Raw genomic sequence first — 57,671 nt, forward strand, 5'->3', positions numbered from 1 at the left:
TGATCATGATCTGCCAGGTCCAGAAGTGGATCCAGGACAGCGTATCGCTGTACATTCTTGTCTTTAAAAGCCTTTGCATGCTGTAATAAGCGCCACAAAAGAAAGAATTGCAGACAAAAGCAAAAATTACGGCACTGGTATGCAGCATTCTGATCCTTCCGAATCCCATTGCGCCCTGGGTATTAATAAGCCCCTGAATATTTCCGCTTCTCAGACTCTGGATAGTGGTATCATCTGTACCGAATAAAAATTCAGGTAATTCCGGATAGAAAAGCATTAAAGCGGCTGTAAGGCCCAGCAGGAATCCTATAAGCCCGAATACGATAGTAGCATACAAGAATGCTTTGACAATAGAATTGTCATAATTAAATTTCTGCGTCTCCATAATTCCAATTATTGACTGAAGTGATATTTTTTCTTCACCGGGAATCTTTCAATTACGGTGATACAAAATATCATATAAGTGTATAATGTTTTGCCAAAGGTATTTATTAACTTTGTGAGAGTCTATTAGATATACTTCTAAATTATACGGAAAACCACTAAAAGCAAAAGGGATGAAAATATGCAGCCAAAACATCAGAAAAGTCCGCAGGAGTAAGGATCTTACTCAGGAATATATGGCATTTGAAATGGGAATTTCCCAGAAAGCTTATTCGGATATAGAAAACGGGAAAGTGAAAATCAATCTGGATATACTGAAAAAGATCTCCGGGATCTTAGATATAAAGCCTTCCGATATCTGCAGTATTTCGGACCAATGCGGTTTAAATGATTACGAAAATAAATATCACGAGCTTTTACATTACATGAAGCAGAATAATATTTCTGTTCCTAAGGAATATTTAGAATAGGCAATACTGATGACCATTTTATATGCCTTTATCAGTGAAGAGAAACATCAGGAGCTCCTCAGCAGGTATCTGAATGCTTTTCCCGGGGACTTTAAAGAGAAGATTCTGAGTTATAGGAGGTGGCAGGATGCCCAGTTGTCCTTATTGGGGAGGGTTCTTCTGAAACATGGATTAAATACCTATTACAATATAAATGAATCTGATGTTGAGCTGCTGCCTGACAACAAGCCGGTTTTAAAAGGACAAAAGATTCATTTCAATATATCCCATTCCAAAGATCTGGTGGTGTGTATCATAGCAGATTTTCCGATAGGTATTGACGTGGAGTTTTTAGATGCTGATACAAATTATCTGGATTTCCAATTTCAAATGACTGCCGGTGAGTTTGATAAAATTCAAAATTCTGAAGATAAAACTAAAAGCTTATTTACATACTGGACACAAAAAGAGGCCGTCATAAAAGCCCACGGCAGCGGAATGATGATCCCTTTGGATTCTTTTGAGGTTTCAGAAGGTGAATGCATGATCGACGGGGAAAAATTCTTTGTAAAAGATATTTTTATCAGCGAAAAGTATCGCGGTTGTATAGCGTCCAATAATGCCAAGATGAAGGATGAAGTGATCGTTTCGGAGCATTTTGCGATATAAAATAGCTATAAATAATGTTATATGTGACCGTTAGAAAGCGGCAATAAATCATAGTGTGGTGATATTTTTCATGTATTTTTTTGCCATTCCAAAATTAACATATATCTTTACGGCGAGAAAAAATTATCAAACACATGATTAACACAATGAAAAAGAATGTATTACTGATAGCCCTCAGTTTTAATGCGTTTTGCTATGCTCAGATTGGGATTAAAAAAGATAATCCCCATTCCAGTGCCGATCTGGAATTAGGATCGGAAAACAAAACCCTTCTTTTAAACAGAGTTGCCAATACGAATGCTGTCCCAAATCCTGTTGATGGAATGATGATCTATGATCAATCCGAAGAATGCGTAAAAGCATATCAGGCCGGGAAATGGTCTAAATGTCTTGGAACATCAACCCTTAAAACATCAAGCCCGCTACACTCTCTATCCCTGTCATGTTCCTCCGCTACACTTTCACCTGCTCCAAAGGTAGGCCAGCCTTATAAAGGAATGTTGGTCATTCCTTATACAGGAGGAGACGGGAGCTCTTACCAGCCACAAAGCATCCAGGCAAACGGATTAACCGCAGAGCTGGCTGTGGGGAACTTCGTAAGAGGAAACGGAAGTCTGCAGTACTCCGTTACAGGAATCCCGGATAAAGCAGGCAATATAACTTTCAATGTTAATATTGCTGGAAAAACATGCTCGGTTACTTCAAAGTAAGCTGGAAATTTCTGATAAATCATCCTTCATACAGAGCTATTGTATAGCATTATAGGAGACAACTTCCTGAATCTGTTTACGGGTATTAAGCCTAAATGGCACCTCAGACTGATCTACGGGTTAAGCTATGCCGATCTATGGAGATGTCTTAGATAATCCCTCCCGTGTTTACATAATGAACAGTAAGAAATTATGAATAGAACAATATCAGCAAAACCACAGATATTTTTATTACATTATGCAGGTGGTGACAGGAATTCTTTCCGTCCGATGATCGAAAGCTTACAGCCTTTTTACCAGGTGGAAACACCTGAACTTCCAGGCAGAGGAGAGCGGATGACCGAATCTTTCCTAACGAATAAAAAGGAAGCCGTATCTGATCTGCTGAACCAGATCAAAAATGCAAGGCAAAAGGAGGTTCCGTATTTAATTTACGGGCATAGCATGGGAGCCATATTGGGACTTGAAATTTGCCATGCCATGGAAAGTACGGACCCCGTCAGCTATTTTGTTCCTACGGGATATCCCGGGCCAGAAATAAAAAATAACCCGCCCATTGCCGGATTGCCAAGAGCGGAATTTTTCGCTGAAATAAGAAAGCTGGGCGGCCTGTCAGATGAATTGATGGAATATGAAGAGTTATTGGACTTTTTCGAGCCTGTACTCAGGGCAGACTTCGGATTGCTGGAAAGCAAGGATAATGTACCGTTCAGTGAAAAGATACAGACCCCTGTTTTTGCAGTCATGGGAAAGAATGAGCAATATTCATCTCATATAAGAAACTGGGAGAACTATACCGATGCTGTCTGCGAATGTCAGATAGTGAATGGTAACCATTTTTTTATTAATCAAAACTTCAATTACCTTGCGCGGATGATTAAAAATCTTATGAGCCCTGTCACGGCGGATTATAAGCATTATTCGTTTTAAGAAAGTACTGTTGCCGGATTAGGGTTCATTATTAAGCCCTGGAATAGGTAGGGTATGTCTAAACGACTTTTGCTTTGCGGATGATCTTTGCCAATAATGCAGGAAAGAATCTCTTAAGATAAACTCCCAATACTTCCCGGCCGCCTATTGTCTTCTGATTTTTCCGTTTTTCAACGGCTAAAAGCATTTTTTTTGCGAAAATATCAGCGGGCATGCCTTTCATGGTGGCATCATCCATTGTTCCCTGTGGTGAGCCGTTTCCCGTAACAGCATGTATGGAAATATTGGTTTGTATAAAGCCGGGGCAGATAATGGTTATCAGAATATTGTCTTTGTATAATTCTGCACGTAAGGCATCAAAGAATCCATGTAATGCATGTTTGGCAGCTGCATAGCCACTTCGCATAGGGGCTCCGAATATTCCCATAAGACTTGATACAACAGCGATCTGGCCACCGCCATTTCTGATCATATAGGGAATCACTGCTTTGGTCAATGCCACAGTTCCGATGAAATCGGTATCCATCAGGCGCTTGTCTACCTCTATATCCGTTTCCATGGCTAAGGAACGCTGTGATAGTCCTGCATTGTTAATAAGAAGATCAACCTTTCCAAACCTTTCTATTGCTTTGTCTGCCATATCAGGCATATCTTTATAATTCATCAGATCCAGAGAGATCACTGCATACCGGTCAGCGTTAAGGCCTGATTTCTCGGCAACGGAATACAGCTCTTCCCTTTTCCGGGACGAAAGGATAATTTTTGCGTTGCTATTCATGGCCAGTTCTTTAACCAGAGCTTTCCCAATCCCTGATGATGCCCCGGTCATCCAGATCACTTTATCATTAAAATAATTTTCCATCTTGTAATTTTATAGATCTGAATGTTTTTCCTTAAGCATTGCAATATATTTTCCCGCTTTCATTCCCGAGAAAATGCACCCGCCGAGGAATGTCCCTTCCAAAGCACGGTAGCCATGCATTCCGCCGCCGCCAAATCCTGATGCTTCCCCGGCAGCATATAGTCCTTCAATGATACTATCATCATTCCTTAGGACCTGTCCGTTCAGATTGGTTTTTATCCCGCCCAGAGTTTTTCGGGTCAGGATGTTAAGGCGTACAGCTATTAAAGGACCGTTTTCCGGAGCCAATATTTTATGTGGGGCCGCAACGCGTCCAAGCTTATCACCAAGATAATTCCGGGTATTCCGGATATAGTTCACCTGAGTATCTTTTGAGAATGGATTATCCAGTTCCCTGTCCCTGGCTTCAATCTGTGACTTTATTTTCTCATAATCCAGAAGATAATCCCCGGAAAGTATATTCATTTTATCAACCAGGTCTTTCAGATTATCCGATACTATAAAGTCCTTACCATGCTCCTTAAATGCTTCTACGGGACCAGGTGCTTTTTTGCCAAAGATCCTTTTCAAAAAAAGAAGGTAATCTCTATTGGTGATATCCGGATTTTGTTCAGAACCTGAAAGAGCAAATTCTTTTTTAATGATTTTCTGGGTCAGAATAAACCATGAATAAGAATGCCCGGTATCCTGTATATATTTCAAAGTTCCCAATGTATCAAAGCCGGGATATAGAGGAGCGGGAAGACGGTTCCCCCGGGCATCGAACCAAAGGGAAGAAGGTCCCGGTAAAATTCTGATGCCATGATTGGGCCATATCGGATCCCAATTCTGCAAACCTTCCGTATAATGCCACATCCTGTCCTTGTTGATGATATGGCTTCCGGCCTTTTCTGCAATTTCGATCATTTTTCCATCTACATAAGCTGGAACTCCGCAAACCATATGTTGTGGTGCATTACCCAGCCTTTCAGGCCAGTTTTTACGTACCAGCTCATGATTGGCACCAATGCCTCCGGATGCTATAATGATATGAGAAGCGGAATATTCAAACTGTGATATTACATTTCTATTGGTAGCAGCACCTCTTTCCTGGTTGTCATTTTCCAGGATATCACCTTTCAGGCCTTTTATTTTTCCATGCTCTGTTATCAGCTCTGTGACCCTGTGCCTGAATTTCATTTGCAGTAAACCCTTTTCTTTTGCCTCATATGCTTTCTCTACAAAAGGTTTTACCACTCCTGTGCCTGTACCCCAGCTTACATGAAAACGGGGCACTGAATTTCCGTGGCCGTCAGCTGATCCGTCACCTCGTTCTGCCCATCCTACCATAAACATCAGCTTGATTCCAAGTCTGGAAATGTAATTGTATTTTTCACCTGCGGCAAACTTTAAATACGCTTTAGCCCATTGACGGGGCCAATAATCCTCCTCGCGGTCAAAACCGGCAGTGCCTTTCCAATCCTGCAAAGCCAGTTCATAAGAATCTTTGATTCCCATTTTCCGCTGTTGGGGAGAGTTGATCAGAAACAAGCCTCCAAACGACCAGAATGCCTGTCCGCCTATATTTTGTTCTGTTTCCTGGTCCAGCAGCAGTACCTTTTTCCCTGCATTGGTTATTTCCATAGCAGCAGTGAGTCCCGCTAATCCGGTTCCTATAATAATGGCATCGGGTTGGAATTTTTCTGACATTTTACTGGAATATTTTATATAAAAGTATAAAATATTTACATTTAATAGATTCCTCTGAAAAAGAATTGTGAAGTTTCTGTATCTTTCTGAAGATATCCATGCTAAATCATTTAGATGCGAGAGCTTGTTAAATCAAATTAATTTTATTAAATGGGTAATGAGTACGGACTCATTTCAACTATAAAATGCTTGAGATTTACAAACGGATAACGAGGATGACCCCTGTATGGAATCTCTGTAAGAAATATCTTTCGGATATTCACATTGTGGATGAAGATATATCAAAATGGAAAGATAGGAAATACTCATGATCTGGTTTATAGAGCAGTTTGGTATAAAAAAAGTTTTGTTTTAAGCTTCAGTTTTTCAGTTTTTTCGGATGATCTGAAAAACTGAATTTCATTTTAAACATTTTTTTGGATCGGATTTAATGCATTATTGTTGAAACAATTTCTATAAAAGATAAAGATGCACTTTCTAATGTTCTACAAGATGTAAAATAAATCCTCCCATCAATGACGAGAGGATTTTGTATTTATTTAATCTAACTAGATTATTTTAAATTCTTGCCCTTCTTTAAGCTTAATAATATCTTGTAATAAATCTTCACCTATCGTGTTTAAATCAAAGGTAAAAGCTTGATAGGTTTTATCTTCTATAAGCGATTCATTAAGTTCTTGTATAGGAAGGTTTACATTATTATTTATCACTAAACTATTTGAGTTATTAATACTCTTTTCATCAACATTTTTTATTATTCCTGCTATAACTAATTTTTTCTTATAGTTTAAAGTAAAAACTCTTTTAATTATAAAAACTCCCATATTATTTTAGTTTTTGTGCATTTTTTTCAGCAAAGTCAAAAGCTGCTTTAGTTTCACCACTTACCGCTCCTTGTGTAACATTTTGTCCTTTCAGATTACTCGTATTTAATCTATACAATTCATGTAATATAGTTTTTCTTAATTCTAAAGGAGAGCTAAAGGCATCTTTACCAAGAACAAAGGCATTTTCTTCGAAAAGTGTAAGACCTGACATTGGAGCTTCGGGTTCAACAACAATCGTTCTTCCACCTATTTTAACTTCCTGACCAGTTCCTAACTCAGAAATTTTCTTAACAGTCCTGTTTTGGAATTGCTGATTTTGATATAACTATTATCAGCCCATGTATTAGGTTGTATCAAGTATTTCCGTGTACTTGGATTCTTTTTCTTTTTTGCTTAGATCAGGATTATTGTATATTCTGTTAAAATCCAATATAGGATTCCATTTGATGATGTTTTTCATAATTGCAAGATAAAAAAAAACCTTGACCGTTTACAGTCAAGGCTACTATATAAATTTATATTATAATATTTATTTATTGTTTTGTAAAAATCAAATCTTTTGTTTCAGGTAAGTAAATTGTTGTATCTAAAGTGGAAGGACATTGACTTTCTGTTGTGGTAATATCATTTGGACGATATTCCCAAGAAAGTTGTGTGGTATTAACTTTTTTTAATATTATTTTACCCCATCCTACACTACAATTTGTACCAGCATAGTTAAATGATACCTTAGTGCCATTTTCTGTTACCCATAAACTGTAAATAGTATGCAGTAAATCTGGTTGAAAAACTTTATTTTGTGTATCTTGTAGAACAGCTCCAGAAGAATTCTTTATGATGTATCTTATAGATAAAATATCTTTATAAATCTGTTTTCCCCTAGTGTTGAAAAGTTTATCATTTTCTTTAGAAATAAAAAGAGTAATTTGATTACCATTATATGTAGCTGAGTATGTACCCGTAAAAGATTGAAGTTCATTATTTGTGTCCTTTAAGTGTGATAAATTAGGAATATTATCTATTGATGTTAATAATGGGAATGTCTGCTGAGCTTTACAAGATATGATATTCAGCATTATTAATATAAGAGCTATTTTATATACTATTTTCATTTTTTTATTTTTTATAGATTAATTTTATGGACATGGTGTTGCTGTAATTGAGCCTGAACTATCTTTTGTCACATTATATACTGTTCCATTAGGCTCTACACGTTGAAGGACTACTCTGTTATCAAGTCCCATATTTGTCAAAGTATCAAAAAACAATTTTTCTAATCCTTTTTCATTCAAATCGCCTGCTGAATTAATATAAGTACTCCCGTTTAAACTGGTATTAGCTAATTCGCTTTCTTTAGTTTGATAGTCATTCTTAAACTGTGCCATTTGTTCAGGTGAATATACAAAATTTCCTAATTCTGTTCCTGTACCTACATAACGTATTACATAATGTATTTCTTTTTTTCCGCCAGGGCAAGTATTGCACCATTCTGCTGCAATCATTCCTAAATAAGCATTTCCTACTCCATCATTTATACTTTGTGCCGCTGCAAAGCCAAACAATGAATATGCTATATCTGGTGGTGAGAACATGTGTATTCCTGTTGCAGTATGATTATGGTAGCCACCATAACTATCTGTCACATCATTAAAAACAACTTGGTGTGCTGAGTTTACATCTGCGGGAACTACTGTTCCGTCTTTTTTCTCTTTAAAGCCTGTTTCGCCCGCATTTATATTACTCAGTGTTTGTAATGCCTGTGATTTTATATTAGCAATGCCCTGTTGAACATTAGGCCTGTTTAACATGCTCTTGCTATTTTCACAAGGATTTTCAGGCTCTTCAGAGTCAGGAAGTCCTCCACTTCCAGGATAATCATATCCTCCTCCATCACCAAAGCTTCCTCCTTCACATGTGCCATCAGGAAGTACCACTCCCAGACATTGGTCCATCTGTTGATTGGTGCAGGTTGTTACATTGTGGCTTTCCCAATGCCCAGCACCAGAGCTAGGATCAGGATTACTTTCATCATCAGGATACCATGTCGAAACGGTTTTAGTTACACAAACCAGCTTATTCAATGCATTACTTATCTGGGTGTTTGAAGCCTTCTTGACGTTCGGGGAAATTAGGCTTTGAAAAAAATCAATATCATTCTGGGATGATGTATAAATGAAGTATATTTTTTTACCATGTCTGGGAACCTTCAAAACGGAAATAACTTTTCCCATATTGGTCACAGGCACCATTAAATAACTTTCATCAAAATGGTCCATAGTCATGGCATAATCCCAAAGGGGAACTCCATTTCCTTTTTTGATCTGGGTTTCATTTTCAAAATAAACCTGCATGACATTTTTAATATACTTTTCATCCTCTTTCCAGAGGCTTTTTGAGCTATATTCTTTTGATTGCGGATCAGTTGCTGAATAAAGTTCGTCATGAACACAGGAATATAAGGATGTTGCAAATGCTATTAGCAAAAACAGCCTTAAAATATTCTTTTTTCTCATAGTTTTTTTTGATTTTGTAAATTAAATAATATTTTTTGAAAATGTGCTTTCATTTTATTAGTTTTTTTAACACTACAAATCTAAATATTTGTAGTGACAAGACTTGACGTGTTTTCCTGATTTTTTTTCCCATAATAAATGTAAGTGAATTTATAGTAATATAATAAAATATATAAGATTGTATATATATTGGTACTATGTAGCAGATTTTCTGTTAGCCCCTCTGTTCATCAGTTTTTACGAAGATAAAAACAACCTTGACCGTTTGGGGTCAAGGCTGATGTTGTTGTTAAAGCTTTATCAAATCTATCCAAGTCCCGTTGCTGTACCATTGAATTTGGGTAGCTGAAACTTTCCTGAACTCATAATGTTGTGTTACTCCTGAATTATTAAATTTTATATCAAAAATATACAGTGACGAAGTATTAGAAGTTTCATCAACACTTCCGCCATAAGGATGTGCTTTGATTAATCCTGTATGACTAATTTCACTACCTGATGCCAATGAGATAAAATCTGAATCAGTAAATCTAAACAGTTTATTTGTGATCGTACCGTTACTTACCGCCCAACTATCCTGAATCCATGCCGGAGGATGAAAATATTGAGTTGTTGCAGGTGTTTGCTGATTGTTTGGTGTGTCATCATCACTGCTGTTAGAACAGTTTACGGTTACTAATGATAATGTAGCTGTAAGCAGTAATACTAAAAATAGTTGTTTGTTCATAATGTTTTACCGTTTGTCGGTAAACTTATTTTTGTTCCGAAAGGTATTGGTACATGTGCCTACGGGTGTTGTTCGGGTGTTATACGTTCCGCTTACAATAAGTTTTCCATCATTGTCAATATTTGGTGTGCTTAAAGTGGGAATGTATGAGAATGTGCTAAAATGCTCTATTGCAAAAACGGCCAAAATTGCCAATACAAAAACTAAGATAATCGAATCTAAAATGTTGTGGTCTATCTGAATAGTTTTCTTTCCATTCTGTTATTGGTTTTTGAGTTGTGTAATCATTTCCATGAATATTTGGAAGTAATCCGAGTTTCTCATAAATGTTCCCGGATATATTGTTGATATTTTTTCGGTACATTTCGTAATAGGCTTCTGTACCATATTTGTGGTCTGCATAAGCCGCATTGATACAGGCTTGCCGCAGGCTGTTTTCGCCATAAATTGAGATATAACCAATGGAAATACCTCTCTACCGTCTTTGAGTGTGATTTTGTCTAGTCCATAGCTTCGGAGTTCACGGTACTTGTTGAGATAATTCGTTTTAGAAAGATTGTTGCAATCAAATTTTTCCTGTGAGAATACTGTTATATCTAAGAACAGTATGAGAGAAATAAGACTTTTTTTTTAAATGGAAATACAATGGTTCAATTTTAGACAGTGGAACTAATTTAATTAAAAAATGTAAAATTGGAAATATTGGCAGCCAAAAAAGTAGAGTAGGACAACTTAGACTTTAACCCCGCATTTTGCCAAGCCGATGTTAGCAGAAAGTCTTATTTGCTCCAAGGAGGTAATTCCAATTTATATGATGATACAAGTTCAACTGAGCAGCGATTTGTATATTTATCATCAAATTTAAGAATATTGAGTATAGTAAGTTCTATATACCATAAACTTAGTTGAACAGCTTCATAAATTGCCATATTGTCAATTTCACTTAATTTTTTTCTTTTTTCCTCTTGTGAATGTACAATAGCATTTCTTATTTGCACAATAGCCTCAATTCCATCGGGTAATTTACTGTCTTTTCTATATTTTTCAAGTTTTGTGAATTTAGCAGGTATGTCATAAGGTATTGATGATTGAGAAATTAATAATCTAATTTTATTTGCTGCACTAATATTTTCTGAATCTTTTCCAATTATTAATTTCTTATTTTCAATGACTAGCCAATTATAAAGTAATTCTAATGCAGTTTGCGCTAAAATTAATGATCCTTCAGAATATCCACTATTGCAATTAATTTCTGTATACCAATGAATTATTGAAGATAAGAAAAATTTATTTTCAGGTGTTGATTTCCAAACATCATAAAAATTTTGAAATAAATCGTTTAAATAACCTGTTGTGTATAAATTACTCCAAGAAGGTCTATATTCATATGGATAGTTATGATAGCCAGTAAAATCTTGATAAAGAATTACATCTTCGTGAATTGCAGAAAGAAATAATGGAGTATTTTTCTTTCCAGAAACAAAGCTTAAGAAAGTACCAAGAATCTCTATTATTTCATTTATTTGATTAAAATTTAGAGAGTCTTTATAAAAATTAATTTCACCGTTATATAAAATATGAAATCCACCTTCTTCTTTTAATAAATTTGATTTTGTTTTATAATCAAAATCCTTATCAATAAAGATTTCGAATTTTTTATTTTTTAAAAATATTCTTCCACTAGAATATCTTGTTGATTTTTCGGTATTTGATTCGATGTTGTCACCAAGAAAATCTTCAAGATTGAGTAGTGAAAACTTGAATTTTTGTGATGTTAGAGATTTGTCACCTAATACGATATTACCATAAAATCCACCAGAAATAATGTAATTTGAACCAATTTCTTGATTACTTATATAGCAATTTGCGACTACATTATTATTAACTATGAATTGCAATTTATCTTCCTCAAAAAAAGAAACTGAATTTTTTCCATTAATTATTTCACCCGTAAATTTTGAGCCAATGTGAGGAAACCATTTAAAATAAATTTTTCCATTTACATTTATAGTTTCAGATTTTGAGTTCTTCAATTCAAAATTACCTTCATAAATAATGAATTTATCATTTGGGTTTTCAATTTTGATAATTGGTGTAACTGCTGTATTTTTTTCTTGTTTCAAAATTTAAGCGTAATTTTTAAAGACTTTCTAATTTACGCATTGTGTCAATAATAACAATAGATATTGCGCCAATTTTTTTAACCTTTATGAATAATGTATAATGATTTGATTTTCAATGACAAAATATGAGTTGTTTTTATTCTTCTTTTTGCATTGACGCATATTTATGTTATTTTAGGATTAAAACACTAATGGAAATTATATCATATTTGTACTGTGAGAAACTGAGAATATGACCCTATTTGCAATAGTGAAAAAAGTCTCTCAATGAAACGAAAGACTTAAAAAACACAAATGATGACCTACTTAGCATTCGTGTTATTTGGTACTTCAAATATACAATCAGGTTCAAATAAATTCAATGAAGTTCACTCCGAGTGTTTTTTATCAAAAGTATGACTAAAAGGTGACCAAACGTAAAAAGTGGCTAAAACAAAATGCAACTTACTGTAATTTGGCAAGTTGCATTGTTTAGGTGGTAGACTCACAGGGATTCGAACCCCAACTAAATGAACCAAAATCACTTGTGCTACCGTTACACCATGAGTCTGTATTGTTCGTTTGTTTCAGTGGTGCAAATTTACAGCTTTTTTCTTTACATGCAAGGGGTTTGTGAACTTTTTTTTAAATTTACTTCACTTTTTTATAGGCAGCAATATGGTAATTGATTTCAATAATCTCAAAATTAATAATTTAGACTTTGAGACAGAATTTCAAAAAAAAATCAAAAAATTTTTAGACTGTTGGTTTTCGGATATGGAAACGGTAGAAGTTCAGACATCCGGGTCAACAGGAGTCCCGAAAATTTTTGAGATTGAGAAAAAAAGAATGATTAATTCTGCGGTTATGACCTGCAATTTCCTGGGATTACAGGAAGGGGATACCGCATTGCTGTGCCTTCCTGTAGAATATATTTCCGGGAAAATGATGATGGTACGATCCATTGAAAGAAAGCTGAAATTGATTATTGCAGATCCGTCATTAAAGCCACTTGAAGATTTGGAACATGAAATAGATTTCTGTGCTATGACCCCTTTGCAGGTTGAAAATTCGATTGGTAAGTTGCATCTGGTCAGAAATCTTATTATTGGTGGAGCTGCCGTATCGGAAAATCTTAAAAAAAGGATATCGGGTTTAAAGGCCAATATATTCGAAACCTATGGTATGTCGGAAACCCTTTCCCATATTGCTTTGAAACAGCTGGCCCCTCATCAGGAAGATGATTTTACCGTTTTTGAAAATGTTTCTATCTCTAAAGATCAGAGAGGCTGCCTGAGGATTTTTGCCCCGGATGTTAATCCCGATATTCTGCAAACTAATGATTTAGTCGATATTCGGAATGACAGGCAGTTCAGGTTTGTGGGAAGGATTGATAACGTTATCAATTCCGGCGGGGTGAAAATTTTTCCTGAAGAGTTGGAAAGCCTGGTAAAAAAAGAAATTCCCAATGAAGTGGTGTTTTTAGGACTTAAGGATGAAAGTTTGGGCCAGAAATTGATCTTGGTGATCGAGGGAGAGGAATCGGAAGATCTGGTAAGGAAAATATCAGAAATACCATTTGAGAAAAAGTTCCACAGACCTAAAGAAATCCTTTTTATAAAGGAAATCCCCAGAACTCCGAATGGTAAGGTAAGCCGTATGGAATTGAATAAACATATAAATGATTCTTTGTAACCGGATAAAGCTTTTAACCTTATCCCTTTGAATACTAATGCCATGAAAGATTTTACAAAAGAGCTAAATTTTAAAACTTCCCGAAGCAGTGGGGCAGGAGGACAGAACGTCAATAAGGTTGAAACTTCGGTTACGGTGCTTTGGAAGATTTCAGATTCGGATCTTTTTAATGAAGATGAAAAACAATTGATTCGGGATAAGCTGAGAAACAGAATTAATGCGGATGGCTTTTTATTCTTAACGGTTTCCGAAAGCAGGACCCAATTGATGAATAAGAATAAGGCCATTGAAAAGATTATTGAGATTGTGAACAAAGCTTTGATTGTTCCTAAAAAAAGATTGGCTACAAAGCCTTCAAAAGTTCAGAAGCAAAAAAGACTGGATACCAAAAAGAAACTTTCAGAGAAAAAAGACCGCAGACGTTTTAAATTTTAAATTTGAGTTAAGAGGGAGTTACTACATTCCGTTTTTAAGTTTTATCTTTGCAAAAATCAAAATAATGAACAAACCGATTTCTGAATTTATAGAAAAATACTATCTGCACTTCAATGCAGCTGCATTGGTGGATGCTTCTAAGGGGTATGTTGCGCATCTTAAAGATGGCGGAAAGATGATGATCACTTTGGCCGGAGCAATGTCTACCGCAGAGCTGGGGAAAATTCTTGCCGAGATGATCCGTCAGGGAAAAGTAGATTTTATTTCTTGCACCGGTGCCAATCTTGAGGAAGATCTGATGAACCTTGTTGCCCATTCTCATTATGAAAGGGTGCCTCATTACAGAGATCTGACACCACAGGAAGAATGGGATCTGCTGGAAAGAGGTTTGAACAGGGTTACTGATACCTGTATCCCCGAGGAAGAAGCGTTCAGAAGACTGCAAAAACATATTTATGAGATCTGGAAAGATGCAGATAACAAGGGGGAACGCTATTTTCCGCACGAATATATGTATAAAATGATCCTTTCAGGAGTTTTGGAACAATATTATGAAATTCCCAGGGAAAATTCATGGATGATTGCAGCGGCCGAGAAAAACCTGCCGATTGTAGTTCCGGGATGGGAAGATTCCACTATGGGGAATATCTTTGCCTCTTACTGCATTAAAGGTGATCTTAAAGCCTCTACAATGAAATCAGGAATTGAATATATGATGTATCTGGCGGACTGGTATACTAAAAACTCAGGTGGAAAAGGAGTGGGCTTCTTCCAGATCGGTGGAGGAATTGCAGGAGATTTCCCTATTTGTGTGGTACCGATGCTGTATCAGGATATGGAAATGCATGACATTCCTTTCTGGTCTTATTTCTGCCAGATCTCAGATTCTACAACATCATACGGATCTTATTCAGGTGCTGTGCCTAATGAAAAGATCACATGGGGTAAACTGGATATTACTACACCGAAGTTTATCGTTGAAAGTGATGCTACCATTTGTGCGCCATTGATGTTCTCTTACATCCTGGAAAATTCTTAGAATTTAAATTTTGAAATACTGAGCGCTCCGATTTCCGGAGCGTTTTTATTATACATTCTATTGTCTGTATTCATAGAACAGCCGATGAGTCTGCTTTAGTCAAGGGAATTGATCAGTACAAAATAACGGTAAGCCAGAATCCCCTTTTGCAGTTTGTTCAATTTGTTAGGGTCTTTATTGCTTAGCTTTGGCAAGACTGCTTTATTGATTTTGTTTAGAAATCTGAAGAATATTTTTTTCATAACTTTATATTTTCACAATCTTATTACTTTTGAATCAAAAATAGTGCAAAAATATTTTGTTATTTTTATCTAAACCAATTGATGCAATATGGATGATATTTTCAAACAACAGGTTTACGAAGTTACAAGGCTGATACCGAAGGGCAGGGTCTCCACCTATGGAGCAATAGCCAAAGCTGTGGGATATCCGAACCATTCGCGCCATGTGGGCAAAGCTATGGGAGGATGTCCTGGAGATGTACCCGCCCACCGTGTCATCTCCAGTTCGGGAACCCTGTCTGTACCGGAGTTTCAATCCAGGCTGGAAGCAGAAGGAATTGTTATCGAAAATTTCAGGATTAAAAACTTTAAAAAGCTTTTCTGGGATCCTTTGACGGAACTTTGAGCTTATTTTTTACCGTTTAATTTCTTTATTTCTTCGTTAAGACGTTCGATTTCCTGTTTCAGAATAGCGATATAATCCTGGAGATTGGTAATAATAGATGGAGAAATGTTGTGAAACTGAGTGATAACTCCTGCTGAGGAAGATGCATTGTCATTATAGACCGGATGATCATTATTGATAACTACTTTCCCTTCATCCTCCTCATATATCTCCTCTACGGGGACATCCAGGAAATTGGCGATTTTTTCCCATTCATCCCGTATAATCCTCACATCACCACTTTCTTTTCTGCTGTAGTTGGATACATCTGTGGCAATCACATCAGCAATTTGCTGCTGAGTATATCCTTTTCTCTTTCTTACCAAACGTAGTTTTTCTTTTTGCATGATGCGTTTTTTACAAATTCAGATAAAAATACAAATTTGTACAAGTATGGTACAAAAAAATCACAAAAAAAATATAAAGGCTCTATAAAGAATATATTAGCTGAACTTTATTACATTTGTTAAAAGAAAAGATTAAAAATTTTATCATGAGATATCTGTTCACACTATTTTTTGTTCTGACTCTGTATAGCTGTAGTACAAAAACAAAATGGACCCTGGATTCTAAAAAGCCTATCGTGGATTACAGTACGGATTATGAAGCCAATAAGCGCATGCTCATGCTTTCGGCAGCAATTGAAAAACAGAATGCCCAGACCGTTGTTTTAATAAATAATAAGACCTCGGATTTAAAGAAGTTTAATAAGCTTCTTAAGGAAGATAAAATAAAAGAATTTAAAGTATTCAAAGAAAAAGAGGAAGTGGAGCAATTCAATTACGATTACAACCAGGTAAGAACCATACTTGTAGCAACAAGAAAGTGATAACTTTGGTACGGAATCTTCTTTGATTTAAATATAAAAGTTAAATATTCGGCGAAGCCAAAGGCTTCGCCGAATATTTATTATTTGCTGATCTGCTTATAGCTTTTATGAATAAAATCTGTAAGATCTTTTCCTTTCAGCAGGTTCTGGGAAAGCTTGGCCAGATCCAGGGCATACTTTATCAGGCTTTCCTTTTCTTCAGGATTTTCTGTTTTCAGGATTTGGCTGGCAAAATCACTGTTAGAGTTAACCACCAGATTATACATTTCAGGGAAGCCTCCCATTGCAAACATCCCACCTCCGCCAGTAGCCTGCATATCTTTCATTCTCCTCATAAATTCCGGCTGGGTGATTGTGAACGGAGCGTCATTGCTGTCCAGATCTTCAAGCTGAACCGTGAATTTTGAATCCTTAATAGCTTCTTCCACATTTTTCTTTAAAGACTCCTTGTCGGCGTCGTTCAGTTTGGAAATGATGGGTTCATCTTTTTTAATCAGGTTATTGATATGGTCTGCATCCACCCTGGCAAATGAGACCTTCTCCTTGGAAGTTTCGAGCTTCTGGATAACATGCGGGATAATAGGGGAATCCAGCAGCAGAACTTCATATCCTTTATCTTTTGCAGATTGGATATAGCTGTGCTGCTCGTCAGCATTGGAAGCATATAAGATAATCAGATTACCATTCTTATCGGTCTGTAAAGGTTTGATCTTTTCAACAAGCTCATTCCATAAGAAATATTGGCCGTCGGTGGTAGGGTATAATGTGAATTTGTCTGATTTTTCTGCAAATTTTTCTTCAGTAACGATCCCGTATTCAATGACCACCTTAATATCGTTCCATTTTTTTTCATAATCTTCCCGGTTTTCGTTGATTAATGAAGACATTTTATCGGCTACTTTTTTAGTAATGTAAGAAGAGATCTTCTTTACGGCGCCATCTGCCTGAAGGTAAGAACGGGAGACGTTCAATGGGATATCCGGAGAATCAATCACACCACGGAGGAGCATTAGGAAATCCGGAACAATGCCTTTTACTTCATCAGTTACAAAAACCTGGTTCTGATATAGCTGAATTTTATCTTTCTCAATGTTTAAATTATTGTTCAGTTTTGGGAAGAATAAAATTCCTGTGAGATTGAACGGATAATCAACATTCAGATGAATGTGGAATAAAGGTTCCTCAAACTGCATTGGATACAGCTCGTGATAGAATTTCATATAGTCTTCATTGGTCAGCTCACTTGGAGCGATTGTCCATGCCGGGGTAGGATTGTTGATGATATGATCAACTTCCTCTGTTTCGGCAACAGCGTCTTCCGGGGCATCCTCCGGTAAAGGTAATGTATGGGTTCTTGTTCCGAATTTAATAGGAACAGGCATAAACTTATTGTATTTCAACAGCAGTTCGCGGATTCTTCCTTCCTCTAAAAACTCTGTTGAATCCTCTGCAATATGAAGGATGATTTCCGTTCCCCTGTCGGTTTTGTCTGCCGTCTCTTCAAGTGTGAATTCCGGGCTGCCGTCACAGATCCAGCGAACTGCTGAGGCATCCTCCCTGTAGGATTTGGTAAGGATCTCCACCTTGTCTGCAACCATAAATGCGGAATAAAAGCCAAGCCCGAAGTGGCCGATGATTCCGGCATCCTTGGCTGTATCTTTATACTTTTCCAAAAACTCTTCAGCCCCTGAAAATGCAACCTGGTTAATATATTTTTCAACTTCTTCGCCGGTCATCCCGATTCCCTGATCGATGATGTGGAGGGTTTTTTGTTCCTTGTTGATCTTAACTTCGATTTTCGGATTTCCATATTCAACCTTTGCCTCTCCGATGCTTGTCAGGTGTTTCAATTTTAAAGTGGCATCGGTAGCATTGGAAATCAGCTCTCTTAAAAATATCTCGTGATCACTGTAAAGAAATTTTTTAATAAGCGGAAAAATATTTTCCACGGATACATTAATATTTCCTTTAGTCATAATAATTTAATTTTAATATCAATGCCTTCTCAAAAAAAATACCATGGAAGAGAAAGTGACAGAATGGCATAGCGGATCATTCTGAATTCTTCAAAACAAAAAGACAGCCTGATGGCTGTCTTAAAGGGTATATTATTTTGTAAATTATTTACTTTTCAGTTCTTCCTTGATCCTGTTTTCCAGTTCTTCCGAAAGCTCGGGATTATCTCTTAGAACATCTTTTACAGCATCCCGGCCCTGTCCGAGTTTGGTATCTTCATAGCTGAACCATGAGCCGCTTTTTTTCACAATTCCCATATCTACCGCGGTATCCAGGATTTCTCCAACTTTTGAAACCCCTTCTCCGTACATAATGTCAAATTCGGCTTGTTTAAAAGGCGGAGCTACTTTATTCTTCACTATCTTTACTTTTACACGGCTTCCGATCGCCTCATCCCCCTGTTTGATAGGTGCGCTTGCCTTTCTGATATCTACCCTTACGGAGGCATAGAACTTCAGGGCATTTCCTCCTGTTGTTGTTTCAGGGTTTCCGAACATTACACCGATCTTTTCTCTAAGTTGGTTAATGAAAATTACCGTACACTTGGTTCTTGAAATGGTAGCTGTAAGTTTCCTTAATGCCTGAGACATCAGTCTGGCATGAAGACCCATTTTGGAATCCCCCATTTCACCTTCGATTTCAGCTTTTGGAGTCAGCGCTGCCACGGAGTCAATGACAACAATGTCAATGGCTCCTGAGCGGATAAGGTTGTCTGCAATTTCCAAAGCCTGCTCACCATTATCCGGCTGGGAAATGATCAGGTTTTCCAGATCAATTCCTAATTTGGCCGCATAAGTCCTGTCAAAGGCGTGTTCGGCATCAATAAATGCGGCAATACCACCTGCCTTCTGAGCTTCAGCGATGGCATGAAGGGTCAGAGTGGTTTTACCGGAAGATTCAGGACCATAAATTTCAATGATCCTTCCTCTGGGATATCCGCCCACACCTAATGCAATATCCAGCCCTAAAGATCCGGACGGAATTACTTCGATAGTATGGTCAACAGAATCATCCCCCAAGGTCATTACGGTCCCTTTGCCGTAAGTTTTATCTAGTTTGTCAAGCACCAGAGCAAGTGCTTTTTTCTTATCATCAATGTTACTCATCTCTAATTAAAATAATTTATCAAAAATACGGAAATTAATCGTCAAAAACTAATATTATTTGCTTCGTAAAGCTGTTTTTATAGTTAAAAAATTATAAAATTGTCCGGTATAATATGCTGACTGTCATTCTGAATAAAATAAAAGTAGAAATCAAAAGGGCTATTGCCGGATAAGTAAAACTCAAGCCTCACAGAAATAAAGTATGGCTCTGAAACTGTAAAAAAATTAATGGAAATTTGAATTTTTTGTTATCCTTAGATAGTTCTCCAGCGCTTTAGACTGACTCCTGTTTCCTCTTTTTATTCTCGTTTCCCTGCTTACCAGCTTTCCGTAAATTTTATTGAAAAGCTTTATCGATTCAGGAAATAAGCTCCTGTTGGGAACATCCGGGATCTGTAATCTTTTGCAAACCTCATTATCCAGCAGGAACCATATGCAGCAGATATGTAAATACCGTAAATTCCTTCTTTGGAACTTAAACTTTAAAATGGCATTTTCCAGAGACTCATTCAGCAAAGACTGTGCAAGGAGTACAGAGTCTTTATCAGAAGAAGGCTGAACGGAGGTCCATAAATAAAAATACTCTGTGGCCTGTTTCTTATTGTCGGGTAAAAGATTTTCAGGGATTCCTAATAAATACCCTACATACTTCCAAAGATGAAAAACACCCTTTTCTTCTTTATCTGAAAAAGTATTGCCCAGCTTTTTTAAGCCGTGAAGAAAAACCAGGCTGAAACCGATATAGGTGGCCATCATATCCCAGGAATTGATAGGCTCACCCCAGTTCTCCATATCCCAGTCTTTATAACTTTTTCTGATGGACAACCTCGCGTAGGAATGTATCAGCCGGGTCTTGATGACAAACTCATAACCTTTTGCATGGATTTCCAGAGCATTATGCCGGGTTGCATTTACCCAGAAATCCAGTGTTTCGGAAAGCCGTTTTACGGCCCCTTTTTTCAAGGCTTCCGTTGCGATAAGCGGTTTATTGAGATAAGCATAATCATAGCCGCCGATCAGGCAGTAATCCCTTAATGAGATCAGGGAATCAAGGCTGCCTCTCATACATAATTCTGCACCGCTTTTCAGGAGATCACGATCAAGCCAGCCTGGTATCTTTTGGGTCTGTGCAAAAAGCTTTTTTACACTCTCAGGAAGATCGTCGGTATCCGAAACCCCATTCCTGATACAGGATTCAATTTCCCTTGTGGCTTCATGAAAGCTTTTCGCAAAATAAACATCGTTTACAACCTGGTCTCCAATTTCGTCAACATGATAATAGTAAGGGGCAAATTGGTCAAAATCCCGGAAGCTTACCTCAGCTCCGGAAAATTCAATAAGCTGTTTTCCATTACCTTTGGTCCAGAAATCTTTAAAATGTGGGAAATCTTTAAAGCGGGGTTGTAAGACAGTCCTTTTCATCAGGATAAAATTACAGGTTTCATGGTGGAAATTCTGGTGAGATTTATCAGTATTCGGATTATCCATGAATTTAAGTTTTGGACTAAAAATAATTAAAAAAAATCTATAAAATACCACAAAATGGGGATTTTTTTACAATTAAAAAAATGCAAAATTTGCTGCGTTAATAATCCTGAAAACTCAATTCCGGCATATTTTATTTAAGTTGATGTTTTCTTGTTCTGTTCAATTCAGAAACGTTAACTCCTGATAATCAACGGAAATCTTTAGAAAAAATGTTGTTTGATAATTTTGCTGTCAGCAGAAACTTAAATAATAGTTTAGCATTTTTCTTTATTTAGCTGTTTGAAATGATAAACTAAGACCTCCCGAACCCGGGAGGTCTTTTATAAAAAAACCTTCCCACTGGGAAGGTTTTTATTGATTATATTACTTAATTACTTATTGCTCATTATTTTGATAAAGAAGCAGCATGCACAAGCATATCAACTAATTTGTTTGAATACCCCATTTCATTATCATACCATGAAACAAGTTTCACAAAGTTAGGAGAAAGCATGATCCCGGCATCTTTGTCGAAAATGGAAGTCCTCTTATCTCCTACGAAATCCTGAGAAACTACAGCATCCTCAGTATATCCCAGAATACCTTTCAATTCTCCTTCAGAAGCTTCTTTAATTGCAGCACAGATCTCATCGTAAGAAGTGGCTTTTTCCAGTCTTACTGTAAGGTCAACTACAGAAACATCTACTGTAGGGACTCTGAAAGACATACCGGTTAACTTACCGTTTAGGGAAGGGATTACTTTTCCTACCGCTTTGGCAGCTCCCGTAGAAGAAGGAATAATGTTGTTAAGCGCGGCTCTTCCTCCTCTCCAGTCTTTCATAGAAGGTCCGTCAACGGTTTTTTGTGTGGCAGTTGTAGCATGTACGGTTGTCATTAAACCTTCAACGATTCCGAACTTATCGTGGATTACCTTGGCCAAAGGCGCCAAACAGTTGGTTGTACAAGATGCGTTGGATAAGATTTTGATATCGTCAGTAAGTTCTTTATGGTTCACACCCATTACAAACATTGGAGTATCATCTTTGGAAGGAGCAGAAAGGATAACTTTTTTCGCGCCTGCATTGATGTGGGCCTGGGCAGCATCTTTTGATAAGAAAAGACCTGTGGACTCCACAATATAATCAGCTCCCACTTCATTCCATTTCAGGTTATTCGGATCTTTTTCAGCAGTTACCCTGATTCTTTTTCCGTTTACTACAAGATCGTTACCTTCCACAGATACCTCACCCGGGAAAATTCCGTGTACGGAATCATACTTTAGCATATACGCCATGTATTCTGCATTGATCAGGTCATTGATTCCTACAACTTCGATGTTATCCCTTTCAGTCATTGCCCTGAAAACAAGACGTCCGATTCTACCAAACCCGTTGATACCTACTTTAATTGTTGACATAATAGTTTGTTTTTGATTATAAAAATAATATTAGATTGCTAAAATTTCTGAAATCAGTAAAAGATCTTTATTGATTTCATTATGCTTTTTAATGGCTTCCTCAATAGGAGTAAAGACCAGGTCATTGGAACGCATTCCTGCCATTACATTGGTCCTTCCTTCCATTAAGCCGATCACGGCGCCGTATCCCAGCCTGCTTGCCAGCACTCTGTCTGCACAGCTTGGGGAGCCGCCTCTCTGGATGTGTCCCAAGATCGTTACCCGGATGTCATAATCCGGAAACTCATCCTTGGTTTGTTTGGCAAGATCATAAATATTTCCCAGCTTCTCACCTTCTGCTACTACCACGATGCTCGAAGCCTTTCCGGTTTTTTCCGCCTTTCTGAAATTGGCAAAAAGATCTTCCATGCTGTCTTTCTTCTCAGGGATCAGAATATCCAGGGCACCTGTGGCCAGGCCACTGTTCAGTGCAATAAAGCCTGCATCCCTGCCCATCACCTCAACGAAGAAAACCCGGTTATGCGAAGTTGCGGTATCCCGGATCTTGTCAATGGCTTCCATGGCCGTATTTAATGCGGTATCGTATCCGATGGTATTATCCGTCCCGAAAATATCGTTGTCAATAGTTCCGGGAATACCGATCACTCTGATTCCGAATTCCTCATTGAAAATTTTTGCTCCTGTGAAAGTTCCGTCTCCACCGATACAAACTACAGCATCAATTCCCAGCTTGCGGCAATTATCATAGGCTTTTTGGCGGCCTTCCTTGGTTTTGAACTCCATAGATCTGGCAGATTTAAGGATGGTTCCGCCCTGGTTGATTATATTTTTCACGGAACGCGGGCCCATTTTCAGGAAATCACCGCTGATAAGGCCGTTGTACCCTTCTCTTACCCCGTAGCATTCAATATTATAATAGTTTGCGGTTCTCACTACCGCCCTTAATGCCGCATTCATACCCGGAGAATCTCCCCCTGAGGTAAGAACTGCAATTTTTTTTACAGCACTCTCTTTCATCTAGTAAAAAATTTCGAACACAAATTTACAAAAACAAGTTCAGATTATTGTAGTAACTTAATAAGAGTTTTAAATATAAGAGATTAAAAACTTCTAAAATTTTCCGGTCTCGGTGAACCTGCGGTTTGGTATTTCTGTTTGAGTAGTCAGGTCCCCGCTGAAGCAAATCTTTCGGGATTTAACGGTATATGACAGTTTGCATTCCGTGGTCAGCTGGTAAATACAAAGTCCAAAATTGACAAATGTCAACCTTTTTGATTGAAGTTATCAGCCAATGAAAGTCACAAATTCACTATATTTACGCTTCATTAAAGTAATACTATGAATCATCAACCGATTGAAGGTTTTTCCAAGCTTACAAAGCAGGGAAAGATCGACTGGCTCGTAAATGAATATCTTGAAGGGAATGAAGAATATCAACATATATTAAAGCAGTACTGGAACGAAAATGCGGATCTTCAGAAGCTTCACGAAGAGTTTTCTGAAAATACGATCTCCAATTTTTACATGCCTTACGGGATTGCTCCGAACTTTTTAATCGACGGGAGATTATTTGCTCTTCCGATGGCCGTTGAAGAAAGCTCAGTGGTTGCAGCGGCTTCCAAATCAGCGAAGTTCTGGATCGATAAAGGAGGCTTTAAAACCACGATTATCAATAACGAAAAATTAGGACATACCCATTTTATATTCAATGTGGAACCTCATAAACTGCTGCATTTTTTCAACTTCAGCCTGAAGAAAAAACTGTTTGAGGCCACCGAAGAGATCACAGCCAATATGAGGAAGAGGGGAGGAGGGATCCTGAATATCAGCCTGATGGACAAAACAGCGGAAATGCCGCACTATTATCAGCTTAAAGCCAGCTTTGATACGGTGGATTCTATGGGAGCGAATTTCATCAACTCGTGCCTGGAGCAATTCGGAAGGATTCTGAGGCAGGAGGTGGCCATCAGTGAAGATTTCACCCAGGAAGAAAAAAATTCGTTACAGATCGTCATGAATATCCTTTCCAACTATACCCCGGATTGTATTGTAAGAGCTGAAGTGTCTTGTAAGATTGAAGATCTGAAAGATGACAGCGGAATTTCACCTGAAGAATTTGCCTGGAAATTCAGGCAGGCCGTTACCATTGCGGAAATTGAGCCTTTCCGTGCAACCACCCATAATAAGGGGATTATGAATGGGGTAGATGCGGTGGTGATTGCAACCGGAAACGATTTCAGGGCTACGGAAGCCTGTGCCCATGCTTATGCCGCACGGGATGGTAAATACAGATCTTTAACACATTGTACAACGGACAACGGCATTTTCAGGTTCTGGATTGATCTTCCTATTTCTGTGGGAGTTGTAGGAGGGCTGACGAATCTTCATCCTTTGGTGAAATTCTCCCTGGCATTGCTCGGAAAGCCTTCAGCACAGGAATTAATGAGCATCATGGCCGTTTCCGGCCTTGCACAGAATTTTGCTGCCCTGCGCTCCCTGGTAACCACAGGTATTCAGAAAGGGCACATGAAAATGCATTTGCTGAATATCCTAAACCAACTGGGAGCCACAGAAGAAGAAAAGCAGTATTTTGTGAACTATTTTAAAGATAAGACCGTGAGCCATCACGAGGTTATTAATGAGTTTAACAGGCTGAGGGGACAATAATGTTAGGAATTATCTTATCCGCTTTTATGCTGTGTTTCGGGATTTTTCTGAAGTTTACCAAAAATTCCGGATTTGCCCGAAATAAAAAGTTTGCCTGGGCCTTTATTGTAACAGGTATCTTATCATTGGGGTTTAAGATTTTAAACTATAAATAATACAGAAGCAATTCTGTTTACAATGAATAAAAATGAAAACAATTACTTTGATTTTTGGAGCCGTTTATGGCTTTTTATCTGTGATCCTTGGAGCTTTTGGTGCCCATGCGCTTAAAAAGATGATATCCGTGGAGAGGCTTGAAAGTTTTGAAACAGGAGTAAGATACCAGATGTATGCGGCATTCTTCCTGCTGATTATCGGTTATATTCTGAAATTTGAAACCTCTTCGGAAAAGTGGACCTCGGGGCTGATGATTGTAGGGGCATTCTTATTTTCAGTAAGTATTTACTTTTTAAGTTTACAGGATTACCTGGGAGCCAATCTGAAATTTTTAGGTCCGGTTACCCCTCTTGGAGGGCTGCTGATGATCCTGAGCTGGGGAATGCTGATTCTTTATTTTGCTAAAGGAAAGATTTAGCTTTTGTTATCATAGCTGTAAATTGCAGTTTAGCTGCTGTGTTTTTAAATAATGTACACGAGTAAAGTTGGAAATGACTCCCGTGTAAAGATTTCAGCTTTCAAAATAGATCAAAATGAGAATTAATAGAAGAAGACGACTCATCAGAACATTTAATCTTTTAGATCAGCCTATCAGATTTAATCCTTTCGTTTTCAGCCGTACTTTTTTCATGTGGGCTTTCACAGGACTGATAGGAGGCTTTATTGCCGGGCTGTATTGGATTGTCCTGGAATACTTTACGGAGTTTCTGGCTGAATTTCAGGGATGGATGGTAATACCTACCATGGCGGTTTGCGGATTGCTCGCAGGATTGGTCATCTTTTTTATCGGCGATCCGGGGGAAATCCATCTGATTGTCAATAATATCAGGTTTAATAAAGGAAAACTGGATCCGAAAAACAATCCTTCGATGATTCTGTCCTCACTTTTTTGTGTGGCATCAGGCGGAAGCCTGGGGCCTGAGGCGCCTTTGGTTCAGGTGACAGGTTCTACGGGGACCTATTTAGGGAAGCTTTTCAGACTAAAAGGAGAAGAACTACGCTCCCTGAGCATTGCGGGAATGGCATCCGGTTTTACAGCTCTGTTCGGAGCTCCGCTCGGAGGAAGTCTGTTTTCTCTGGAAATTCTGCATCACAAGCATGCAGTGGAGTATTACAAAGCGATTATCCCTGCATTGGTGGCAAGCTGTTTCAGCTACCTGATGTTTGCTTTGATCATCCATCTTGGGATCGGGGCAACATGGGATCTGAAGGCGTATCATTATACAGGCGTTTATGATTTCCTGTATGCATCATTGTTTGGAATTGTAGCCACAGCCTTTGGATGGGTTTTCATTTTTGTCGTGAAATTTTTCAAGAAAGTTTTTGAATACAGAAAACTTCCGATCTATATCAAGACCCTGGCCGGAGGGTTTATTTTAGGCATTATTGCTTTTTATTTTCCTATTACAAGATATTTCGGGCATAACGAAATCAATCAGCTCATTAACGGAAGCTTCGACCTTAATTTTTTGATCCTGATCCTTGTCTTTAAGATCCTGGCCATTGCGATTACCGTAACTTCAGGATGGAGAGGAGGTTTCATTATCCCCTTATTTTTTGTGGGAACCACCCTGGGGCTCACCATCCATCACTTGTTTCCGTCTGTAGATGTTACACTGGCGATTGTGAGCTGTATGGCTGCCATCAATGCCTGTGTAACGAGAACACCGATGAGTACCACGATTATTTTGGGAACTTTAACGGGCTTTACGTATTTTGTGCCGATACTTTTTGCGAGCCTGACAGGCTATTTCCTGGCTCCTAAGATTCCGTTCATCGGATCCCAGTCTGAAAAATTGCCCGAAGAATAAGGCAACAGAAGAAGGATATTAAAAATCAAGATACTGATGCCCTTATTTTTTAAGTTAAGAATCTTGGACTTCCGTGTCTTTTTAGTAAATTTGTCAACCTTTAAATTTTAAAATTATAATAATAAAAATAATATGAATCTTCACGAGTATCAATCAAAAGAGATTTTATCAAAGTACGGAGTAGCAATACAACGTGGTTTCGTAGCTAATAATGTAGACGAAGCTGTGGCTGCTGCTGAAAAACTTACTGCTGAAACCGGAGCTCAGGGCTGGGTGGTAAAAGCGCAGATCCACGCAGGTGGACGTGGTAAAGGTGGTGGTGTAAAGTTTTCTCCAAATATGGATAAACTGAAAGAAAATGCACAAAATATCATCGGAATGCAGCTGGTAACTCCGCAAACTTCTGCTGAAGGTAAAAAAGTAAATTCTGTTTTGATTGCAGAGGATGTATATTATCCGGGTGAATCTGAAACAAAAGAATTCTACGTGTCTATTCTTTTAGACAGGGCACAGGGGAAAAATACCGTTGTATACTCCACAGAAGGAGGTATGGATATTGAGCATGTAGCTGAGGTTACCCCTCACCTGATTCACAAGGAGATCATTGATCCTGCATTAGGATTACAAGGTTTCCAGGCCAGAAAGATCGCTTTCAACCTAGGTCTGGAAGGAAATGCCTTTAAAGAATTTACAAAATTCATCACCAATCTGTATAATGCCTATGTTGGCATTGATGCTTCTTTATTTGAGATCAATCCTGTATTGAAAACTTCGGATAACAAAATTATAGCGGTTGATGCCAAAGTAACTTTAGATGACAATTCATTATTCCGTCACAAAGATTTAGCGGAATTGAGAGATAAAAGAGAAGAAGATCCAATGGATGTGGAAGCAGGAGAAGCGGGTCTTAACTTCGTGAAACTGGATGGTAACGTTGCCTGTATGGTGAATGGTGCCGGTCTTGCAATGGCTACAATGGACATCATTAAATTGTCTGGCGGTAATCCTGCAAACTTCCTTGACGTGGGCGGAACTGCTGATGCTCAGAGAGTGCAGACTGCTTTTGGGATCATCTTGAGAGATCCAAATGTGAAAGCTATCCTTATTAACATCTTCGGAGGTATCGTAAGATGTGACAGGGTAGCTCAAGGGGTTGTAGATGCTTACAAGGCGATGGGGAACATTCCGGTTCCAATCATTGTGAGATTGCAGGGAACCAACGCGGAAGAGGCTAAAAAGATCATTGATGAGTCCGGGCTTAATGTTCACTCGGCAATTACTTTAGAGGAAGCCGCTAACAAAGTAAAAGAAGTTTTAGCGTAAGGCTGGAATTTAGATAAAATCAGAACCGTTCATTTTTGGACGGTTTTTTTATTATTTACCGGCTACATCGTTTTGTAGAGTCCGGATTGCTGTTGTAACGGAAGATTATTTATCCTTATGATCTGCTGAAATGCTGCCTTCATTGGTAATGCTGATGCTGGTAGGAGTTACCAGATGGATACCATCGGCATCCAGCCGTTGTTTTATTTTCAGGTAAGCATCACTCTTTACCTGGACCATATTGGCTCCTCTGACCATCAGGAATTTGGCCTGAAGATTAAATACTCCCTGCTTCAGGTCTGTAAAAATAACTTCGGCAGTTTCTGGTATATCTGTATATTTAAGCGCTCTGATAACTTCTAAAATACCTTTCTGGGCCTTGTAAATATCTTCATCGGCAGGAATTTCAAAATTAAAGATGATCTTTCGCTGGGGTGAAGCTGTAATATTGGAAAATGGAGCATTAAAGATGACCTGATTCGGGATGTATACTTTTTTTCCGTCATCAGTAATGATTTTTGTTGTCAGGAAACCGATGTCCTGTACTGTTCCGGAATTGGTCCCTATGGTTACATAATCACCCACTTTAAAGGCTTTATCAATCCCGATCAGCATTCCTGAGAATATGCTGGATACAAGATCCTTCAGGGCTACTCCCGCGATTACCCCGGCCACACCCAGGCTTCCGATAAACTTCCATAAAAAGCCGCTGAAACCCATGATTTCAAGAGCAATGAAGGTTCCCATCAGCATGATCAAAAACCTGAAAATACTGATCAGGGTGACCAGTGAGCTTTCTTTTTGGCTTTTCGGGAAGAGTTTATGAAATATTTTTACTGCAAATCGGCTTAAATAGCTACTTGTTATGAGGAAAAAAGTAAATACGATAATTCCGACAATCAGTTTTGGAGTAAGTTCTGCAAATTTCAAATACCAGTTTTCCAAAACATTATACACTACATCTAAGTAACTTAAACCATTTTTCTGCATGAACTGAATTTTTTCAGTTAAATATAATAAAAATTCAACAAAAATTTTGCCAGTCTCAAAAAGTCTACTAAATTTGTAGACTATTAAAACAAAATATTATGTCGATTAAACTAGGAGATACCGCACCGAATTTTCAGGCAGAAACATCAGCAGGGCCAATTAACTTCTATGATTATTTAGGAGATTCATGGGGAATTTTGTTTTCCCATCCTGCGGATTATACGCCGGTTTGTACTACAGAGCTGGGCTATACCTCAAAACTGAAGCCTGAGTTTGATAGAAGAAACACAAAAGTAATTGCATTGAGCGTAGATGGGGTAGAAGATCATCAGAACTGGATAAGCGATATTAACGAAACCCAGGAAACGGATGTACAATTCCCGATTATTGCTGATAAAGACAGGAAGATCTCTGAATTGTATGACTTTATTCATCCTAATGCTTCAACCACAGCAACAGTACGTTCATTGCTAATAATCGATCCCGATAAAAAGGTCAGGCTCATCATTACCTATCCGGCTTCTACAGGAAGAAATTTTGATGAGATTCTGAGAGTCCTTGATTCATTACAGCTGGTAGATTCCTATAAAGTAGCTACTCCTGTTAACTGGAAAGAGGGGGATGATGTAATCATACCACCGGCGGTCTCTACAGAGGAAGCAAAAAAACTGTTTCCAAAAGGGGTTACAGAAATAAAACCCTATCTGAGATATACGCCTCAACCGAATACATGATTTATTTGATTTTTTATAGTTTAGTTTTAATTTGTACGAAAAGTGCACCGGAAATTTCCGGTGCACTTTCAATTTTTAATTTATATATGTATATGTGAAGTGATTGCTATTTTACTTCATTGATTACTTGTTTAGCTTTGGAAGTAGGAAGATAAATACTGAATCCTACATTGAATGTAATGTTCGAGTTCAGTCCTTCACTACCGAATCCTGCTCTTCCTTTATATTTTACCAATCCTTCGATACCGATATTAGGTGTGATGAAATAAGAGTAACCAGGTCCGGCACCGAAATCTAAACCGGTAGTGGAATCACCGTCTTCAACAGATCTTCCCCCGATACCTACATTTCCTTCAAAGAACCAGCGCCCGTGATGTAAAAGATTGTCGATTCCTTTTTCTCCCGGAGATAAATAATAGCGTCCTAAAGCTCCGACTCCGTAAACAAACTCTGTCGGACTTCCTTTTGTAACTTTATTGAAACCAAGATCAACATATCCACCCACTGCCAAATTATCTTCTACAAAATATGCACCTTTTGGCTGTAAAGCAATATTGTATCCTCCTCCTGTATTTAATCCGAAATTACTTGAAATTAAACTACTTCCTACCAACCAATTACCTTTTTGAATTTGAGCATTCATAGAAGTAGCTAATCCGGCTACTGCTAGTATACCTGTTAAGATTAGTTTTTTCATAATTATAATTTTTTAATAATGTTTATTATTTCTAAAGCTAGTGAAGAACAAGAAATGTGCCACAATACCAGTTCAAGGCAATTTTCGCCTGCATAAGTTTTGACTGAAAGCTGAAATTTTTTATTTCAAAGGGTTAACGACCTGCTAATAACAGGATAACTGAAACTACAAGTCCTGCAGCAGTAAATATCATCCCTCTTTTGAAAGCCTTCGTTTTCGGGTTGAACATCCAAAAGCTGGATATCACAAAAAAGAATAAGGATACACCAAAAAAAGTATTCAAAGGGGACAAGGTGTCCTTCGACTGTGCTTTGTGAAGTTTTGTCATCTTATCGAGAACAAATGGCAGTTCTTTTTTAGTGTATTTTGCCTCACCGGTCACAGAATTATAAGTTCCCTGCTTAAAATAAAGAACTCCATTTTCAGTTTTTTCCACTTCCAGACCTTTTATTTTAAGCTCCTTGCCTAATTCTTTTTCTGAGAGCTCTTTGGCGATTACCCTGTCATATTTTTTCTCTTGCTTTAAAAAATCAGTGTCTCTGTAAACAAGAAGAACACCGCTTACGGCATATACCGCCATGATTCCCGCAAGAAAATATCCTAAATATCTGTGGGTGATCCTCATGAAAGTTCTTGTATCTTTGATCTTATCCATATAAGTTTTATTTAAAATTAGGAAGTGGAAGCTGCATTGCAGCTTCCACTTCAAAGTAATAGATTATTTATTTAAAGCTTGTAAGTCAATGTGAAATAATAATTCCTTGGTGCGATTGGGTTCACTGAATAATTTTCATGGACATTATAGTTGATTTCGTCAAACAGATTGCCCACTTTTCCCTGGATCATGAATTTCTTCCATTCGTAGCCCAGGCTGAGGTCTACTGTAGTAAAGCCTTTTACATCGATCATTCTCGTAACCTGGGTCTGGTTTTTAGTATCATTCCATCCGGCTTTCCTGTTTCCGGTATAGAATGCGGTTGCACCAATCTTTAGTCCTTTTGCAAAATTCCTGAAGGTATAGAATACCGATGCATTGGTTGTAAATGCCGGGGTTCTTACCAGTCTTTGGTTTTCCACATATCCCGATACATCCGGCGTTTTTGTATAAACACTGTGGTTATAAGACAATCCTCCGATCAGAGAAAGATTATCAAGAGGATTTCCGGTGATGTCAAGTTCTACACCACGGCTCCTTACTTTCCCGGCATATTCCTTTAAGTTTGAATCCGAATTTGGGGTTCCGCCCGCTGTAAATCTTGCAGTGGTATAGCTATTATTGTTAACAATCTGATACGCTGTTAAATTCACAGCTACCGCATTGTTGAACAGATTTTTCTTAACCCCTACCTCATACTGATCCACAACGGAAGGCTTCAATGGATCAAGGAAAACGGTTGTTCCGGTATTAGGCACGAATGAATTGGTATACGTTGCGAATACGGATAAATTATTATCAGGATTATAGATGATCCCTGCTTTCGGTGAAAAGGCATGATCTTTTGTTCCTGTATCAGGCGTCTTACTATTCGTTCCCGCTACAAAATCCTTGACATCAGTATCGCCGTTTCGTAAATTTGAATAACGGATCCCAGCCAAAACTTTAAATGATTTTGTCAGCTCTAAAAAGTCCTGTACGTAAAATCCGAATCTTGTCGTATTGATCCTGCTTCTGGCTTTTTTTTGAGAATCCGGCATTTCACCGTAGCTCCATGTTGAAGGGTCATCTAAAAGGAGGATTCCGTCCGGGTTTCCATTGGTTCCATAGTAATAGGTGTTGCCATAGCTTTTACCATTTTTAGGATTAAAGTAAGTATAGGAATCTGCAATGCCATAATCACCATCTGTACCGATTAAGATTTTATGGGATAAATTCCCGGTCTTAAACTCTCCATTTAAATTAATTTGTAAGGACGTATAATTCTGTTCATTATATGTTCTGTTCAAAGGTCTTTTCCAGCTTCTGTCAGGTTGCGAAGGAGAATTGTATATCCACTGCACCCTTTCTGTGGAAAAATAATCTTTGCTGTAGTTCTGGTATGAGGCGACAGCGTTCAATGACCAGTTATTATTGAATTTATGATTTACGATAACATCTGTTGTGGCCTGTTGGTTCGTCTGATACTGCCAGTCTGTACCCAAGAACTGTTTTCTGCCGATTTCTGTAGCGAGCCTTGAAATTCCTGTGTTATTATCTGATAAGCTTCCAATCCCGAAATCCGGAGTAAAGTGATGGTACAAATAATCTCCCTCCACAATAATCTGCGTGTTTTCACCGATATTGAACACAAAAGAAGGATTGAAATAGTTCTTTTCAGACTTCACCAGATCTCTGAAGCTTTCCGCATATTCATAAGTACCATTCATACGGAAAGCAATACTTTTACTTAAGGGGCCATAGATATCCACGGTCGGCTTGTATGAATTCCAGCTTCCCGCACTGAAGCCCACGGATCCGCCAAATTCAAATCTCGGCTTCTTGGTAATAAGATTTACAATTCCTCCGGGACCTACATTACCATATAGCATGGCATTGGATCCTTTAAGAACTTCAACCCTCTCCAAACTTGTTACTTCAGGGAACACCCCGCTATTTACCCTGGCCCCGTTTTTAAAGATATTATCATTCCCGAAAGTGAAGCCCCGGCCTCCAAAACTATCCTGAGAACCTCCCCTTGACGATGTAAGGTAAATACCGTTTACGTTTTTTATGATGTCACTGAGCTGTTTGGCTTGTTGCTGCTCGATAATTTCATGAGTGACAATAGCGATCGGTTGCGGAATTTCCATTACCGAAAGATTGGACTTTGCAGATAATGGTTTTGCCTTGTTTGGGTTTCCTGTTTTATGAAGATTGACATCTTCAATGGTCTGAATTCTGATCGTATCATTTTCAGGAGTATATTTCATTTGTGCATGTGCTGATGCCGCAATAGAAAGGAACCCCAAAGTGATGGCTTGTCTTTTCATTTATTTTTATTTAGAGTAGTTTTAAATAAGTGCAAAAGTAAGTATTCCGGAGTATATTTTATTTAGAATCATTAAATATAGCTAAGCTGATTTTTATCATACTTTGAAAGTGAGCGGAGGAATTATCGAAGATGGATGCAAAAAGATTTTTTATAAATATCTTTGTTAAAAATTATAATATGCAATTGGTAAAAGTGGGGCTTTGTGCCTTTGGAATGAGCGGAAAGGTCTTTCATGCGCCTTTTTTAAAGGAACATCCGGGATTTTTAATGTCTGCTGTTGTAGAAAGGCACAGAGAAGATTCTAAAGAAAGATACCCTGAAGCTGTTATTTACCGCTCTGTAGAAGAAATGCTTCAGGCTGCGGATATTGAGCTGGTGGTTGTCAATACACCGGTACAGACTCATTTTGAATATGCCAGGATGGCTCTGGAAGCAGGAAAGAATGTGATTGTTGAAAAGCCGTTTACCGTAGATGTTTCTGAAGCGGAAGAGCTGGTTAGAATGGCTGAAGAAAAAGGTTTATTTATAAGCGTCTATCAGAACAGGAGATATGATCGTGACTACCTGCAGGTACAGAAAGTTCTTGCTGAAGGTAAACTGGGCAATATAAAAGAGGCTGAGATCCGTTTCGACAGATTCCGCACCGAACCCAGCGGGAAGCAGCATAAAGAAAATCCGGGCCAGGCAGGTTCCGGATCTCTTCATGATCTGGGAGCACATCTCATTGACCAGGCGGTACAATATTTCGGCTTTCCCGAAAAGCTTTTTGCAGACGTGTTTTCTATGAAAGGAAATGAATTTGCCAATGATTATTTTGAAATCCTGCTATTCTATAAAAATAACCTGAGGGTCAGGCTAAAATCTTCCGTTTTCAGTAAAGAAGCACACTATGCTTATATAATCCACGGGAGTAAAGGAAGCTTCCTTCAGGAAAGATCGGACAATCAGGAGAATGAGCTGGGAGCGGGCGCTATTCCTGTTTACGGAGAAGAATGGACCCTGCCTTTACAGGACCCGGACGGTATTTTAAATTTCCTGAATGAGCATGCTGAAACCCAAAGAATAATTACTTCCAGTAAGCCTGGAAACTATATGCATTATTATCAGGCAATCTATGAGCATATTGTTTTTGGATACGCATTACCTTCCCCCGGAAAGGAAGTGATCCGGAATATGAAAATCATTGATGCCGCTTTGGAAAGCACAAAAGAAGGAAGGGTAGTTGAATTATAGTGAGTTATGAGTTATAAGTCATGAGTATATGTTTCAGTAATATGGTTTAATTCATAACTCATAACTTTTTCACCCTTCTCCCTGGATTTCCTGGAGCTCAAGCCATCTCATCTCATGGTTTTCAAGCTTTCCGGAAAGGGTTTCAAGCGCTGCCGAAAGCTTTGAGATCTTTTCATAATCAGTTTCGTTGTTGAGCTGTTCAAGGATCTCACCCCGCTGTTCTTCCAGCTCGGGTATTTCTTTCTCGATGGTTTCCAGTTCTTTCTGTTCCTTGAAGGATAGTTTTCTTTTTTTGGAAACGGGCTGGGTACTGGATGTAGCGGTTTCCTTAATCGGTTCCGTTTTGGAAGCCACTGCTCTTTCCAAAGCTTCTTCCCGGCTTTTTGCTTCCCTGTATTCAGAGAAATTCCCTACAAAATCCCTTATTTTGCCGTCTCCTTCAAAAGCCAAAATGTGATCCACGATCCTGTCCATAAAATACCTGTCGTGAGAAACAATAATCAGTGAGCCTTGAAACTGCTGAAGAAAATTTTCCAGAACGGTCAGGGTAGGCAGGTCAAGATCATTTGTCGGTTCATCGAAAATCAGGAAATTGGGGTTCTGGTAAAGGATATACATCAGGTGCAGCCTTCTTTTTTCACCGCCTGAAAGTTTTGAAATAGGAGAATACTGAGTCTGGTCATCGAATAAAAATAACCTCAGAAACTGGGATGCCGACAGGCTTTTCCCATTGGCCAAAGGATAAAATTCAGCAATTTCTTTAATAAAATCGATCACCCTTTCATCTTCTTTATAATTCAAACCTTTCTGGGAAAAGTAACCGAAAGATATGGTTTCACCCGTTTCTATTTCTCCCTTATCTGCTTTTTCCAATCCCTGGATAATATTTAAAAGGGTTGATTTCCCAACACCGTTCTTGCCTACAATTCCCACTTTTTCACCACGCTGGAACTGATAGCTGAAATCTTTCAGTAAAACTTTGCTTCCGAAACTTTTATCGATATGCTTCAGCTCGAGGATTTTCTTGCCCAGACGTTTCATTTCAAAATCCAGTTCAAGAGCCTGCTTCCTGGTATCTGTTTTAGCTACTTTTTCAGTTTCATAAAAAGCGTCGATCCTGCTTTTGGATTTGGTGGTTCGTGCTTTTGGCTGTCGCCTCATCCATTCAAGCTCCTTTCTGTACAGATTGTTGGCCTTGTCGATGGTAGCATTAAGGTTCTCCTCCCGGATCATCTTGTTTTCTAGGTACGTCGCATAGGAGCCATTATGAATATAGAGGTTTTTATCTTCCAATTCCCAGATGATGTCACAGACACTATCCAGGAAATACCTGTCGTGGGTCACCAGCAATAAAGTGATCTTAGCCTTATTAAGATAATTTTCAAGCCATTCCACCATTTCCACATCCAGGTGGTTGGTAGGCTCGTCCATAATTAAAAGAGTATGGCGATGCTCAGCTCTGGTTTCTGTTAAAAGCTTGGCCAGTGCCACCCGCTTGATCTGGCCTCCGGAAAGGGTTTTCATTTTGGCATCAAGATCCGTGATCTTAAGTTGGGAAAGAATTTGTTTCATCTCATTTTCAAGATCCCATGCCTTATGCGCTTCCATTCCGGCTAAAGCCTTTTCAATGAACGCCGCATCAGTGGAGTGAAGAGATTGATGGTAATTCTTAAGAGCCAGAACAGGTTCCGAATCCAGGGTCATCATAAATTCCTCAATGGTAAGTTCGGGATTATAATCAATTTCCTGATCGAACAGGACTACCTGGATATCTTTATTGATGATTACAGTACCGCTGTCGGCAATTTCCTTTCCCATGAGAATCTTAAGAAGGGTAGACTTTCCGCTTCCGTTTTTGGCAACAATGGCAATCTTGTCACCCTCATTGATATTGAAAGAAATATTTTCAAATAAAACTTTTATCCCGTAAGATTTGGTAAGGTTTTCCGCAGCAACGTAATTCATTTTCTGTAAAGATTTCGTAGTGCGAAAATACAAATATTAGCGCTTTCAGCAGATAAATTTACCAGGGAATGTTTTTTTGATGTAGATTTGAATATCATGATCATGGGAGTATGCCGTACAACTTTGAAATCTATAAAGAAGCATCTGATCTACCGGCAGACTGGAACAGCATTATCGGTTGCCATAATATGATGTTGTCTACGGAATACCTTCATGCCCTTGGCCATTCGGGTCCCGGAAATATGGACTGTTATATGGCAGGTTTTTTTGAAAATGACAGGCTGATAGGCGGGGCTTTATTCCAGTACCTGGATTTTCAGTATCATTCCTCCTTTCAAAAGAACAAGGCCTGGTTCGACATCCGGAACATGGCTATCAGAAAGTTCAGTAAGGATATAATGGTGCTTGGGAATAATATGCTGACCGGGCAAAACGGCTTTTATTTTGATCTTTCCAGGATCTCTCTGTCTGCAGCAGTCCTCCTTTTAGAAAAAGCAGCCCGGAAAATGCAAAAGGAGATCAGGAAGACATCTTTGATCATTTATAAAGATTACCGGAAAGATTTTATGGAATATTTTATGGATGGGATATTCCGGTCTTATTACAGGTTTTCTGTTCAGCCCAATATGGTTTTGAATTTAAAAGAAAGCTGGAAGAATTTTGAAGGATATATGAACGGCCTTTCCTCCAAGTACAGGAGCCGGGCCAGATCTGCAAGAAAAAAGATCCCGGAGATCAGGAAGTTTGAGCTGGGGCCCGATGAAATAAAAAAATATGAGCCGAAAATCAATTGGCTTTATCAGAATGTGGCAGGGAATGCCAGATTCAATACTTTTTTTCTGGCAGAGAACCACTTTAAAATCATGAAGGAAAGCTTACAGGAACGTTTTAAAGTCTTCGGCTATTTTTCAGGAGAGGAACTGATCGGGTTTTATACCCTCATATTGAACGGGACAGATATTGATACCTATTTTTTAGGGTATGATAAAGAGCTTCAAAAAGAAAAGCAGCTATACCTCAATATGCTTCTGGATATGGTGGAATTTGGCATCTGCCAGAATTTCAGAAGAATTATTTTCGGACGGACAGCTTTAGAAATAAAGTCTACAATTGGTGCAGAACCCGTTGAGATCTTCGGGCTGATCAGACATCGCAACCTGTTGATCAATGGGTTCATGGGAAGGATATTTACTTTTTTTAATCCTAAAACGGTGTGGGTACAAAGAAATCCTTTCAAAGACGATTAATCCAGGGTCAGGCTTTTCAGGGACCAGGTGCTGCCATTATAAATGTTGAGATCTACTTTGGTATTGATTCCATAAACGATACCGTTTTCCGTAAACTGCCAGAAGTCCCAGTGGTCATCCGGGGAAGGGGCGGGCACATCATTGTAGTTGGCCAGCCACAGCGGATATTCTTCAAACTCTCCTTTCAGAAAGTCTTTGTAATAATGGTAATAAGTATAAATAATGGGTTTTTCACCATAAGCCTCTTCAATGATTTTGCACCAGACCTTTAGATCTTCGATGAGTTTTTTATTGGTTTTGCGCTTCGGGATTTTTTCAATATCCAGAATCGGAGGCAGATCACCGGTTTCCAGTTTTACATTGGTCAGGAAATTATTCGCCTGGATTACAGGGTCTTCATCGGCACGGTAAAAATGATAAGCTCCACGGATGAGATGATGCGTGTGCGCCTGTTCCCAAAAATGATTAAAATGCTTATCGGCACTCCGGTTGCCCATGGTGGCTCGCATAACTACGAATTCCAAAGGAATGGTCTTATTCCCTATGCTCAGGCTGTCCCATTGGATGTCTTCCCTATTCTGGTAATGGGAAATATCGAACCCATAGGTTTTATCAAGATGATCTGTGATTATTCTCTGGATTCTCAGTGATTCTTTTTCACTGTTGTGAAGTTTTTTGTGGGTGAATTTATTAAAATACAATGCATAATAATAGCTTATGGACTGCTTTAAGTAGAAACCCGTGCCAATGAGCGCTACAATCAGGATGGCCAGCACTATTTTCCGGCGGAAAAAGTAATTCTTCCGCCTTTTTTTATGGATCTTTCTGGTGGTCTTTCCGGAGAACTTTTTTGGTGGCATAAAGTTTTGCAAAACTAATTCTTTCACTATTAAAATGCTAAATAAAATCAGTAAATTTGTGTATTATGGAAACACGCGAAAAGATCATCATCATAGGAGGAGGTTTTGCGGGCCTGCAACTAGCAAAGAAATTGAACAATAAAAACAAGAAAGTTATTGTTCTGGACAGGGTGAACCATCATATGTTTCAGCCGCTTTTTTATCAGGTAGCGTGTGGCAGGATAGAGCCTTCCAATATCTCCTTTCCGTTCCGGAAGATTTTTCAGCGTTCCAGAAATACACAGTTCCGCCTTACAGAAGTGAAGGAAATTGATACTGTGAACCATAAGGTGATCACTGATGAAGCGGAATTCAGTTATGATAAACTGGTGATCGCTACAGGTTGCAAGACCAATTTCTTCGGAAACCGAGACCTTGAAAACCGGGCCTTTGGTATGAAGAATACCCAGGAGGCGATCAGTATCAGGAACCATGTCCTGATGACTTTTGAAAAGCTTATTATCGAAAAGAAAAGAAGTGATGACGGGAACTGGAATATCGTTATTGTAGGAAGCGGGCCTACAGGTGTAGAACTTGCCGGAGCATTTGCCGAAATGAAAAAAGATATCCTTCCCAGAGATTATCCCTATATGAATTTTAGCCAGCTTAAGATTATTCTGGTAAGCTCCACGGAAAAACCTCTTGCCGTAATGAGTCCTGAAGCTCAGGAAAAATCTGAAAAATACCTTAAGGAGCTCGGTGTTACCTTCCTTAGCGGTGAATATGTTACGGATTATGACGGGGATAAGGTCATTATGAAAAGCGGCATGGAAATCCCTTCCAATAATGTGATCTGGGCGGCAGGGGTTACAGGAAATGTTGTGGACGGTTTCCCACAGGAAAAACTGACAAAAAACAGATATATAGTAGACCGGTATAATAGGGTCAATGGTTATGATAATATTTTCGCCATCGGGGATATCGCCTATATGGAAACACCTAAATATCCCCAGGGACATCCGCAGGTGGCCAATGTAGCCATCAACCAGGCGAAAAACCTGGGAAGAAACCTTTTAAAAAAGAATCATAGCGACTGGGTGGAATATGAATATGATGATAAAGGCTCTTTGGCTACCATTGGTAAGCACAGGGCGGTAGTAGACCTGCCGTTTATACGGTTTCAGGGATTCCTGGCATGGTATTTCTGGATGTTTTTACACCTGATGCTTATTCTGAGTGTAAGAAATAAACTGGCTGTTTTTTTCAACTGGATGTGGAGCTACTTCAATAAGGATTCATCCTTAAGATTAATTATTTTACCAAATAAGAAAAATGAAACTTTACAATGAGAATTGATATTATTAGTGTACTTCCTGAGCTGATGGAAAGTCCATTTAAAACTTCTATTTTAAAAAGAGCGATGGATAAAGGATTGGTTGAGGTACATTTTCATCATTTAAGAGACTGGGCAACGAATAAACACAGGCAGATAGATGACGAACCATATGGAGGAGGTGCGGGAATGGTAATGATGGTGGAGCCCCTCGATAAATGTATTTCGGAGCTTAAATCCCAAAGAGAATATGATGAAGTCATTTATCTGACGCCTGATGGAGTAACCCTGAATCAGAAAATAGCCAATTCTCTGTCCATAAAAAATAACCTGATCTTTCTCTGCGGGCATTACAAAGGCATTGACCAACGGGCGAGAGACCTGCACATCACCAAAGAAATCTCAATAGGGGATTATGTCCTCACCGGTGGTGAACTCGCTGCGTGTGTTCTGGCTGATTCAGTCATCCGCTTGCTTCCAGGAGTTTTGAATGATGAGCAAAGCGCTTTGACCGATAGTTTTCAGGATGATCTTTTATCCCCGCCGATCTATACAAGACCAGAGGTTTATAAAGGTCTGGAAGTTCCGAAAGTTTTGTTGAGCGGAAATTTTGCAAAAATTGAAGAATGGCGACATGAGGAAGCTGTGAGGATTACCAGAGAAAAACGTCCTGATTTGCTGTAAAAACAATTTGCTAATTCATGGTTTAGGGAATTTTTTTCGTTTCCCGGGGTATAATCTGAAAATAAAAGTAAAATAATCATAATATTTTTAGTTTACATTAAAAATATTATACATTTCTATTGTATTATATATATTAGTTCGTAATTATTAAAGAAAAGTAGATTGATTTAATCTTATACCATTGGGTTTGTTTTTTTTAATTGTTAAAAAGATCAATTACAGTATCTTATCCTGTTGATAATTTTTGTATAAATTGTATTTAATGCATATAAAATTCATGTTAATATATTTAATAAAAATTAATGATATATAAAAAAAAATAATAAATTTACACACTGAATTAAAACTGAGACCAGAAATATGTGTTGATGGAGCTGTTTTCTTTTTATAATGTTGAAAATTTATTTCTTCCTGATCCTAAGCCGGTCCACAAATCGGATCCTACGAAATCAGGGTTACGAAATTGGGACGAAAGGAAATATAGAAACAAGCTTTTTAAGATCTCACATGTTTTTCAGTTGATGAAGGAGGAAAATGGTGTATTGCCATTGATGATAGGATTATCTGAGGTTTCCGGAAGGAAAGTTCTTGAGGATCTTGTTGAAATGGAACCTTTCAACTCAGAATATGGGATCGTACATTACAATTCCATGGATGAGAGAAAGGTGGATGTAACGATGCTGTATGATAAAAATAAAGTTGAAATAATAGATTCAGAAACTATTACTTTCTTCTTTGAAATTGTAAAAAAAAACACAGGGAATTACGACACTACTAGAGATGTACTTTATTCCAAAGTAAAATGTAAAGGGGAAATTATTAATGTCTTTATCGCCCATCTTCCCTCTAAGCGCGAAAAGGATGTTAATAAGCCAAAACGATCTTTTATATTGAATGAGATCCGGAGGCGGATCTTGGATATTGTGCTTACAAGAGAACATGTGATCTTGTGTGGTGATTTTAATGAAAACCCGGATGATGAAAATTTAGTAAATGTTCTTTACAACAATAGTTCTGAAAAAGTATTGGAAAATCCTTTTCAGGCATTGTTTTCTACAAGAAACTATTCTACTTTTCATTATAAATCTGGATTGCTCTATGATCAGATTATATTATCAAAATCTTTTTTTGGTAATGCGGTTCTGTCTTTTCAGGAAGCCGGAATTTTCAGATCTGAGAAAATTAGCAGCCGGGACAGGAGATTTAAGGATCGTCCTTTCCGGACATATGCCGGTACGCGGTATCTGGGAGGTTATAGCGATCATTTTCCGGTTTTTGTAAAATTTAAATAGACTTATAAACAAAAAAAACATAAAAGTAGAACAGATGAAACATTCAAGCAACACTAGCTATCATTTAGATTCAATCGACAAAGAGATTATCTATATGTTAATGGATAATGCTAAAACTTCTTTAGCACACATTTCCAAAAATGTAGGGATTTCAACCACCGCCGTACACCAGAGAATAAAGAAACTGGAACAGGCAGGGGTTATTGAAAACTCCATATCTTTCCTTAACCCCAAAAGGATTGGATATAAGGTTATTTCCTATATCGGAGTATTTTTAGATCAGCCCAGTCATTACCCGGACATGGTAAAATCACTGAAAGATATTAATGAGGTTGTGGAAGCCCACTATACCACCGGTAATTATACCATCTTTCTTAAGGTACTTTGTAAAGATAATGACCATCTGATGCAGATTCTCAACAAACTTCAGAAATTAAAGGGAGTAACAAGAACGGAAACCTTCATATCTTTGGAACAAGGTATTTACAGACAACTGAAAGTATAACAAGACCATGAACATTGCTCAATATTTGGATTCCACCTATCTGAAAACACCGGCCCAGTCTGGTCTTTCAGATGAAGAAACCCTGCAGAAAGATAAAGATCTTGCGCAGGTAGCCATAGATCATAATATCTTTGCAGTAATGATCCGACCGGATTATGTATCGGATATTAAGAAATATATTCAGAAACGGGATTCAAATGTTCGGGTAGGAACGGTAATTGGCTTTCACGAAGGAACAGATTCCATTGAAGAAAAGCTTGCTGAGGCTTCAAAAGCCATTGAAGACGGAGCTGACGAACTGGATTTTGTTATCAATTACAAAGCCTATCTGAAAGGAGATCTTTCCCTGGTAAAGGATGAGTTTGTACAATGTACGCAATTATGCCTGCAACATCATAAAGTGGTCAAATGGATCATAGAAATTGCCGCTTTAACCAATGAACAAATAGCAGACTTTACCGGAAATATCGCCCGATGGGCAAAGGAAAACTTCAATGAAAAGGACCTGCCCGATATTTTTGTGAAATCCTCTACAGGCTTTTATGAAACTACGGGAGGAAAACCTAACGGAGCCACATTGGAAGGAATAAAAATTATGCTTGACCATGCCGGAAAGCTTTCTGTGAAAGCGGCCGGTGGTGTGAGAACTCCTGAGGATGCCGAAAAAATGATCGCCATGGGAGTGAAAAGAATAGGAACATCTTCGGCTTTGGCTTTAATTAAAAAGCAGCCTGGCTCAGAAGAATATTAAATTACTCAAAAAACAAAAAACCATCAATCCGTTGATGGTTTTTTGTTTTATACCTGCTCTTGAAATTCTGCGTAAAAATCCTGAGTTTCTTTAATAAGTTCATCCATTTCGGATAAAGTGAATATCTCCAGGAATTTTTTTCTGAATTCCTTAAAATGAGGAACTCCACGGAAATAATTGCTGTAATGCTGCCTCATCTCTATCAGGCCCAGTCTTTCACCTTTCCACTCCGCGCTCCATTCCGCATGTTGACGAACGGCCAATAGCCTGTCCGAAATAGTAGGTGCAGAAAGATGCTCCCCGGTTTTAAAAAAGTGTTTGATTTCATTAAAAACCCATGGGTAACCGATGGCTGCACGCCCGATCATGATTCCGTCACAAGCATATTTCTGCCTGTATTCCAAAGCTTTTTCAGGTGAATCCACATCGCCGTTCCCAAAAATCGGGATTTCAATATTCGGGTTTTGTTTGATTCTTGAAATATGCTCCCAGTCTGCCTCACCCTTATACATCTGTGCGCGGGTTCTGGCATGGATGGTTAAAGCTTTGATACCGGTTTCCTGCAGACGTTCCGCAACCTCGTCGATATTGATGGAATTGCTGTCCCACCCCAGACGGGTTTTTACGGTTACCGGCAAATGAGTAGAGTTTACCACAGCTTTTGTAAGACGTACCATAAGGTCTATATCTTTCAGAACTCCTGCTCCTGCCCCTTTACATACCACTTTCTTCACGGGACATCCAAAGTTGATGTCTACCAGATCAGGATTTACCGTTTCAACGATTCTTGCGGACATGGCCATCGCTTCCTCATCACCGCCAAAAATCTGTATGCCGACAGGCCTCTCGTAATCGAAGATGTCTAGTTTTTTTCGGCTTTTGATAGCATCACGGATCAATCCTTCGGAGGAAATAAACTCTGAATACATTAAATCTGCACCGTGCATTTTACACAGCCGCCTGAATGGAGGATCACTTACATCTTCCATCGGAGCCAACAAAAGCGGAAATTCCGGCAGTTCTATATTGCCTATTTTTATCATGGCGCAAATTTACGAAATTCTAAACTTTCAAAAATATGATAATATCTATCAGTATAATGGCGAATGGTCAGTTGTTTAAAAGCTTGCTTTTACCTGCATGCTGCCGATATGGATGGTCCTGTCCCCAGAATTTCTGCCTTCGTAGTTTAGATTAAGCTGTAGGAAAGAATTGATCGCCTGCTGCACAAAAATACTCCACACCTGGTTTTTGCCGGGCTTCAGCCCGTCCAGCATCTGGTTACCGACAATGCTGAAGCTGTTTCCCGTGAAATTATTATTAATAAAAGAGAAATTTCCTCTGATGGAAGTTTTTTTACGTTCCCACTGAATGGTGCCCGTAATATCAAGGGTCTTAAGAAATTCTTCCCCGTCTGTTCTTTTTTTCTGTCTGAAGGCAGACGAAAGTTCCGCCTGGATTGCATCAGTGAACTTATAGGTTGCCTTAGGCTTACTTTCAAAGTTATCCAAATGGTAATCTCTGGTTGCAAACAGCTGTGACGAGTTGGTGATATTGGAAACGGAATTTTCCCAATCCACCCTGAATTCTTTGTTGAACCAATATCCAACGTTCAGGAAATGGGAGGTTTGCTCCCGTTCCTCATTGCTGAAATTGGCATTGATAAGGTTATCATTGGAAATAAAACGGTAATTACCGTTCCAGCCGGATTTCTCTGTAGGACTAAACTGGATCGAGGCCAGGATATTTTGATTTTTCAGGATCTGATCATCATTCTTTTCAAACGGATTCAATACCAGAACCTTATCTTTTTTATAAAAAGAATTTTGAGAATTTAAAGAGATATTGAAATTCCAACGTTTCAAAAAGGCATTCTCTGAGTTGAAAACCACGGAAGGGTTAACGAATAAAGCCAGCTGTATCTTATTTTTATTGGAAGGAATATAGGTCACGGAATTAGTATATATCCTGATATACTGCGCCAGATCAGAATATTCAGCGATCTCAAATTCATCAATCTGCTGTATACCATCACCATTATAATCCGTCCACTTATAGATACCCTGCCCGTCCGTAACCTTGATGTACTGAAATTCCCTTTGTGCTTCCTGCCCGTTCCCAAGCTCATAAAAAGCCTGTAAACGCATACCATTCCTGAAGAGCTGCTGGTTATACAGAATATTTCCAACCACAAAATCGTTATTTCTGGACATATCTGCGTCCTGGTTATGATAAAAGAATTTCCGGTAATGCAATAACGCATTTAAAGTGGTTTTTTGTGTTTTGATGATCTGGCTTTCCGCCATGAATCCCAGGATGTTATTCATACTCTGAAGTCTGTTGTCCCTCACAGAGTCATTATCCCTCATATATACTTTAGCCAGTAGCTTGGTCCTTGTACTGTCACCAATTTTTTTCTGAACAAAAATTTCTTTCCAGCTAAAGCTGGTAACATCCAGCAATTGGGTATCATTATACTTCTTTTCATTATGCTCCATGCTTCCACCGATAGCCCAGCTCCCTTTCTTTCCGGTATATTCTGTGGAAACACCTCCTCTTATAAATTTGGTATCCTGAAGAATTGCATTGGTATTCAGGTAAGAAAGATTTCCTTTGGTTAAGAATTTACCTTTAAGCCAGCTGAAATCCAGATCATTCTTGATTCCCTTATAAGAATCCTGCTCATCGAGGTAATTGACGCGGTAGTTTAAAGTGGAAGTATTATTCCATTTGTTCAGAAAACTGAAAATAAATCTGTTTTGTGTGATCTGGCTGAATTCCTGGGTAAGGTTGAAGTCTCTTGAGAATTCCACATCATTGATACGGTCCAGGATATGGAACTGCTTGTCAATATACTGATACTCGAAACTCGGCGTTCCTTTCCAATTATTCTTAGTAAAAGTTTTATTCCCGAAAATACGCCAGGCGTATCCTATATTTTCATTAGCATCCTTGGAAGAGAACAGGTTCACGTCATAATTGCTCAATGAAAAATCCGCTCCTATTCTGCCTTCATTCAGCTTATATTCGGTATTTAAGGAATAGACCTGCGATTTCTCCGGAGAAGGCAGTTTCCTTACTGCTCTGTAATCTCCTGCGTTGGGACCTACATACTCAAAAACCCGCCCGTTATTGGTAGTCTGGGTAATTTTATAATCTCCTAAATTAGCTCCGAAATAAGTAAAGGAAACCTGATAAAGTGTTTCGTTGGCATCTGTTGAAAACTCATAATGATTTCCATTTGGGTCCTGTACCAGCCGGTATAAGATCTTATTGACGTCATAGGGGGTTACTACCGCCGAAGGAGCATACATCAGATCAGGATTGTTCCCGGCATTTGCCAGGATCTGCTCATCCTCGGGAGACAGATTTAATGATAAGGGAGCATTTTTATTGTCATTCTCCATGAACCAGTTGAGCCCTAATTTTAATTTTTCCCTTATGTGCTCTACTTTTCCGGTGAACAAATACCTTGAATAATTCCTGTTGGTATAATTATAGGAAATGGTAATGAAGTTTTGCTGGAAGATCGGCCGAAAGCTGGTAAAAGTAACCTCCCCGGTGTTATAGTTAATCACATAATCCTGGTTTTCTCCACGCTTCATCAGAATACCATCAATGAAAACCTGCTCTGATCCGGAAATCAGTGTGATGAACAACTCTCCGTTCTTACCCGTCAGACGATAAGGTCCCTGGTTACCCTCAACACCCTGGAAACGCACCCTGTTGAATTCACTTCGGGCTACTCCCATAGAGACATCCACCAGGGTTTTATTATCTTTCCCGAACTGTGTCTGAAATTCAAGCCCCATGCTTCGGCGCTGATATTTTGCAAAGTAATTTTTGTCTTCAAGCAAATCCAGATGCCCTGCCCTAAGGATTGATTTATCCTTTATATTAAGCTGCATATAAATCTTATCAAACTCTTCCAGGGTTTGGGTATAGCCGTCAGCCTGGATAGGCAGGTTATGGTCTGAAATACTTGCCAATATGGTCACATCCTTGGAAAGTCTGCCGGAGATTTGAAGATCCATGGAACTTTGTACGGATTGTCCCTGATTATTACCAAATGTGATTCCCCGGATGATGGAACCTTTTGAATTCAGCTCTCCCAAAAACCTTTTTTTGTCGTTTTTTGCCAGTACGGCTTCATCCACAATGATCCGGTTGCTGGTTTTTACAAAATCCATTGTATCCTTGGCAAAAATGTCCTGTTCAAGTCTGGCGGCAATGATGCTGTCTTTCTTAATGCTGTCTTCCGGAAGGTTTGGATTTTTCCACGTGAAAACTTGGGCATTACCGAAAAATATGCCCAGGAAAAACAACATGAATGTCAGAATATAACGCCGCAAATCCTTAAAATAATCGGTAAAAATAACTAAAAAATACCAAAGGGAGAGGTTTTGGAATTATTAACAAAAAATTAATCGGATTATTGTTTTGGATTTAAAAATTGACGTAATTTTATTATGTAAATTATCAATAATTAAAAATATGAATCATGAAAAAAATCTTTACTATCTTAGGTATTATTGCTGTATCTGCCACAAACGCACAGATTATTATCAATGAAGTATATGGGGGTGGAGGTAACTCCGGAGCTACATATACCAACGATTTCGTTGAACTGATCAATAAAGGAGCCACATCTTTAACTTTAACGGGCGCTTATCTTCAATACGCATCTGTATCCGGAACTTTTGGTGCCAATAATAAACTGGAGCTGCCTGCTATAACCTTAAATCCCGGCCAGAAATATCTGATTCAGCTGGCTACCGGGGCAGGAGGAACCCAGGCTCTGCCCAATCCTGATTTTGTACCTTCCGGAACTACTGCACCAAATGCACCATTAGCACTTTCAGGAAGTGGAGGCAAGATCGCCTTAACGTCAAGCTCTACCAGCCCGACAAGTGCAACAGACTCTAATGTGCTGGATTTTGTAGGATGGGGTTCCGCCAACCAATATGAAGGTACGGCAGCAGCTCCTGGCACAACCAATTCTACATCAATATCCAGAACCAATGCTATAGATACCAATAATAATGGGGCAGACTTTACTACCGGCGCACCAACGCCAGAGTCAAGCTCAGGTACCTTAGCTGTAACAGATATATCAGAAGAAAAAGAAAGGCTGGTTAAAAATAGCTTTATTAAAAACGATGAAATTACTTTCGGAGCCAGAACTAAAGACGTTAAAATTTACAATATGTTCGGGCAGGTGGTAAAAAAAGCTTCCGTAAAAGAAAATGAGGCATTGAACATTGCTGAGCTGGCAAAAGGCAGCTATATCGTTACAGGAACGGTAAATAATCAGCCGGTTTCCCAGAAGATACTGAAAGATTAAAGATCTGATATCTTTAAAAATATGAAAGCACCATGAAGATGGTGCTTTATTTATTTTGATTATTCTGGAATCGTGTTTGAATCCCGCATTTAATACCATCCTCTTCTGGCTGCATTAATGATGGAATTAAGGTTCAATACTAAAGTGTACCTTATGCGTTTGGCATAATCCTTAAAAGACGGTTCAAAACCCAAAGAGGACTGAACAGGGAAATAAATTTCAAGGAAATCGGGGATCAGGCGTACCTTTATCCCGCTGTCCCAAATGAATTGCGTGGATGTATTTTTATTCTTATAAACACCGGCATCCGCATATACATGAAATATTTTCCAGACGCTGGAGTCTACATTTACAGATGTGATCCACTGATTGACGCTTCCGGGAATAAAGGACTTAAAGCCGCCATCAGCCAGTATGAACTGCTGGGATAAGATTCCGCTTGTTGCGCTTTCCCCTAAAAGAGTGTATGAGAATGAATAATTGGATACCCTGGAAATCCCGTAGTTGAATGTATTGTTCCGGGTTTGGTTTCTCAGAAAATATCCTGCAAAAAGCCTTAAGCTCAATTTTTGTTTTGGGGCAAATTCCCATCTGTAAAAGCCTTCAGCGGTCACCTTATTGAAATCTTCCATCCACTGGGTGCTTACGCTGAGACTTTTCTCATGGATCATCTGGTTATCCGTATAGCTGTAGCCCACGCTCCAGAGATTATATTTGCTGTAATCATTATTGCTGATCATCAAAGGGCTTAAATCCCTTTCAAAATAGTTGTATGAAAGACCAATCCCACGGCTTACCGTACTTCTTGGGTTTTTTCTGAAATTGATGCTTGAAAAAATACTTGCCTTTCTATAAGCCAGGTCATAATCATAATGGAAATATGATCCTGAAACGCCTAATGTGAGGCTCCTGATCATGCTTTCAGCCGGCAGGAAAGAATAGGAAATCGCACCTGTGCCGGTCATTTTCCCTGTTCCTGAACTGTACATCGGAGTAAAGGAATAAAGGAACTTCTGGTCAAAAAAAGACTGATTTTTAAGATTTATTCCCAAAAGGAGCTTATCATAAGTGTTATTAAAACGAATCCTGGGACTGATGTAAATCTCATTGAACTCAGGATTCGGAATATCCTTGATAAGCTTTAATTTTATCTTCTTTGTATTAGAGAATAATCCTTTGGCATATAAAAAATTATCTCTGTATTTTGATTCGGGGAAGATGTAATCATCATTCAGGGTGATCTTATTGATATCGGAAGCAGGCACGGAAAATGTCTGTGACCTTTCATTTTCTCCTGTTTCTATCCAGTATTGTTTTACCTCTTTTTCTGTCGTTTCAGTTTGTAATTTTACCGGAATGGCATTGTCTGTATTTTTTACGATCCTGATGTTTAAAGAATCACCCTCTTTCCGGAATCTTTTCAATTTAAAGTTGATCCTGTTTTTTTGGCTGAAGAACTCCGGTAAATAACGGGTATTTCTGTCTTTTTCCGAAAGCTCCTTTAAAAAATCATGCGGATCAATCTGCTTATCCGAGCTTCTGGCGATATAATCTTTTAGCAGGAAATTGAAATTTTCATACCCCATTTTATCCGCTGAGTAATCAAACAGGCTTCCTGTTTCAAAACTGCTGATTGCCATATCATTAAAATTACTCAGAACGGTAAACTTTTCATCGATTTTCTGATCAAGGTTCTGGGACATGATATATTGATAGGCGAGACCATAGCGATCGACTAACTTAATTTTTGATGCGTAAAGCAGTTTCAGGGGTCTTACCCCGAAAATTTTAGTTTCCGGTAATGAGCCGAGCAGTTTGGTATTTCCGTAGAACTTTTTCAGATATTGGATCTCGAGATAAGATTTCAAGCCGTTTTTGAACCAGTGGTGATGCTGCTTATCCGCAATGATACTTTCATCCAGGATCTTTTTGGCCATGATCCCAAAATAATCCAGATCCGTTTTTTCAGCCTCCGTGAAGAGCCTGAATCTGAATTTCCAGAAAGAAATATCATTATTCCCGAAGAAATCTTCCTTCCCCCGGAATTTATCAGAAATAAACAGCTTTCCGGGAAGCGAACCTATTCTTTCTTTGATGAACTTTAGCTGTAAAGGCAGATAGAATTCCAGGTTCTGCTTTTCTTCAGGTTTCAGGATATACCCGAATTGTATTTCAGTATTGATATCTCCGGTATTGACCTTTATTGAAGGATATTCATCCTGTGAGATAAAAAATTCAGGATCCGAATTCAGGTAACCCCCGAAAGCATTCATTCTGATCTTCGGGAGATTGCTTTCAATGTGATAATTGGCAGGAATGTCAAAATTCACGTTCCAGAATGTATGGAAGCTCACGGATTCCTCAATATCGTAATAGCTTCTTTTGGAAATATTGTCCGGATCAAAATGATCCGGGACAATGAAGAAATATTTTAAAGCTATACTTTTATCAGAGGTTCCGTAACCTGTAAATTTTTTGTCCGGAAGCTGGATCTGATACTGAAGTTGCAGTCTGATACTTTCTCCCGGTTTTATAATTGTATCCAAAGGGAGAAAAAGATTCTCATCTGTAATATTGCTCACAGAAACAGGTTGGTTATCCGGAGTTCTGATATCCAGGCTAAGGATCTTACCCCATTCTTCTTTTTTGGCAAAATGCAGATCACTGTTTCTGTCCTCCAGTTTTCTGTATACCAAAGATGTTCCTCTCTTGTTATAAGCGGATACCCAGTTTAAGAGCTTTACGGTATTTAGATCCTTTTCAGAATTATTGTAATAGACGAGCTTCTGCTTTACGTCCAGTATTCTTTTATCTGAAGACAGTCTGGCTTCAATATGGATGCTGTCTTTCTGTGCAGAAATTTCTGCAACACCAAAAAACAGAATAAAGCAAATGCTGATGACCTTTTTCAATATCCGGATAGTATCAATGATTATTTTGACTACACTTTGTCAGATTTTAATTTTGGATTACTTTTTTTTCCAAAGAGTGCAGGTAAGCGTTCCATCCTGCATTTTTATAGGTAATTGCCGCTTCTTCCGGGTCTGAGGCTTTATATATTCCTCTTCCTACGATAATGAAATCCGTGTGAAGGGTTTTAAATACATGTTCCGGAGTATTGTATTGCTGGCCTTTCCCGTCACCTGAGTCTGCAAGATTTACTCCCGGGGTAAACAGCAGTATTTCTTCCGGAACAGGGTTTTGGGAAACTCCACCAATTACATTAGGGTGAGAAAGGGCTATTTTGAGGGCTTCTTCACGGTAGCTGCCGGAGGTAAGGGTACCTTTGGAAGACATGCCGATGATGGCAACCACACCTACATTGCTGAAACAGTCCAATGATTCAAAGCCTCCGATCACCTGTGATGTTACAAAATCTGCCCAGTCTGTGATCCTGAAGACCCCGCTGGTAAACTGTAGCTCCTGCGTATTTCCGATGTCGGCAAATTTTCTGTCTTCCATTAACAAAAACTGGTGCTTTACAGCCAACTCTTTTAAAGGGACAATTGTTTTATCATATTCAAAATCAGAAATGATATCGATATGGGTTTTCAATGCAATAATATGAGGCCCAACCTTGTCTGCCAGATTCAGCAATTCCCGGGTCGTGGTGACATCTGCGGAAGCTATGAGATTGGATTTTTTAGCTAAAGCGGTTTCCAGCAATTTTTTAGAAACGGAGTGCTGGGCGTATTTTAATTTCTGCTTGTAAGACTGGCGGATTTTTTCCTCAAACTGGATATGGTTCCCTAAAAGGAAATCCTGAATCCTTTTTACCTCATCATCTGTGAGTTGTCCGTCTTCCTGAAGGATGCTGCATACCTCAGAGATATTGAAAAGTGTATGGACCCTGTATCCTTTGCTTTCCAGGAGCTGTTTTCCACCCTGCTCCCTGTCCAGTACCACCACAATGTCCGCCACCTTGATATCTTCCTGTTCGATCTCTGCAATGGTTTCCAATAAAGATTTTCCGGAAGTAATGACGTCTTCTACCAAAAGGCAGTTTTGTCCTTTCTGGTAGATGCCTTCGATCATCTTTTTAGTGCCGTAGTTTTTTGCTTCTTTTCTTTTTATGATAAGGGGAATATAGCTTTCCAAAGACATGGCTGTAGCCATAGGAAGCGCGGCGTAAGGAACTCCGCAGATCAAATCAAAATTATCCAGAGGAAGCATTTCCAGCAGATAATTGGCAAGATTTTTTAAAATTTTGGGATCTGAAGCCAAAGGCCTTAAATCAACATAAAAGGGGCTCTCTATGCCACTTTTTAAGGTGAATCTTCCGAATTTGATGATGCCGAGTTTATAGCACTCTAAAAAGAATTCTTTTTTACTTTCCATTATTTTTTATTAGATGTTACAAATTTAATGATTTGGAATAAGGCTTAAAAATTTATCATTGATTTCTGATTAAAAAAGCCATTCCAAAGTTACTGGAATGGCTCTAAAGGATATTTTTGTAAATTATTTTATAATTTCAGCATCAATTACCTTTGTATTACCGGATTTGTATTTCTGTTCGGCCTCCCAAAGCAAAAATTTGTCAACCTCCTTGATCAGTTTCGGGATCGCTAAGGACAGGATCGCCAGATCATCCAGCACTCCTATGACCGGTACTGCAACTTCCGGGAGCAGATCGATAGGGGAGATCACATATAAAAGACCAAGCAAAGGCAAAATAATGTCAATGGATTTCATTGGATAAAGTCCTTTCCTCCACATTTTTATCATTCTGAAAATGTCAGGGATCTTTTTTACAAACCCTTTATGATTGATAGCTTGTTTGGCCAGATTTAATTTTGAATATTTCATTTTGTGTTTGGATTAATAATTTTTTTCAACGATACAAATTTCACAAATTCCATACCAAAAAGATATAAAATTAGTTAAAAGTTATTTCGTTACGGTGTCTATAAAACGGTGTACAGAATCCGTATTCCAGTCTTTGTAAGCATCCTCTTTCAGAAGAATCCTTCCGTTTTTATCTAAAAGGAAGGTGGTAGGAAACACCTTTGGCAGCAATTTTTCAGAAATCGGGCTTTGGGCGATATAAACAGGGACATTATAATTATTTTCCTGTAAAAATTTTCTTACCGCCTCCTCCTGGTCATTCATTGCAATGAGTACAAAATTGACCTTATCTTTTCTGGAATCATATAGTTTCTGGATGGTAGGCCATTCTTTTCTGCATGGAGGACACCACGTTCCCCAAAAGTTCAGAAAAATGGTCTTATCCTTAAGATGTTTAAGATTGGTATCCGGGGCATTGATCCCCTGAAGGTCAATATCATAATCCTCAGGATTTATCGTAACGGCATTTTCAATGGTTGCCACCGGGAAAAACTGATTTTTCAGAAGGTCTTTCACCCCCGGAATAAAGGCGATAGCTCCAATAATGACGATCAGCACAATAAAAATGATGTTCTTTTTCATAATAATTCTAAAATCTCCTGTATGGCATCTTTGCCTCTGTTTTTGGCATAATAAATCTGCAGATCATTGTAAAAATTGTCTTTGGGATAAGCTTCCGGATCAGCTTTGTATTTCATTAAGAGGTCGTATCCGTATTTGGGGCGGGGTCCCCAGGAATTTTTCACGTTGAAACCGTTGTCCAGGATAATTACTTTGGGAATAGATTCAGTGCCGTTGGTTAAAAACTGGTTGATCAGGGTTTTATCACTATCCCGCAAAAAGATTCTTACATCGTTTCTGCCTTCAAAAAATTTTACCAGAGCAGGAACGGTAGCGCTTGCATCACCACACCATGCCTCGGAAATGATCAATATTTTCCCGTCAAAATTTTTAGATTCAAGCTCTTTCAGCTGAGCTTCATCGGGAATGTATTTTTTTAAGGTTCTGTCCATTCTCTGAAGGCCCAGCTCATAATAATGCTTATAATCTATGTCCTTTTGGCTTTCAGGATTTTGTATTCTCTGCTTTCCGATTTCAACATATTCTTCAAAAGAGATTGATTTATCCCAGTAATTTTTCATTACTAAAAAAGTATTAAAAGTTGTTTAAATTTCTTGTTTTGTTGATGAGGAATAGATCTGCCAGTACAAAAGCGGCAAGGCTTTCCACAACCGGTACGGCCCTCGGAACTACACACGGATCATGTCTTCCCTTGCCTTCAACTGTTACGGGATTTCCTTCCCTGTCAATGCTTTCCTGAGGTCTTAGGATAGTAGCGACCGGCTTGAAGGCTACACGGAAATAAATATCCATTCCATTTGAGATCCCACCCTGGATCCCTCCTGAAAGATTAGATTGCGTTGTAAAATCCGGATTGAAAAGGTCGTTATGTTCCTTTCCTGTCATTTTAGCCCCGCAGAAGCCGCTGCCGTATTCAAATCCTTTACAGGCATTGATGTTGAGCATTGCTTTTGCAAGCTCAGCCTGAAGCTTGGAAAAAACGGGCTCGCCGATCCCCACAGGCACATTCCTGATCACACAGGTAATCGTTCCGCCGATCGTGTTACCTTCCTTTTTTATTTCCTTGATCCTGGAAATCATTTTTTGGGCGGTTTCCGGATCCGGGCAACGAACCTCATTGCTTTCTGTCTTTGAAAAATCCAGAGCCTGATACGGTTTTTCGCAGAAAATATCACCTACGGAAGAAACATACGCATTGATCTGAATATCTGAAAGGAGCTGCTTTGCAAGCGCACCGGCCACTACCCAGTTCATGGTCTCCCGGGCCGAAGACTTTCCGCCTCCCCGATAATCTCTTACCCCGAACTTTTGATCATAGGTGAAATCTGCGTGGCTCGGGCGGTAGGCATTCGCAATATGATCATAATCCTTTGATTTCTGATTTTCATTCTCAATAATAAAACCGATCGGAGTACCCGTGGTTTTTCCTTCAAAGATTCCGGAAAGAAACTTTACGGTATCACTTTCTTTTCTTTGGGTAACAATGGCGGACTGTCCCGGTTTCCTCCGGTCCAGTTCATATTGAACTTTATCGAAATCTACCTTTAAACCCGCCGGGAAATTATTGATTATTCCACCATAAGCCACTCCGTGGCTTTCTCCAAATGTTGTAAGACTGAGAAGATTACCTAATGTATTGAACATGTTACAAAATTACCGTTTTTTATTCAGATAATAAAGTTTCGGTATCAATCCCGATCATGAATCTTTTCAATGATATGGATCACTTTTTGAGCCTGTTTTTTCTCTTGCGGGGACATTTTTTTCCAGATAAATCCTTCCCTGATGTTTTCCTGATCGGCATATTGCGGGAAAATTCCTGCTTCTATATCATCAAAGACATAACCCAGTGAAATTGCGGGAAGTGCAGTGTCAAAATTGTAGGGATAATTTTTAGAAACATTGAATTTCAGGTTTCCAACGGTAAACGTATCGAATTGGTGATATTCATAGGTGGAAGGAATATACAGCTGTTTTTTTTCAAATTTGCCCATAATGCTTCCGAGCCTGAAACTCGGCAGATATTCCCGGACGATGCTGGGAAAGGTCAACAGGCTGATGAATAATACGCTCAATACGGTGAAAATAAGGAATGGCTTCCGTTCTGTAAAGCAATAGAAACCCAATATGAAAAAGATGGCGAAGAAAACATCAATAAAAAACCTGTACTGCGCTGAAAAAAGCAAAACCAATATACTTTTTAACAGAAGTGAGATACAGATCAGCGTGACGATTTTATTTTTTTTAATCAAAGCAAAAATGATAAAAGCAGCGAGGCTTAATACGAAAAAAATATTGATAAAAGATTTAATCCCGTCTAAGAACAGCCAGTTTTTAATGTAATGGTACCAGCTAAATTCCTGTATCTGCTGATAGGAGTACTGCATATCATAGGTTTTCTGAATAGCATACCGGGAGGATATTTCCATGGTTTCCGGATTGGGTTTCCAGGGAACTCCCAAATCAATAGCGGGAACGGGAAAAACCGGATACCCGAAGGTCCAGATATTTTTGAAAAAGAATAAAAGCAAAAGGGAAGTCCCGAAGAGGAAGCTTTTAGGATTCGCTTTTATGATAAAAACAGAGTACAGGAAACTTAAAACCGGGAGCCAGATGAGTGTGGGCTTAATGGTAAAAGCAAAAACAGACAGGCCAATAAGTAAGGAAGCTTTCTTGTTGCCGGATACTATTTCATTGAGGATGATCATGGAAAAAATAATTACCGGCAGATCCGGGCTTGGAGCTTGTGAAAATAACAGTAAAAAGGGAAGGAGACATAACTGGATCCAGCTTCTCCGCTCAATGATGTACAGGGCATAAATGATAAGCAGTGTGGCATTGGATCTTAGAAAAGGATCAGAGAAACCGGAAAACCCCGCCTGGAAAATATGCCATGCAGAGGTCTGTCCCAGGGTGAGATCAAGATTTGCAATTCCTTTGATGATCCCATGTTCAGTAAGCCATTTTATGGTAGGAACATAGTATCCGAAATGATCTAAAATAAAAGGAGGAAAGGAGCTGCAATAGAGAACGATCAGAATAATACTCCCGATCAAAAGCTTATCTTTTTTTGAGAACCGGTATATTTCATTGTAAAGCCGTTCTTTGAAAAAAAAGAACAGACCTGAGATCAGTACGGGGATCTCTGTATATATATTTAAAGGGATAA

At 38.7% G+C, this 57,671-nt stretch carries 53 protein-coding genes and 1 tRNA gene (1 of these 54 running past the window's edge); 22 read left to right on the forward strand and 32 right to left on the reverse strand.

The window, feature by feature from the left end; all coding sequences use genetic code 11:
* Positions 1-385 (reverse strand): cbb3-type cytochrome c oxidase subunit I (locus ABMQ40_RS11160; protein WP_370899558.1); only part of this gene is annotated, 385 nt, incomplete at its 3' end.
* Between the two features lie 172 nt (positions 386-557).
* Between ABMQ40_RS11160 and ABMQ40_RS11165 the strand changes: the two genes are divergently transcribed.
* The 4 genes from ABMQ40_RS11165 (at position 558) to ABMQ40_RS11180 (ending at position 3,142) form a co-directional block, all read left to right on the forward strand.
* Positions 558-854, forward strand: coding sequence for a helix-turn-helix domain-containing protein (locus tag ABMQ40_RS11165; RefSeq protein ID WP_370899560.1), 297 nt, complete (start codon positions 558-560; stop codon positions 852-854).
* 9 nt (positions 855-863) lie between these two features.
* Positions 864-1,502: a 4'-phosphopantetheinyl transferase family protein gene (locus ABMQ40_RS11170; RefSeq protein WP_370899562.1), complete on the forward strand. Its 639-nt coding sequence runs from the start codon at positions 864-866 to the stop codon at positions 1,500-1,502.
* 146 nt (positions 1,503-1,648) lie between these two features.
* Positions 1,649-2,212 (forward strand): phage tail-like protein, encoded by a 564-nt coding sequence (locus ABMQ40_RS11175; RefSeq protein ID WP_370899564.1) that lies wholly within the window; start codon positions 1,649-1,651, stop codon positions 2,210-2,212.
* A gap of 192 nt (positions 2,213-2,404) precedes the next feature.
* Positions 2,405-3,142, forward strand: coding sequence for a thioesterase II family protein (locus ABMQ40_RS11180; protein ID WP_370899566.1), 738 nt, complete (start codon positions 2,405-2,407; stop codon positions 3,140-3,142).
* A 58-nt stretch (positions 3,143-3,200) separates the two neighbouring features.
* Here the strand turns inward: ABMQ40_RS11180 and ABMQ40_RS11185 are convergent, their stop codons facing one another.
* From ABMQ40_RS11185 to ABMQ40_RS11225, 9 genes are all read right to left on the reverse strand, one after another.
* Entirely contained in the window at positions 3,201-4,004 is an 804-nt protein-coding gene (locus ABMQ40_RS11185) for an SDR family oxidoreductase (protein ID WP_370899568.1), read from the reverse strand.
* A gap of 9 nt (positions 4,005-4,013) precedes the next feature.
* Positions 4,014-5,693: an FAD-binding dehydrogenase gene (locus tag ABMQ40_RS11190; RefSeq protein WP_370899570.1), complete on the reverse strand. Its 1,680-nt coding sequence runs from the start codon at positions 5,691-5,693 to the stop codon at positions 4,014-4,016.
* A gap of 548 nt (positions 5,694-6,241) precedes the next feature.
* A complete protein-coding gene (locus ABMQ40_RS11195; protein WP_370899572.1) occupies positions 6,242-6,517 on the reverse strand; it encodes a hypothetical protein in 276 nt (91 codons plus the stop codon).
* Between the two features lies 1 nt (position 6,518).
* The gene (locus ABMQ40_RS11200; RefSeq protein ID WP_370899574.1) at positions 6,519-6,731 is read right to left on the reverse strand and encodes a hypothetical protein; all 213 of its coding nucleotides are present in this window, start codon (positions 6,729-6,731) and stop codon (positions 6,519-6,521) included.
* 322 nt (positions 6,732-7,053) lie between these two features.
* Positions 7,054-7,632, reverse strand: coding sequence for a DUF6705 family protein (locus ABMQ40_RS11205; protein WP_370899576.1), 579 nt, complete (start codon positions 7,630-7,632; stop codon positions 7,054-7,056).
* Between the two features lie 24 nt (positions 7,633-7,656).
* Positions 7,657-9,033 carry a hypothetical protein gene (locus tag ABMQ40_RS11210; protein ID WP_370899578.1) on the reverse strand — a complete coding sequence of 459 codons (1,377 nt, stop codon included), beginning with the start codon at positions 9,031-9,033 and terminating at the stop codon, positions 7,657-7,659.
* 289 nt (positions 9,034-9,322) lie between these two features.
* Positions 9,323-9,760, reverse strand: a complete 438-nt coding sequence (locus ABMQ40_RS11215) for a hypothetical protein (RefSeq protein WP_370899580.1) — start codon at positions 9,758-9,760, stop codon at positions 9,323-9,325.
* Between the two features lie 779 nt (positions 9,761-10,539).
* Positions 10,540-11,883 carry a YopA family protein gene (locus ABMQ40_RS11220; RefSeq protein WP_370899582.1) on the reverse strand — a complete coding sequence of 448 codons (1,344 nt, stop codon included), beginning with the start codon at positions 11,881-11,883 and terminating at the stop codon, positions 10,540-10,542.
* Between the two features lie 476 nt (positions 11,884-12,359).
* Positions 12,360-12,433: transfer RNA gene (locus ABMQ40_RS11225), tRNA-Gln, on the reverse strand.
* Between the two features lie 107 nt (positions 12,434-12,540).
* Between ABMQ40_RS11225 and ABMQ40_RS11230 the strand changes: the two genes are divergently transcribed.
* From ABMQ40_RS11230 to ABMQ40_RS11240, 3 genes are all read left to right on the forward strand, one after another.
* Positions 12,541-13,557, forward strand: a complete 1,017-nt coding sequence (locus ABMQ40_RS11230) for an AMP-binding protein (RefSeq protein ID WP_370899584.1) — start codon at positions 12,541-12,543, stop codon at positions 13,555-13,557.
* A gap of 42 nt (positions 13,558-13,599) precedes the next feature.
* On the forward strand, positions 13,600-13,992 hold the full coding sequence (gene arfB / locus ABMQ40_RS11235; RefSeq protein ID WP_370899586.1) for an alternative ribosome rescue aminoacyl-tRNA hydrolase ArfB: 393 nt from the start codon (positions 13,600-13,602) through the stop codon (positions 13,990-13,992).
* A 64-nt stretch (positions 13,993-14,056) separates the two neighbouring features.
* Positions 14,057-15,031 carry a deoxyhypusine synthase family protein gene (locus ABMQ40_RS11240; protein ID WP_370899588.1) on the forward strand — a complete coding sequence of 325 codons (975 nt, stop codon included), beginning with the start codon at positions 14,057-14,059 and terminating at the stop codon, positions 15,029-15,031.
* Between the two features lie 95 nt (positions 15,032-15,126).
* Here ABMQ40_RS11240 and ABMQ40_RS11245 read toward each other — a convergent pair whose 3' ends face one another.
* On the reverse strand, positions 15,127-15,273 hold the full coding sequence (locus tag ABMQ40_RS11245) for a hypothetical protein (RefSeq protein WP_370899590.1): 147 nt from the start codon (positions 15,271-15,273) through the stop codon (positions 15,127-15,129).
* 88 nt (positions 15,274-15,361) lie between these two features.
* Between ABMQ40_RS11245 and ABMQ40_RS11250 the strand changes: the two genes are divergently transcribed.
* Positions 15,362-15,658: an MGMT family protein gene (locus tag ABMQ40_RS11250; protein WP_370899592.1), complete on the forward strand. Its 297-nt coding sequence runs from the start codon at positions 15,362-15,364 to the stop codon at positions 15,656-15,658.
* Between the two features lie 2 nt (positions 15,659-15,660).
* On the opposite strand, the gene ABMQ40_RS11255 is transcribed toward ABMQ40_RS11250, so the two are convergent.
* Entirely contained in the window at positions 15,661-16,044 is a 384-nt protein-coding gene (locus ABMQ40_RS11255; RefSeq protein WP_370899594.1) for a helix-turn-helix domain-containing protein, read from the reverse strand.
* Positions 16,045-16,190: 146 nt separating this feature from the next.
* Here ABMQ40_RS11255 and ABMQ40_RS11260 point away from each other — a divergent pair, with 146 nt between their 5' ends.
* Positions 16,191-16,526, forward strand: a complete 336-nt coding sequence (locus ABMQ40_RS11260; protein ID WP_370899596.1) for a hypothetical protein — start codon at positions 16,191-16,193, stop codon at positions 16,524-16,526.
* 80 nt (positions 16,527-16,606) lie between these two features.
* On the opposite strand, the gene htpG is transcribed toward ABMQ40_RS11260, so the two are convergent.
* From htpG to pfkA, 5 genes are all read right to left on the reverse strand, one after another.
* Positions 16,607-18,502, reverse strand: coding sequence for a molecular chaperone HtpG (gene htpG / locus ABMQ40_RS11265; RefSeq protein ID WP_370899598.1), 1,896 nt, complete (start codon positions 18,500-18,502; stop codon positions 16,607-16,609).
* A 144-nt stretch (positions 18,503-18,646) separates the two neighbouring features.
* Positions 18,647-19,648 carry a recombinase RecA gene (recA, locus tag ABMQ40_RS11270; protein ID WP_370899600.1) on the reverse strand — a complete coding sequence of 334 codons (1,002 nt, stop codon included), beginning with the start codon at positions 19,646-19,648 and terminating at the stop codon, positions 18,647-18,649.
* 225 nt (positions 19,649-19,873) lie between these two features.
* Positions 19,874-21,136, reverse strand: coding sequence for an oxygenase MpaB family protein (locus tag ABMQ40_RS11275; protein ID WP_370899602.1), 1,263 nt, complete (start codon positions 21,134-21,136; stop codon positions 19,874-19,876).
* Between the two features lie 385 nt (positions 21,137-21,521).
* Complete coding sequence (gene gap / locus ABMQ40_RS11280) at positions 21,522-22,532, reverse strand: type I glyceraldehyde-3-phosphate dehydrogenase (RefSeq protein WP_370899604.1); 1,011 nt, start codon at positions 22,530-22,532, stop codon at positions 21,522-21,524.
* A 30-nt stretch (positions 22,533-22,562) separates the two neighbouring features.
* Entirely contained in the window at positions 22,563-23,549 is a 987-nt protein-coding gene (gene pfkA / locus ABMQ40_RS11285; RefSeq protein WP_370899606.1) for a 6-phosphofructokinase, read from the reverse strand.
* Between the two features lie 321 nt (positions 23,550-23,870).
* Between pfkA and ABMQ40_RS11290 the strand changes: the two genes are divergently transcribed.
* The 4 genes from ABMQ40_RS11290 (at position 23,871) to sucC (ending at position 28,489) form a co-directional block, all read left to right on the forward strand.
* Positions 23,871-25,199, forward strand: coding sequence for a hydroxymethylglutaryl-CoA reductase, degradative (locus tag ABMQ40_RS11290; RefSeq protein WP_370899608.1), 1,329 nt, complete (start codon positions 23,871-23,873; stop codon positions 25,197-25,199).
* Positions 25,200-25,386: 187 nt separating this feature from the next.
* Positions 25,387-25,773: a DUF423 domain-containing protein gene (locus ABMQ40_RS11295; RefSeq protein WP_370899610.1), complete on the forward strand. Its 387-nt coding sequence runs from the start codon at positions 25,387-25,389 to the stop codon at positions 25,771-25,773.
* A gap of 115 nt (positions 25,774-25,888) precedes the next feature.
* The gene (locus tag ABMQ40_RS11300) at positions 25,889-27,166 is read left to right on the forward strand and encodes a chloride channel protein (RefSeq protein ID WP_370899612.1); all 1,278 of its coding nucleotides are present in this window, start codon (positions 25,889-25,891) and stop codon (positions 27,164-27,166) included.
* A 132-nt stretch (positions 27,167-27,298) separates the two neighbouring features.
* The gene (gene sucC, locus ABMQ40_RS11305; protein ID WP_370899614.1) at positions 27,299-28,489 is read left to right on the forward strand and encodes an ADP-forming succinate--CoA ligase subunit beta; all 1,191 of its coding nucleotides are present in this window, start codon (positions 27,299-27,301) and stop codon (positions 28,487-28,489) included.
* A gap of 105 nt (positions 28,490-28,594) precedes the next feature.
* Here sucC and ABMQ40_RS11310 read toward each other — a convergent pair whose 3' ends face one another.
* Positions 28,595-29,479 carry a mechanosensitive ion channel family protein gene (locus ABMQ40_RS11310; protein ID WP_370899616.1) on the reverse strand — a complete coding sequence of 295 codons (885 nt, stop codon included), beginning with the start codon at positions 29,477-29,479 and terminating at the stop codon, positions 28,595-28,597.
* A gap of 98 nt (positions 29,480-29,577) precedes the next feature.
* On the opposite strand from ABMQ40_RS11310, the gene ABMQ40_RS11315 reads away from it, so the two are divergent.
* Positions 29,578-30,213 (forward strand): peroxiredoxin, encoded by a 636-nt coding sequence (locus ABMQ40_RS11315; protein ID WP_370899618.1) that lies wholly within the window; start codon positions 29,578-29,580, stop codon positions 30,211-30,213.
* Between the two features lie 106 nt (positions 30,214-30,319).
* Here ABMQ40_RS11315 and ABMQ40_RS11320 read toward each other — a convergent pair whose 3' ends face one another.
* The 3 genes from ABMQ40_RS11320 to ABMQ40_RS11330 all read right to left on the reverse strand — a co-directional run bounded on the left by ABMQ40_RS11320 (position 30,320) and on the right by ABMQ40_RS11330 (position 33,877).
* Entirely contained in the window at positions 30,320-30,910 is a 591-nt protein-coding gene (locus tag ABMQ40_RS11320) for a hypothetical protein (protein ID WP_370899620.1), read from the reverse strand.
* A 133-nt stretch (positions 30,911-31,043) separates the two neighbouring features.
* On the reverse strand, positions 31,044-31,565 hold the full coding sequence (locus ABMQ40_RS11325) for a PepSY-associated transmembrane domain-containing protein (RefSeq protein ID WP_370899622.1): 522 nt from the start codon (positions 31,563-31,565) through the stop codon (positions 31,044-31,046).
* A 71-nt stretch (positions 31,566-31,636) separates the two neighbouring features.
* Positions 31,637-33,877, reverse strand: a complete 2,241-nt coding sequence (locus tag ABMQ40_RS11330) for a TonB-dependent siderophore receptor (protein WP_370899624.1) — start codon at positions 33,875-33,877, stop codon at positions 31,637-31,639.
* Positions 33,878-34,056: 179 nt separating this feature from the next.
* Here ABMQ40_RS11330 and ABMQ40_RS11335 point away from each other — a divergent pair, with 179 nt between their 5' ends.
* Positions 34,057-35,112: a Gfo/Idh/MocA family oxidoreductase gene (locus tag ABMQ40_RS11335; protein ID WP_370899626.1), complete on the forward strand. Its 1,056-nt coding sequence runs from the start codon at positions 34,057-34,059 to the stop codon at positions 35,110-35,112.
* Between the two features lie 69 nt (positions 35,113-35,181).
* On the opposite strand, the gene ABMQ40_RS11340 is transcribed toward ABMQ40_RS11335, so the two are convergent.
* A complete protein-coding gene (locus ABMQ40_RS11340) occupies positions 35,182-37,077 on the reverse strand; it encodes an ABC-F family ATP-binding cassette domain-containing protein (RefSeq protein WP_370899628.1) in 1,896 nt (631 codons plus the stop codon).
* Between the two features lie 110 nt (positions 37,078-37,187).
* Between ABMQ40_RS11340 and ABMQ40_RS11345 the strand changes: the two genes are divergently transcribed.
* Positions 37,188-38,324, forward strand: coding sequence for a GNAT family N-acetyltransferase (locus ABMQ40_RS11345; RefSeq protein ID WP_370899630.1), 1,137 nt, complete (start codon positions 37,188-37,190; stop codon positions 38,322-38,324).
* Here the strand turns inward: ABMQ40_RS11345 and ABMQ40_RS11350 are convergent.
* Entirely contained in the window at positions 38,321-39,184 is an 864-nt protein-coding gene (locus ABMQ40_RS11350) for a glycoside hydrolase family 25 protein (protein ID WP_370899632.1), read from the reverse strand. The two genes, ABMQ40_RS11345 and ABMQ40_RS11350, sit on opposite strands and share 4 nt — an antisense overlap.
* A 65-nt stretch (positions 39,185-39,249) precedes the next feature.
* Here ABMQ40_RS11350 and ABMQ40_RS11355 point away from each other — a divergent pair, with 65 nt between their 5' ends.
* From ABMQ40_RS11355 to deoC, 5 genes are all read left to right on the forward strand, one after another.
* Positions 39,250-40,512 (forward strand): NAD(P)/FAD-dependent oxidoreductase, encoded by a 1,263-nt coding sequence (locus ABMQ40_RS11355; RefSeq protein ID WP_370899633.1) that lies wholly within the window; start codon positions 39,250-39,252, stop codon positions 40,510-40,512.
* Positions 40,509-41,180: a tRNA (guanosine(37)-N1)-methyltransferase TrmD gene (gene trmD / locus ABMQ40_RS11360; RefSeq protein ID WP_370899635.1), complete on the forward strand. Its 672-nt coding sequence runs from the start codon at positions 40,509-40,511 to the stop codon at positions 41,178-41,180. The genes ABMQ40_RS11355 and trmD overlap by 4 nt, the downstream gene beginning before the upstream one ends.
* A 368-nt stretch (positions 41,181-41,548) precedes the next feature.
* Entirely contained in the window at positions 41,549-42,472 is a 924-nt protein-coding gene (locus ABMQ40_RS11365; protein ID WP_370899637.1) for an endonuclease/exonuclease/phosphatase family protein, read from the forward strand.
* A 34-nt stretch (positions 42,473-42,506) separates the two neighbouring features.
* Complete coding sequence (locus ABMQ40_RS11370; protein WP_370899639.1) at positions 42,507-42,977, forward strand: Lrp/AsnC ligand binding domain-containing protein; 471 nt, start codon at positions 42,507-42,509, stop codon at positions 42,975-42,977.
* 7 nt (positions 42,978-42,984) lie between these two features.
* Positions 42,985-43,728: a deoxyribose-phosphate aldolase gene (gene deoC / locus ABMQ40_RS11375; protein ID WP_370899641.1), complete on the forward strand. Its 744-nt coding sequence runs from the start codon at positions 42,985-42,987 to the stop codon at positions 43,726-43,728.
* 47 nt (positions 43,729-43,775) lie between these two features.
* On the opposite strand, the gene dusB is transcribed toward deoC, so the two are convergent.
* Together dusB and ABMQ40_RS11385 are read right to left on the reverse strand one after the other, a co-directional pair.
* A complete protein-coding gene (gene dusB, locus ABMQ40_RS11380; RefSeq protein WP_370899643.1) occupies positions 43,776-44,771 on the reverse strand; it encodes a tRNA dihydrouridine synthase DusB in 996 nt (331 codons plus the stop codon).
* Between the two features lie 75 nt (positions 44,772-44,846).
* Positions 44,847-48,056 carry a DUF8818 domain-containing protein gene (locus tag ABMQ40_RS11385; RefSeq protein ID WP_370899645.1) on the reverse strand — a complete coding sequence of 1,070 codons (3,210 nt, stop codon included), beginning with the start codon at positions 48,054-48,056 and terminating at the stop codon, positions 44,847-44,849.
* Between the two features lie 173 nt (positions 48,057-48,229).
* On the opposite strand from ABMQ40_RS11385, the gene ABMQ40_RS11390 reads away from it, so the two are divergent.
* Complete coding sequence (locus tag ABMQ40_RS11390; RefSeq protein ID WP_370899647.1) at positions 48,230-49,072, forward strand: lamin tail domain-containing protein; 843 nt, start codon at positions 48,230-48,232, stop codon at positions 49,070-49,072.
* Between the two features lie 89 nt (positions 49,073-49,161).
* Here ABMQ40_RS11390 and ABMQ40_RS11395 read toward each other — a convergent pair whose 3' ends face one another.
* The 7 genes from ABMQ40_RS11395 to ABMQ40_RS11425 all read right to left on the reverse strand — a co-directional run.
* Positions 49,162-51,984 carry a gluzincin family metallopeptidase gene (locus ABMQ40_RS11395; protein ID WP_370899649.1) on the reverse strand — a complete coding sequence of 941 codons (2,823 nt, stop codon included), beginning with the start codon at positions 51,982-51,984 and terminating at the stop codon, positions 49,162-49,164.
* A gap of 46 nt (positions 51,985-52,030) precedes the next feature.
* The gene (gene pyrF, locus ABMQ40_RS11400) at positions 52,031-53,410 is read right to left on the reverse strand and encodes an orotidine-5'-phosphate decarboxylase (protein ID WP_370899651.1); all 1,380 of its coding nucleotides are present in this window, start codon (positions 53,408-53,410) and stop codon (positions 52,031-52,033) included.
* 123 nt (positions 53,411-53,533) lie between these two features.
* On the reverse strand, positions 53,534-53,881 hold the full coding sequence (locus ABMQ40_RS11405; protein WP_370899653.1) for a YkvA family protein: 348 nt from the start codon (positions 53,879-53,881) through the stop codon (positions 53,534-53,536).
* Positions 53,882-53,962: 81 nt separating this feature from the next.
* Positions 53,963-54,502, reverse strand: a complete 540-nt coding sequence (locus tag ABMQ40_RS11410; protein WP_370899655.1) for a TlpA family protein disulfide reductase — start codon at positions 54,500-54,502, stop codon at positions 53,963-53,965.
* Positions 54,499-55,062: a thioredoxin family protein gene (locus ABMQ40_RS11415; RefSeq protein WP_370899657.1), complete on the reverse strand. Its 564-nt coding sequence runs from the start codon at positions 55,060-55,062 to the stop codon at positions 54,499-54,501. Before ABMQ40_RS11415 ends, ABMQ40_RS11410 begins: the two co-directional genes overlap by 4 nt.
* Positions 55,063-55,075: 13 nt before the next feature.
* Positions 55,076-56,146: a chorismate synthase gene (gene aroC, locus ABMQ40_RS11420; protein WP_370899659.1), complete on the reverse strand. Its 1,071-nt coding sequence runs from the start codon at positions 56,144-56,146 to the stop codon at positions 55,076-55,078.
* Positions 56,147-56,190: 44 nt separating this feature from the next.
* Positions 56,191-57,671, reverse strand: the 3' portion of a protein-coding gene (locus ABMQ40_RS11425) for an LIC_10190 family membrane protein (protein WP_370899661.1). 160 nt of this gene lie beyond the right edge of the window; 1,481 of the gene's 1,641 nt are visible here — the last part of the coding sequence; its start codon lies off the right edge, out of view — the gene reads right to left on this strand; the stop codon is at positions 56,191-56,193.

Origin of the sequence: Chryseobacterium gossypii (genome assembly GCF_041361455.1) — a bacterium.
Classification (GTDB): domain Bacteria; phylum Bacteroidota; class Bacteroidia; order Flavobacteriales; family Weeksellaceae; genus Chryseobacterium; species Chryseobacterium gossypii.

Bases quoted from the DNA above. Each gene is read 5' to 3' on its own strand.
- ABMQ40_RS11295 (WP_370899610.1), top strand. From the start codon at position 25,387: ATGAAAACAATTACTTTGATTTTTGGAGCCGTTTATGGCTTTTTATCT.
- ABMQ40_RS11190 (WP_370899570.1), bottom strand. From the start codon at position 5,693: ATGTCAGAAAAATTCCAACCCGATGCCATTATTATAGGAACCGGATTA.
- ABMQ40_RS11390 (WP_370899647.1), top strand. From the start codon at position 48,230: ATGAAAAAAATCTTTACTATCTTAGGTATTATTGCTGTATCTGCCACA.
- ABMQ40_RS11325 (WP_370899622.1), bottom strand. From the start codon at position 31,565: ATGGATAAGATCAAAGATACAAGAACTTTCATGAGGATCACCCACAGA.
- pyrF (WP_370899651.1), bottom strand. From the start codon at position 53,410: ATGGAAAGTAAAAAAGAATTCTTTTTAGAGTGCTATAAACTCGGCATC.
- ABMQ40_RS11355 (WP_370899633.1), top strand. From the start codon at position 39,250: ATGGAAACACGCGAAAAGATCATCATCATAGGAGGAGGTTTTGCGGGC.
- gap (WP_370899604.1), bottom strand. From the start codon at position 22,532: ATGTCAACAATTAAAGTAGGTATCAACGGGTTTGGTAGAATCGGACGT.
- ABMQ40_RS11170 (WP_370899562.1), top strand. From the start codon at position 864: ATGACCATTTTATATGCCTTTATCAGTGAAGAGAAACATCAGGAGCTC.
- ABMQ40_RS11290 (WP_370899608.1), top strand. From the start codon at position 23,871: ATGAATCATCAACCGATTGAAGGTTTTTCCAAGCTTACAAAGCAGGGA.
- ABMQ40_RS11255 (WP_370899594.1), bottom strand. From the start codon at position 16,044: ATGCAAAAAGAAAAACTACGTTTGGTAAGAAAGAGAAAAGGATATACT.
- ABMQ40_RS11385 (WP_370899645.1), bottom strand. From the start codon at position 48,056: ATGTTGTTTTTCCTGGGCATATTTTTCGGTAATGCCCAAGTTTTCACG.
- ABMQ40_RS11230 (WP_370899584.1), top strand. From the start codon at position 12,541: ATGGTAATTGATTTCAATAATCTCAAAATTAATAATTTAGACTTTGAG.
- ABMQ40_RS11350 (WP_370899632.1), bottom strand. From the start codon at position 39,184: ATGCCACCAAAAAAGTTCTCCGGAAAGACCACCAGAAAGATCCATAAA.
- ABMQ40_RS11410 (WP_370899655.1), bottom strand. From the start codon at position 54,502: ATGAAAAAGAACATCATTTTTATTGTGCTGATCGTCATTATTGGAGCT.
- ABMQ40_RS11195 (WP_370899572.1), bottom strand. From the start codon at position 6,517: ATGGGAGTTTTTATAATTAAAAGAGTTTTTACTTTAAACTATAAGAAA.
- pfkA (WP_370899606.1), bottom strand. From the start codon at position 23,549: ATGAAAGAGAGTGCTGTAAAAAAAATTGCAGTTCTTACCTCAGGGGGA.
- ABMQ40_RS11330 (WP_370899624.1), bottom strand. From the start codon at position 33,877: ATGAAAAGACAAGCCATCACTTTGGGGTTCCTTTCTATTGCGGCATCA.
- ABMQ40_RS11335 (WP_370899626.1), top strand. From the start codon at position 34,057: ATGCAATTGGTAAAAGTGGGGCTTTGTGCCTTTGGAATGAGCGGAAAG.
- ABMQ40_RS11275 (WP_370899602.1), bottom strand. From the start codon at position 21,136: ATGGATAATCCGAATACTGATAAATCTCACCAGAATTTCCACCATGAA.
- ABMQ40_RS11185 (WP_370899568.1), bottom strand. From the start codon at position 4,004: ATGGAAAATTATTTTAATGATAAAGTGATCTGGATGACCGGGGCATCA.
- ABMQ40_RS11240 (WP_370899588.1), top strand. From the start codon at position 14,057: ATGAACAAACCGATTTCTGAATTTATAGAAAAATACTATCTGCACTTC.
- ABMQ40_RS11215 (WP_370899580.1), bottom strand. From the start codon at position 9,760: ATGAACAAACAACTATTTTTAGTATTACTGCTTACAGCTACATTATCA.
- ABMQ40_RS11415 (WP_370899657.1), bottom strand. From the start codon at position 55,062: ATGAAAAATTACTGGGATAAATCAATCTCTTTTGAAGAATATGTTGAA.
- ABMQ40_RS11260 (WP_370899596.1), top strand. From the start codon at position 16,191: ATGAGATATCTGTTCACACTATTTTTTGTTCTGACTCTGTATAGCTGT.
- ABMQ40_RS11175 (WP_370899564.1), top strand. From the start codon at position 1,649: ATGAAAAAGAATGTATTACTGATAGCCCTCAGTTTTAATGCGTTTTGC.
- ABMQ40_RS11320 (WP_370899620.1), bottom strand. From the start codon at position 30,910: ATGAAAAAACTAATCTTAACAGGTATACTAGCAGTAGCCGGATTAGCT.
- ABMQ40_RS11250 (WP_370899592.1), top strand. From the start codon at position 15,362: ATGGATGATATTTTCAAACAACAGGTTTACGAAGTTACAAGGCTGATA.
- ABMQ40_RS11345 (WP_370899630.1), top strand. From the start codon at position 37,188: ATGCCGTACAACTTTGAAATCTATAAAGAAGCATCTGATCTACCGGCA.
- ABMQ40_RS11310 (WP_370899616.1), bottom strand. From the start codon at position 29,479: ATGCAGAAAAATGGTTTAAGTTACTTAGATGTAGTGTATAATGTTTTG.
- dusB (WP_370899643.1), bottom strand. From the start codon at position 44,771: ATGATAAAAATAGGCAATATAGAACTGCCGGAATTTCCGCTTTTGTTG.
- ABMQ40_RS11245 (WP_370899590.1), bottom strand. From the start codon at position 15,273: ATGAAAAAAATATTCTTCAGATTTCTAAACAAAATCAATAAAGCAGTC.
- ABMQ40_RS11405 (WP_370899653.1), bottom strand. From the start codon at position 53,881: ATGAAATATTCAAAATTAAATCTGGCCAAACAAGCTATCAATCATAAA.
- aroC (WP_370899659.1), bottom strand. From the start codon at position 56,146: ATGTTCAATACATTAGGTAATCTTCTCAGTCTTACAACATTTGGAGAA.
- deoC (WP_370899641.1), top strand. From the start codon at position 42,985: ATGAACATTGCTCAATATTTGGATTCCACCTATCTGAAAACACCGGCC.
- ABMQ40_RS11300 (WP_370899612.1), top strand. From the start codon at position 25,889: ATGAGAATTAATAGAAGAAGACGACTCATCAGAACATTTAATCTTTTA.
- ABMQ40_RS11205 (WP_370899576.1), bottom strand. From the start codon at position 7,632: ATGAAAATAGTATATAAAATAGCTCTTATATTAATAATGCTGAATATC.
- ABMQ40_RS11180 (WP_370899566.1), top strand. From the start codon at position 2,405: ATGAATAGAACAATATCAGCAAAACCACAGATATTTTTATTACATTAT.
- ABMQ40_RS11210 (WP_370899578.1), bottom strand. From the start codon at position 9,033: ATGAGAAAAAAGAATATTTTAAGGCTGTTTTTGCTAATAGCATTTGCA.
- recA (WP_370899600.1), bottom strand. From the start codon at position 19,648: ATGAGTAACATTGATGATAAGAAAAAAGCACTTGCTCTGGTGCTTGAC.
- arfB (WP_370899586.1), top strand. From the start codon at position 13,600: ATGAAAGATTTTACAAAAGAGCTAAATTTTAAAACTTCCCGAAGCAGT.
- ABMQ40_RS11315 (WP_370899618.1), top strand. From the start codon at position 29,578: ATGTCGATTAAACTAGGAGATACCGCACCGAATTTTCAGGCAGAAACA.
- htpG (WP_370899598.1), bottom strand. From the start codon at position 18,502: ATGACTAAAGGAAATATTAATGTATCCGTGGAAAATATTTTTCCGCTT.
- ABMQ40_RS11200 (WP_370899574.1), bottom strand. From the start codon at position 6,731: ATGTCAGGTCTTACACTTTTCGAAGAAAATGCCTTTGTTCTTGGTAAA.
- sucC (WP_370899614.1), top strand. From the start codon at position 27,299: ATGAATCTTCACGAGTATCAATCAAAAGAGATTTTATCAAAGTACGGA.
- ABMQ40_RS11340 (WP_370899628.1), bottom strand. From the start codon at position 37,077: ATGAATTACGTTGCTGCGGAAAACCTTACCAAATCTTACGGGATAAAA.
- ABMQ40_RS11365 (WP_370899637.1), top strand. From the start codon at position 41,549: ATGGAGCTGTTTTCTTTTTATAATGTTGAAAATTTATTTCTTCCTGAT.
- ABMQ40_RS11370 (WP_370899639.1), top strand. From the start codon at position 42,507: ATGAAACATTCAAGCAACACTAGCTATCATTTAGATTCAATCGACAAA.
- ABMQ40_RS11165 (WP_370899560.1), top strand. From the start codon at position 558: ATGAAAATATGCAGCCAAAACATCAGAAAAGTCCGCAGGAGTAAGGAT.
- trmD (WP_370899635.1), top strand. From the start codon at position 40,509: ATGAGAATTGATATTATTAGTGTACTTCCTGAGCTGATGGAAAGTCCA.